Here is a 57,671-nt window from a genome sequence, read left to right as displayed (position 1 = left end):
TCGGCACGGCGTCATAGGAATAAAGGAATCCAAGCAATTTGGGTGCCACCGCCATAAGACGGCGAGAAACGTGACGACGAGATCGCGGACAGGTGTCGCAGTGTGCGACAGGTGTCGCAACTTCATACACCTGTCGATCGCCACACGTTGTGATCTGACCTGTGGCGGGGCGATGCGAAGACGGCGCGCCGGGCGGTTCGCTTCGTCGTGACATCGTGCAGGCACGCGGCGCGGGCGAGCTTGCCACAGCGGAAGAAAGGGAGGTGAGCGTCAAACCGAAAATGAATCGAGGGCATTGGTTCGAAACTTGCATCGTTACTGCGAAGTGTCGGCCAGCATTTGCCGCTGGTAGACACGTCTTTCACACCACAGAGGAGCGGCTTGATGCGAACACGACGACTGGGAACGCAAGGGTTGGAAGTCCCTGCGCTGGGATTGGGCTGTATGGGGATGAGTTACGCCTACGGACCGTCCGACGATGCGGAGTCGGTTCGCGTATTGGAACGGGCACTGGCATTGGGGTGCAATTTCTTCGATACGGCGGAGGTTTATGGACCGTTCGAGAACGAACGCTTGCTCGGGCGCGTGCTGAAGGGCCGTCGCGACAAGGCGATCATTGCGACAAAGTTCGGATTCCGTCTCGAAAACGGCACGGTCACCGGGGCGAATAGCCAGCCGTCGCACATTCGTGAGGTGGTCGACGCCAGCCTCGCGCGGCTCGGTACCGACTACATCGATCTGCTCTACCAGCACCGCGTCGATCCCGACGTGCCGATCGAAGACGTCGCCGGCACCGTTGGCGATCTCGTCAAGGCGGGCAAAGTGCGCTATTTCGGACTGTCCGAGGCAGGCGAGCGCACGATTCGGCGTGCTCACGCCGTGCATCCCGTGAGCGTGCTGCAAAGCGAATACTCGTTGTGGCACCGCGACATCGAAGCGGCGATCCTGCCATGCCTGCGCGAACTCGGTGTGGGACTCGTGCCGTTCGCGCCGCTCGGTCGCGGCTTTCTGACGGGCACGGCGCGTCGCGCCGAGGCGTTCCCCGAAGGCGACTCACGCCGGACGTCGGACCCGCGTGTACAAGGCGAGAATTTCGACGCGAATATGCGCCTTGCCAACACCTTGGCCGTCTACGCCGGCAAAGCGCATGTGACGCCCGCGCAATTGGCGCTCGTCTGGCTGCTGTGGCGTGGCGACGATATCGTGCCGATTCCCGGAACGCGTCGCATCAGCCGCCTGGAGGAGAACCTGGGGGCTGCCGATGCCCACATCGAGCGCGAGATTCTGGAAGCACTCGACGCGCACTTTGCCGCAGGCGCGACAACCGGTCCGCGCTACAAGGAATCGGCGATGATGGCGTTGCTTGCCGATCGCACATAAACCTCGCGGCGAGCGGATGCAGACGGGCCGAAGCCCGTTCGCATCCGCCATCGGCCGTTCGTACGATAAATGCCGGGCGATCAGCGCTGCGGTCCGCGCAGGACGTCGCTACCCATGTCGCGCACATGAGGAATATGCAGTTCGCGCAGCTTGCGATAAAGCGACGTGCGGCAGATGCCCAGTTCGCGCGATGCGGCCGAGATGTTCCACCGGCGCGACGAGAGCACACGGATGATGATCTCGCGCTCGCCGTGGGCGATGGGCGAGAGCGAATCGAGCGGCGCTGCCGCTACGGCCACTGACACGGGCGCGATGGCGGTCGCGGCCGACGTGGCACTGTGCACCAGATTTGCCGGCAGATCGCGCAACCGGATCGTATCGTCGGCCTTGACGGCGCAAGCGTACTGGACGGCGGCGCGCATCTGACGCAGGTTTCCAGGCCAGGCGTAAGTTAGCATTAACTCGCGCGTTTCGCTGTCGAGCGAGTCGAGGGTCACATTACCTTGGGACTCCGTAATGAACATGCTGTTGAGCAACCAGGCGCGATCCTGTCGTAGTCGTAGTGGGGGAAGATTCACGATCCCCACGGCAATCCGGTAGTAAAGGTCTTCGCGAAACGATCCCGCCTGCACACGAGCTTCGAGGTTCTGGTGCGTCGCACAAATGAGTTGCAGATCGACGGCGACGGGATGCGTCGCGCCGATGGGCGTGACTTCCCGCTCGGACAATACCCGCAGAAGACGCGTTTGCTGGGCCGCCGGCATGTCGCCGATTTCGTCGAGAAAGAGCGTGCCGCCGTCGGCCTGTTCGACCTTGCCCTTCATGCCGGAATTCAGTGCGCCAGAGAACGCACCGCGTCGATAGCCGAACAGCTCGCTTTCGATGAGATTCTCCGGAATCGAGCTGCAGTTGACCGAAATCATGCTGGCGCGCCTGCGCGCGCTGTAGTCGTGCAATGCCCTTGAGAGGTATTCCTTGCCAGTGCCGGTTTCTCCAAGAATCAGAATGGGAAGTTGACGATCGATGAGCATGCGGGCGCGGGAGAGGGTGGCCAACATGACGGGGTCGTCACCGCAGAGTTGGTTGAGGGATGGACGTAAGGAGGACTGAAAGTTTGCGTTTGAACGGTCCAGCGGATCGTGGGCGTACATAGCGTCTCTCATTGACTTTATAGGATTGGGCGAGCGCTGCGTTTGGCTGCGCAATATCGCATGATCGCGATTGCCGTGTCTGGGGTGCTCCATAAAGCAAGAGCAAGGATAGTTCGATTCGTCTGAGGTCTCCAATACCATATGATGCGACGACTGATACTAGTTCGCTATGAATAGAATCCGATGTTCTTTAAAGGGGCTGGCTCCATGGAACTGAGGCAACTTCGCTATTTCGTAGTACTGGCTGAAACGCTCCACTTCGGGCGCGCAGCGAATCTCCTGCATATTTCGCAGCCTCCGCTGTCGCGTCAGATCGCGATGCTTGAAGATGAGTTGGGTGTCGTACTGTTCGAACGAACGCAGCGCAGCGTTCGACTTACCGCAGCGGGGCAGCGCTTCAATCGAGACGCACGCTCGGTGCTAGCCACGCTCGATCAGGCGCGCTCCCACGCCCGCGCAGCGGAAGTGGGGGAGACAGGCGTGCTTTGCGCGGGCTTCATGTTCGCCGTGGCTTGCAGCGTGCTGCCCGTGCTTACGCGAGCGTTTGCGGCCGCCTTTCCGCATATCGAGGTGAAACTCAAGGAGACGATTCCCACCGACCTTGCCGAGCAGCTACGTTGCGGCAGGCTCGATGTGGGCATCATGTATTCGTCCGACGCCACCGACGAGCTATGCACCGAAACCATTTTTCGCGAGCCGCTCGTCGCGGCGCTGCCCGCCGGCCACCGGCTGGCGGCGCGGTCCGCGATCTCGATCGGCGAACTTCGGGACGATCCGTTCATCATTTCGCCGCGCGACGCCTCGCCGTTCATCCACAACACGATTACCGATCACTGCCGTCAGGCCGGATTCCTGCCAAGAGTCCGGCTCGAGACCAACTTCCAGCAAACCATCGTCAACCTTGTCGGACAGCGCCTCGGCGTGGCGCTTGTACACAGTTCCATGCGCAGTACGCGCGCGGAGAATGTGCTGTTCGTGCCGCTGCTGCACGCCCCGCATATCGATGTCGCGCTCGTGTGGAGTGCGGCATCGAGCAATCCCTGCGTGCCTCGCTTTGTGCAGACGGCGCAACACATCGGACTGTTCGAGTCGTTGGCGACGGGGATACAAGTGTGCGCATAGCGCTCACCATGGCGTTCAACATGGTGTTCACTACGCGCACGGCCAGAGGGCTCAGGAGACGGCGAGGCAGGGCGCCGCCTTGCGAAGGCGTGCCTTGATGGCTTGCGCTAGGCGGGCCACACCCGTCTCGATCTGGATGGGGGTGGCCGTCGTAAACGTCAGGCGCATCGTGTTGGCCTTCGGTGTGATCGCATGGAATGACGCGCCAGGGATAAACGCTACGCCGCAGGCAAGCGCGTCCTCGAACAGCGCGGCGCTGTCGATCGCGGGCGGCAAGGTAACCCACAGGAACATGCCCCCGGCGGGGCGCGTCCATGCAACGCCATCGGGCATGTGTTCGGCCAGACACTTGAGCATGAGTGCACACTGCGCGCGATAGCGCAGGCGCACCGCCTCGAGGTGGGCATCGTATTGACCGTCGGTCAGCAGGGCGTGTGCGATCCGCTGCGTGATGCCGGTCGTATGCAGGTCGCTGGCCTGCTTGGCTTGCAACAACTTGATCATGAGTTCTTCGGGGGCGACGAGATAGCCCACCCGCAGGCCCGGCGCGATGACCTTCGAGAACGAGCCGATGTGAACCACGTCGTCAGGGGCCATCGAGAGCAGCGACGCGGGGGTGACACCGCTGTAGACGAGTTCGCCGTATGGGTCGTCTTCGACGAGCAGCAGGCCGTGGCGCTTTGCCCGGGAGACCAGCGCGATCCGGCGATCCAGCGGCAGCGTGCGGCCCGTGGGGTTCTGGAAGTTCGGTTGGACGTACAGCAGCCGGGCGTCGCGCATCAACGCTTCGTCCAGGCATTCCGGGATGAGACCGCCGGCATCGGACGGGGCTTCTTCAAAAACAGGTTCGTACTGCGCCAACGCCTGAACCGCACCGAGATACGTGGGCGTTTCGATCAGCACGCGGCTGCCGGGGTCGATGAGCACGCGCGCGACGAGGTCGAGCGCCTGCTGGGATCCCGTGGTGACGAGCACCTGCGCGGGACTCACCGTGGCGCCGCTGCGCGACAGACGTGCCGCGATGGCCTCGCGCAGTGGAGTGTAGCCTTCCGACGGACCGTATTGCAGCGCACCGGTGGCGTCGTGTTGCAGAATCTGCCCGACTGCGGCGCTAAGCCGCTCGACAGGCAGCGCGTAGGGGGAGGGAAGGCCGCCGGCGAACGAGATGATGTCCGGCCTTTCGGCCACCTTGAGCAGTTCGCGCAACGAAGAGGGCGTCATGCGTTGTGCGCGCGCGGCGAGTTGCCAGCGTCCGGCGGGCGGGATGTGTCTGTCCATGGAGCGGTCCCTGACGAAGCGAACAGGAGAGGGACGCCTCGTTCCCGAAGCGAGCGCCGAGGGAACGAGGCGGTGAACGACCAAAGGCGCGAAGGCCCGAAGCGGCGAAATTCCGCTCAGGCGTTGAACATCTTGCGAAGGTTGTCCATTGCCATCTTCAGGAAGCCGACCGCGAAGTCGTCGAACGCCGGCTGGTCCTTCGGATTACCGGAGCGCGCTTCGCCGACGATGCGGTAAGTTGCGGTGCAGGCATTGTCGCCGCGGGGCACGACTTCCATCGACGCCCACATGTTGCCGATGTCGAACGTGGTGTAGATCAGCGTCCAGCTCATGGTCATGCCAGCATCGTCGCGGGTGTTGAGTTGTTCCACGACCAGGTCGCCGCCCGTGAAATGCTTGTGGCGCAGCGAGCGAGGGCCGGTGGCGGTGCCCGTCATCTGGATGTACTCGAGACCGGTCACGAAGCGGTTGTAGCCATCGAAACGGCCGACCACATCCCATACCTTGCGCGCAGGAGCGTTCAGTTCCGCGACACCGGCGTGCACGGTGGTCGTCAGGTTGTGGATCAGCGTGTCGGGTTGCAGCTCGGTGCGGGTTTTTTGCAGCATGATGAACTCCTTGGTGAATGAAGGGACTGCACGAAAACAGCAAAGTTGCGATGCATGACGATCACGCCACAGACGCCGTGTCCGTCTCGCATTCAGTACGCCGCGCGCCATTGTTGGCGGGTGCGGGCAAGAAACCGCTCTCGATCAGATAGCCGAAGTGGCTGGCGAGCAGCCGGCCATCCTTGCGCGGGTACGCCACGCCCAGTTTTGCGAGCGCGCCGGCAGTGCGTTGACAGGCAATGCGCGACATATCGCCGATGTCTTCCTGACTGTCGTCGAGGTAGAACGCCACGACGTCGTACAACGCGTTGCTTTCGTCGATCGACGTCAACCGTTGACGCCAGTTCGCCGGCTCCTCCAGCGCCAGTGCGTAGCCGCACTGCGCCAGCGCGCCGAGGTAGTCTTCCCACGTCAGCGGTTGCGGGTTCTGGAGGTGGAAGACTCGCAGTTCGCGCTGCGGATCGGTGGTGCAGCGAACCATGGCATGGGCCAGAAAATCGACCGGGGCAAAGTCGAATTCGGTGTCGCCGGCGGGCGCGGCGCCGAGTTGGAGCGAGCCTTTGACAAGCAGAAGCACCCGATTCCGTGTCGGCTGGCAAAGGCCCGTGTCGGCAACACCGGTGATGTTGCCCGGTCGAAGGATCGTTGCATCCACGCCGCGCTCGGCGGCTTCCCACACCAGATGCTCGGCCACCCATTTGGTCACGTTGTAGCCGTTGTTGACGAAGGCGGGCGCGTTGCGTGCCGGCCCCTGCTCCAGCACATGGCCGGTCTCGTCCATCGCGCTCGCGGCGGACAACGTCGAGACGAAGTGCAGCGACTTGTTGCGGAACTCGCAGGCCAGTCGCAGCAGTTCGAGTGTTGCGCCGACGTTGGCGTCGTAGAGATACGGATAGTCGTAGACGTGGTTGACGTGCGCGCCGTTGTGATAGATCGCGTCGATGTCGTGTGCCAGCGTTCGCCATGCGGCGGGCGCAAGGCCGAGTCGCGGCTTGGCGAGGTCGCCGAGAATCACCTTCAGGCGGGGGTGCCCGGCGAGCGCACCGAGACCGTTCGCTTGCAACGCCTGGGCAAGCCGGGCTTCGCCTTCGCGCTGGCTGGCGGCGCGTACCATGCAATGCACCACAGCGGTGGTCTGGGCAATCAGTTCGGCGGCGATGAAGGTGCCGAGGAAGCCGTTCGCACCGGTGAGCAGGATCGTGCGAGCCCCGTCGGGCGCTGGGCGTAGTCCATCGACCGGACGGATGTCGTCGGGCAGTGCCATATCGTCGAACACGCGTTGCGGAATCCGCCCGCCCTTGTCGACGTCGTCGTTCTCCAGCAACGAGGCAAGTGCGGCAATGGTGGGTTGCTCCATGAACCGTGCGAGCGGGGCATTGCCGCTGAACTCCTTCTTCACGGCGAGCATCAGCTTCGAGACAAGCAACGAGTGGCCGCCGAGATTGAAGAACGAATCGTCCTTGCCGATTTCGAAAGGCTCCATGTCGAGAAGCCGTGCCCAGAGTGCGCGCAATTGCGTCTGCGTTTCGGTAAGCGGTGTGTCTTGCGCCTGCGAATCGGGGGAACCCGAGCGTCGATCGGGAATACGTGCCAGCGCACTGCGGTCGATCTTGCCGTTGTTGGTGGCAGGCAAGGCGTCTAGCATCACGATCTCGTAGGGCACCATGTAGTCGGGCAGGCGGGCGAGGAGCATGGCGCGTAACGCATCGCCACTCGCACGGCCGTCGAGCGGTCTGGCGACAAAGCACCGGATGCGCTTCCGATCGTCCACCACACATGCGCATTGACCGAACATTCCCGTAGCCAGTGCCGCTTCCTCGATTTCACCGAGTTCGACGCGGAATCCGCGAATCTTGACCTGCGCGTCGCGCCGGCCGACGAAGTGCAACAGGCCGTTTTCGTCCCATTGCACGATATCGCCCGTGCGATACAGCATCTCGTTGTGCGCCGATGGCCACTGGCCGTTGGCTTCGGCGTATGGATTCGGCACAAAGACGTGCTCGGTCAGATCGGGGCGATACAGATACCCATCGGCCACACCGGCGCCAGCGACGCACAACTCGCCTGGCTCTCCGGTACGCGCAGGTTCCCCGGCGTCGTTGAGCACGTAGCAGCGAACGTTGGCGATCGGTCGTCCGATGAGCCGGTTGCTGTCGCCCGTTTGCAGGCGCGCAATCGTGACCAGAACCGTGCATTCTGCGGGGCCGAAAATATTGTGGAATTCTCGTCCCTGACTCCAGCGCGCGATGGTCTCCGGAAAACAGACGTCGCCCCCCGTGAGCAGATGGCGCAGCGCAGGCCAACGAGCGTCGGGCATGACGCCCAGCAACGCGGGAGGCAGGAAGGCGTGCGTGAGCGCCTCGCGCTCGATGAGATCGCTCAACTCGTCGAGCGCGTGCCGCTGCGCTTCGGTAGGAATGACGAGTGTGGCCCCGGACAGGAACGTCGGGAAGATGTCGAGCAGCGAGACATCGAACGCCACCGTGCAGAACTGCAACACACGCGAACGCTCGCTCAGATGAACGTAGTCGCGATACCAGTGGCAGAAGTGCACGATGTTGCGGTGCGTGAGCATGACACCCTTGGGCGTACCGGTCGAGCCGGACGTGAAGATCGTGATCGCACAACGGCTCTGGCGGTCCGCGTAGCGTTCCACCGGCCAAGTCGTCGCGTCGATATCCACGCCGTTCGCATCGATCGAGCGCAGGCGGATGACGTCGATGTTCAGTTCCGAGAGTGCGCTCGCGTCGAAGTCGTCGTCGGTGATGAGGCAGGTGGCACGGCTTTGCTCGAGGATCTGCCGCACGCGATCGGGCGGGAACGACGGATCGAGGGGGGCATACGCGGCGCCAGCGCCGATGACACCGAGGATGGCCGTGTAAAGCAGGCGAGACTTGGGCAAGCGAACGGCAATGACGCGTGGTGCCTGGTCGCCGCATTCGCCCGGCGCAGCCATCGCTGCCGCGAGTTGCGCGGCCAGTTTCATCGAGGCGCCCACGAACGTGCGGTAGTCGACGTCACCCTGCGCATCGCGCAGCGCGATGGCCGACGGCGTTGCCACGGCACGGCGCGACACCATCTCGGGCAGTGACGGGTCGAGCGATACCGGCCGCTGTGTTTCGTTGCTGGCGTGCCATCCGGACAGGCGATGGAGGTCGAGTGTCACGCTGCCCGGTGAGGGGGGCGCCGGCGTGCGCGTACTCAGCATTTGAGGGGTCAATATGTCGCGCCCGAGCTGACTGACGATCGTCACGAGCAGGGCTTCCGCTTCCGTCTCGATCTCGGCGATAAGGTCGGCGCCGCAAACCGGCCTGCCGAATTCGCTCGCGCTGGAGGCAACATCGACGCCGCCGACGGGGCTTTGCCATTGCCAGGACAGTTCGGCGCTGGCTGGTGGGAATGCCGGGGCGCGCGCGGAAAACGTTAATGTCTGGTCTGGGCGGCAAGCGAAGCGCGGATCGGCGTCGCCGCATTCGACAAGCCACTCGGCTTTGAGCGGGGCAGCGTGCGCGTTCGGCAAGGTCCCTCCGAGCTGCGTGGCCATCTCACCCAGTGGCCCGGACGCGTCGCAAAGCGGCGTCACGTCGTGGCCCATGTCGTGCAGGGCGGCGAATACGCGGGCACCCAGGCGGTTGTTGCCGGCGACGGCGAAGGAAATCGCTCTCATGGCACGTTCCTCACAGGTATTGTGCGATGGCGGCGCGCGTCGGCTCGTGATCGAGCAGCCCCGCCATCTTCAGGAATTTGCGAATGTTCACGATCATCGGATGCTGATTCGTGATCGGATACGCGCCCACCATGTCGTTGGCGATCTGGTCGCGCGTGGCGGCGGGAAGATCGAGCGTGCCGACGAGGCGCCGGTCGAATTCGAGTTGCAGCTCGTTGGTCAGATATTCGCGCAGGAAGAAAGGCAGGCCGCGACCGAGTTCGATGCGTGCCGTCTCGTCGATCTCGCGCCAATACAGCTTGACAAGATTGATCCAGAACACCGAGTGCCGGCCTTCGTCGGCGAGGTGATCGGCCATCACCCCTTTCACCGAGCGCTTGAGCGTGGTGTCGCGCGAGAACGCTGCGACTTCTGCCGTGACAGTGTTTTCCGAGATCGCAACGCCAAGCAGTTCCATGCCTGCCGCATATTGCGGCGGTACGTATTCCATCGCACGAGGGATGGCGCGCGAGAGTTCGATCTCACGGTTCTGCTCGATGGGGCCGATACCTGTGCTGCGCTCGACCTGATCGAGATAGTCCATCGCCACGTAGGCGTGGTAGTTCTCGTCGATCACGACCGACATGGCGTCGCTGCGGCAGGCGAACGGAAATTCGAACGGAAAGCGCGATTTGGCGATGGCGAGCGCCGTGCGGTTGACGATTTCCGTCTCGAAGATGATGACGTCGTTGATGTACTTGTAGAAGCTCTGCAACAGGATGTAATCCTGTACTTCCCGGCCTGCGTCGACGACGGCCGGATGCGCGTAAAGCGGCTGGCGCTCGACAGGGTAGTAGCTCAGGTCGTCGTCTTCGACGATGCGGCGCGGGCGGGAACGAATGGTCGCGCGTTGCTCCCATTGATCAGCGTGGCTGACGTAACTGTGCAATGACATGGCGTTGCCTCGGGGTAATGTGCCGGGTAGATCGACGAGGGCGCCGCGAGAGGCGCCTGAAGCGGCGCCGTCAGGGGGCGCAGACATCGCGGGAAGCATGGCGGGAACTGCACGTGAGACGGTGCGGCCCGCCGGGCTTCAGGCGGCGACGGCTTCTTTCTGCGTTGCCACGATGTGTTCGTGAAGACCGTCCCAGAGGCGCAAGCGCTCGTCGATCGCACGCAGTCCGGCCTCCAGCGCTTCGGCAAGCAGGTGCTCGTCGTTGCGTGCGGACTCGGCAATCATCGCGCGCGCGGCCGGGCCGTGTTCGCCTGAGTCGACTTCGATGTGGCGATCGAGATAGAACGTGAGCAGCGGTACGCTTTTCGGATCGATTTTCCATCCGTCGAGCAGCGTGCGGAACATGTCGGGAATCACGTTCTCGCGGCCGTAGAAGAAGTTGCCGAGCACTTGATGCGTGGCGCCTTCATAGCAGGTGGCGAACGTCGAGTTGACGAAACGCACCACAGGCGGCGGGGCTTCGACAGCCACGAGTGCAGCGCTCACGCTATGGCCTTTGACGAGCAGGTCGATGAGCTTCTCGATCTGCCGGGTGTCGGCACCGACATCGCGCATGGCGGCGAGGTAAAGATCGAAATGGCTCATCGGGCCTTTCGGCGTCTCGTCGCATTCTTCTCCGAGAACGATCTCGTTGATCAGACGCGCGGCATGAATGTTGCGCGGCGCGATCCACGGCAGCGTGATGGTCGTCAGATCTGCCTGAAGCCGCTTGACGAGCGACATGAAGTCCCAGACAGCGAAGACGTGCCACTCCATAAACGTTTGCAGGCCCTGCATCGATTCGATGGAATGGAACACCGGGTGGTTTGCCAGCGTCGCGTGATGTTCGTTGATCTGCCGTTCGAGATGTTCGATCTTGTCCACGATATGCATCCTTGAGGTAGTGAAGTTAAGTTCAACCTTGGCGAAGGGAGTGCGGCGCGACTTGCTCGTCGTCGCCGGCAGATATCAGCAAATTCGGTGCCAACGTCTCGAATCGCAAGTATTCAGAGGATCGAGCGATGTCTGACGCGAATTCGCAGGAGGGAAGTGGCGTGACACCTGTACAACTTGTGGACAGGTGTGCGCGCGGGTGTCGCGGGAATTTGTCTGGCACCGATCGCTGCATTCGGCTTTGCACTGCCCAAGATCGCGTTGATCCCAGTGTTCACGGTATGACTGGGGATGGCGGACTCCTCGATGAGGTCACGTAGCAGAACGCAGATCTCGTAGAGTGGCCGGCGGCGGCCTCGCCATCGCTCGGCGAGCAAGCGATGCGGGCACGGGGCGCAATGTCAGTGTTTGCGGGTGCGATGGCGGTATTAGGAAAGCGCATCGTTGGGCCGTTGCAGCCCGCTCAGGTAGCGCGGCGCGAAGATGCGTTATCGTGGCGCTTCCCGAAATTCCGTTCCCGATGCGACAGATGACTCAGCGCCACAGCGATCCCGCGTTCTATGAACTTCTGGCGGATAGCCATGCCCGATTGTTGGGGCGTCCTCTGATACCGGAGGACGTGCCGGCTGCCGTCACGGCTCTCTGCCGAGGCGCCGAGCCGCGAGGAGCGGCAACAGTTTCTGGAGCGCGTGCAGCGTCAGGGCTATGAGACGGGCTACAAGGGCGTTCGCATCACCAAAACGGGCGAGCGCTTCATGATCGAGGAAGCCACGCTTTGGCAACTGTTCAGCGAGGACGGCAAGCTCCACGGTCAGGCCGCCGTCGTTCCCCGGACTCGCGATATCTGATGCTCAGGGCGCTACCGCCGCTCCCGAAATGCCATGTCGACGCAAGGCGTCGGCCACGAATCCCGACGCCTTCATGGCTTCGACGAAGGCTGCGAGAAACGCATCGGCCTGCGTGCCACGGCCGATCGCCAGCCCCATTGCCTGACGAATCACCATGAAGCGCTCACCCAGGAGCCGGTAGCCGGCCGTGCCGGCAATTTCGGCCTCAAGCTGCTGCTTCACGCCCGCTGCGACTTCGTAATCGCCGTCGAGGAACGTCTTCACGACGGCAGGCGACGTCGGTGCCCGCACGATCTCCGCGTGTTGCAATTCGCGTGTGAGGAAAAGGTCGTACGCACTGCCTTTGCCGACCACGACACGCGTGCCGGTCTGGTCGACGTCTGCGTTGGTTTTCACCGCTGACGCTTCCGGCACCAGGTAATAGCCTTCAATCAGCACATACGGCGCCGTGAAGGTAATGGTCGCCGCGCGTCGCGGGTCTACGGCGAAAAAACCGACATCGGCGTCGCCGGCCGACACGACGTCGACCGATTTCCCCGCGGCATCGACCGTGATGAGTTCGAGCGGCACCCCTAGCCGCTGCGCCAGCACTGTCGCCAGATCGACCGAGATGCCGCAGGGTTTGGACTGTGCATCCAGCCCGGCGAGGATGGGGTTACCCAAATTGATACAGGCACGCAGTACGCCAGTCGGCGCGATGGCGGCAACGAGAGAAGGATCGAGTGTCATGGTAATGAGGATCGGTCGTGTCGTGCCGCAGTGCGGCGGGGTGGGGTAAGTCAGGACTCAGGATCGGGGCAATAGGGGCAATCTTGCCGATGGCATTGCGTGCGACGTATTGAGGTGTACCGATCGCTCGGCAGATGACAGCGTCAGCTCACCGACTCGATCGTGATTTCGGGGTGCTTACGGAATTCCGCGAGCGCGTCGTCGTCGATGCGCGCTTCGGTGACGAGCGTCCAGGCGCGCTCCAGCGGTGTCCAATGCTGCTGGCTCGCCCGGTCGAGTTTATTGGCCGTGACCAGCACGTACACGCTGGCCGACTGACGGATGATGCACTCCTTGAGCCAGGCCTGTTCGGCCGAGGCTTCGCACAGGCCGCGGCCGGCAACGACACCATCCGCACCCAGGAACGCCTTGTCGACGGACACCCGCGAGAGCGCCAGTTGCGCCAACGGCCCGAGCACGCTCATGCTCGACGGCCGTACATCCCCCCCGATCAGCGTCACGGGGACCTTGTTGGCCGCCAGTGCGCCTACGGCCAGCAGGTTGTTGGTCACGACGTGCACCCCCTCGCGTCCCGCAAGAAACCGCGCCATGGCTTCGGTCGTGGTGCCGCCATCGAGAAAGATCGTGTCGCCGTCGTCGACGTGAGCCACGGCGGCACGCGCGATGACGTCTTTCTGCTCGCGAAAGCTCTCGCGCCGCAACTCCAGCGATTCCTCGGGTTCATGCATGCGCACGGGCGCGGCTGCGCCACCGTACGTGCGCACGATGCGGCGCTCGTCGGCCAGCGCGCGCAAATCGCGGCGCACCGTGGCTTCCGACATGCCGAAATGCGCACACAGCGCGGCAACATCGGTCATGCCCGACAGAACGGCTTTGAAAATCGCCTCGCGGCGGTTCGCAACTTTCATGGATGGATTGAAGCTGAGCAGAACGAATCGTGGATTCGCGGGCGGACAGCGTGTTCGCCGCGCGGCGCGCATAGTGTAGCTCGCTGCGTATGAAAATCGTCCGATGCGTCGCAAAGTGATCGATTGGCGTCAGCCCGATCATTGTGGGACTTTGAAAGTGATCGGTTCAATCATTTTGCCCAGAACCAAAACCCTCTGTCAGCGGCCATTCGCCCGATTTTTGGCGGGGGCAAACCCTTAGTCACAAAATTTGCACATTTTTCTGGCAGCGATTAGACTTAAGTTTGATTGAAACGATCAAAATAATGATCGATTAATCAAAATTAATACCAGTCGGGAGACAACAATGGCTCAAATTCATATCAAGCGTGCCATCGAGCGCGTGCCGGGCGGGATGATGATCGTTCCCTTGCTGATCGGTTCGTTGATTGCGACGTTCATGCCGGGGATGCCGAAGTTTTTCGGCTCGTTTACCAATGCGCTGTTTACGGGCGCGTTGCCGATTCTTGCGGTGTTCTACGTCTGCATGGGCGCGAGCATCGACGTCAAGGCGACGCCGTACCTGATCAAAAAGGGTGGCGCACTGTTCGGCGCCAAGGTGGGCGCGGCCATCGTCGTCGGGGTGGTGCTCGGACACTTCCTGGGTGAAGCCCCGGTGACGTCGGGCGTGTTCGCCGGCATTTCCACGCTGGCCGTGGTGGCGGCGATGAACGATACCAACGGCGGTCTGTACATGGCGTTGATGGGGCAGTACGGCCGTTCGGAAGACGTGGGCGCGTACACGATCATGTCGCTGGAGTCGGGCCCGTTCCTGACGATGGTCACGCTCGGGGTCGCAGGTCTGTCTGCGTTCCCGTGGCCGACGCTGGTGGGCAGCATTCTGCCGCTGGCGGTGGGCATGCTGCTGGGTAATCTCGACCGCGAAATGCGCGATTTTCTGGGCCGCGCGGTGCCGGTGACGATTCCGTTCTTCGCGCTGGCGCTGGGTGCGGGCCTCGATCTGCACAAGGTGTGGCAGGCCGGTCTGCTGGGCATTCTGCTCGGTTTCGCCGTTGTCGTGGTGACCGGCATTCCGCTGTACATCGTCGACCGTCTGACGGGTGGCACGGGCGTGGCCGGCACGGCTGCCGCTAACACGGCGGGCAACGCGGCGGCGGTGCCTGCGCTGATCGCGGCTGCCAACCCGGTCTACGAGGAAGCGGCCAAGAGCGCAACGCTGCTGGTGGCCGCCTGTGTGGTGGTGACCGCCATCGTCTCTCCGATTCTGACGGCGGCCGTTGCCAAGCGTGTGATGGCGCGCGGGGCAGGGGTGGCGGCCAAGGGGGCGGTGCAGTGAGCATGCTGATTGTCGCCGACGACTTGTCTGGCGCCGCCGACTGCGCGATCGGCTTCACCAATGCCGGCTGGCGCAGTGTTGTGTCGCTCGACGTCGACGGCTTCCATGCGGCGGCGCAGGTGGTGGCGATCGATACGGACACGCGCCGTCTCGCCCCCGCCGACGCCGCCGCGCGTGCGGTTGCGGCGTGGCAGCGGCATGCCGCAACCGGACGTCGTCTGTACAAGAAGATCGACTCCACGTTGCGCGGCAACTGGGTTGCTGAAGTCGCGGCATTGCAGCCGCTTGCGGGACTTGCCATCGTGGCACCCGCGTTTCCGGCCACGGGCCGTACCGTGCAGAACGGGGAAGTCTTCGTGCGTGGCGTTCCGCTCGCCGCGACGGACACGTGGCGGCTGGAGCATGACGCGCAGGAGGCGCGCCTCGCGCCGATGCTCGCTGCCGCCGGCATGAAGACGCAGATCGTGACGGTCGATGTGCTGCGCGGCGATTTCGCGACGGTAGGTGCGGCGCTGAACGACGTCATCGCACAGGCGCGCGCCGATGCCGTCACGGCTTTGATTGTGGATGCACAGACGGACGACGATCTCGCCATGTTGGCGCGTGCCAGTGTCGCGTTGACGGACATCTTCTGGGTCGGATCAGGCGGTCTCGCGCGTGAGCTGGCCGAACTGCCGGCATTGTTTGCATCGCCGGCACATTCGGACGACACGCGGCACAATGCGCACGCGACGATCGAAGACCGTGCGGATGGGCGCGTGCTGACGCTGGTGGGCAGTTTGTCTGCGGTGTCGCAGCAACAATGTGTGCGGTTGTGTGAAGACAATGCCGTCGTCGAATGGATCGTGCCGCCTGCGGTGTTGCGTGCCGGCCCGGCGCATCCCGACAGCGCGGTCTGGCGTGCGCGCATTGGCGATGCCTTCGAGAACGGCACCGACCTGCTGGTGCGAATCGGCCGCGACGACGCGTTCGATCCCGGCGAGGGCGCGCAGTTGTCGGCCGCGTTGGCCACATTGATCGCACCGCATTTCGCGCGGCTATCGGGCCTCATCGTGACAGGCGGCGAAACGGCGCGCGCGGTGTTGAGCGCGGTGGGCGTCGGGGCGCTGGAGTTGCTCTCGGAAGTCGAGCCGGGCGTTGCGGTGGGTCGGCCCGCCAACGGTGCGCCGGTGCGTATCGTCACCAAGGCGGGTGCGTTCGGTGGCGAAGCGGCGCTGCATAGTGCCTACCGGCATCTGCGCGCTGCGGCAAAGACTTGCGACACCCAATGAGGTAGCGCGAACGCGTTGCAGGACAACAGGACATCGATCCGGAACACGAAACCCGTTCCGGGCATTACCCCAACGAAACGGATATCAACGCAAACGCCATGAATCAATATCTCCCTGTCATTGGCATCACCATGGGTGATGCGGCTGGCGTCGGCCCGGAAATCGTCGTCAAGAGTCTGGCGCACGATACTGTCTATCAACAGTGCCGTCCCGTGGTGATCGGCGACGCGCGACGTCTCGAGCAGGCCATCGCCATCGTCAAAAAGCCGTTGAGCGTGCGACGTATCCAGACAGTCTCGCAAGCGACGTTCACGCCGGGCGTGATCGAGTGCATCGACCTCGATCTGATCCCCGAAGACCTGCCGTTCGGCGAACTGTCCGCCATCGCAGGCGACGCGGCGTATCAGTACATTGCGCACGCGGCGAAGCTCGCCGAGGCCGGCGAAATCGATGCCATTTGCACTGCACCGCTGAACAAGGAAGCCCTGCACGCCGGGGGCCACAAGTTCCCCGGCCACACCGAGATGCTCGCTCACCTGACCGGTGTCGACGAAGTGTCGATGATGCTCGTCGCGCCGCAACTGCGCGTGATTCACGTCACGACTCACATTGGCATCATCGACGCGATTCGCAAGATCGAGCCGGGTCTGGTGCAGCGCACGATCGAACGCGGCCACGCGACGCTGGTCAAGGCGGGCATCGCCAATCCGCGCATCGCCGTGTGCGGCATCAACCCGCATGCAGGCGAGAACGGCCTGTTCGGCTACGGGGAAGAGGAAGAGAAGATTGTGCCGGCAGTGGAACTGTTGCGCGAGCGCGGCTGGGATATCGAAGGACCGTTGCCGGCCGACACGCTGTTCTTCCGCGCCGGGCGCGGCGACTTCGATCTCGTGGTCGCCATGTACCACGACCAGGGGCATGGGCCGGTGAAGGTGCTGGGCCTCGAAGCGGGGGTGAACGTCACCGTCGGCCTGCAAGTGGTGCGCACATCAGTCGATCACGGCACCGCGTTCGATATCGCAGGCAAGGGCATCGCCGACGAAGGCAGTCTGCTCGAAGCGCTGCGTCAAGGGGCCGAACTGGCCACGCGTCGCACGTAAGCGTGGCCGACGGCAACATCGCACAACTGGCTTGAAGGGTGCGAGTTGCCGTCAGTCCGATCAACTGCCGCGCAATGCCGCCACCTGACGCTTCCACAGCGTCCAAGGACGCTCGATCACCCCCAGGTTCGTGGCGTTCGAGCGTTTGCCTTCTTCGGGGTCGAGGTACGTCACCTCGCCGCCGAGCGCAATGGCCTTGGATTGCATTCCCGCATTTAGCTCCGTGTAGATGGCACGGTACACAGCGGCGGGCAGTGACGGGGCCGTCGCCACGAAGCCGTGTCCGCGCATGAGTGCGACGTCGGCATCGCTCAACGACTCTGCCAGCGCTTTACCCTGTTCGCCGTTGCGCACGAGCATGTCGGTACAGCCGAAGCAATGTCTGATGTCGAACACCGGTGCGCCGCTGCCGAGAAAGCCCGCCATGTGATAGACCGGGCGCAGACGCACGGACGACGATGCAAACGGAATCACCGACGGCGAGTGGCTGTGCACGATGGCCGCCACGTCCGCGCGCGCACGATAGATCTCGCTGTGAATCCACGTCTCCAGATAGCGTTTGCGTGTGTCGCCGTCGACCGGTTGGCAATCGAAGTCGAGCGTGAGAATGTCGTCCGGCGTCACCAGTTCGGGCGCCATCGATTGTGCGATCAGGAAATGGTCGGGGTTGCGCGGGTCGCGAACGCTGACGTGGCCGAAGCCATCGAGCACTTCGTGATGCGCGAGGATGTGGTTCGCCGCAGCGAGGTCTTCGAGCAATTGCGCCATCGACTGGGCATCGTGTTCGGTGAGCGCCGGGGCGTAGGGGGGAGCAGCTTGGATCATGATCGTGACAAGTAGAAAATCCAAAGAGGAAGGCCGAAGCGCGGCGTAGGCAGCGAGCGGGGTCACACCCGCACGGCGGCCGCCATCTCCGGAGGAAACAACTCCTCGGCCTGCATCGGCCGATGGCAGACGCCTTGCTCGAAGGCGAAACGCAGGAAGGCGTTGAGTGTGACGCGGTTGGGCGCAACCCCATAGGGCCACGGATCGCTGCCGAACATTTCGCGCGCCTGCGTGGCACGTTGACTCATCCACGGCAGCGGGAAGTGCGAGCAGGTGATGTCGTCGAGGCGAGCGATGCTGGCGTCTTTCGCCTGCGTGAACGCCTTGAGTAAATTGCCCGCGATCCAGCGATGTGAGGTAAAGACCTCGCGCCGCATGACGATCAGATGCATGATCGGGAAGATGCCGGTGCGCACGAAGTAGGCGCGTTCGGCGGCCTCGAAGTCAGTCAGCAGGCGGACGATTTCCCGCTCGCGGCCTGGCGGCGGCGCGGGCGGACGGGCGCTGAGAATCGCGTCGATGCCGCCATCGAGCAGCATGGCCGTGAGCGAGGTCTCGGGGGACGGGCGACAACGCACGCCGTCCGGTACCCGCACGGCGACCTTCTCGCGACGCCCCGCCTGATTGACGCCGCCCTGCACCCATTCGACATCCGCCAGCGCAACGCCCTGATCGTGCGCAAGCCATCCGCGCGAGTAGACCGATGCCGTTTGCGCCCACTCCGGCACGCCGATCCGCTTGCCGCGCAGATCGGCGGGCGAGCTCACGCTGCCGTCACCGCGCACATAGAGCGACGACAACCGGAACGCGCGTGAGGGGAAGACGGGCAAGCCGATCAGCCGATCGTCGCCTTGCGAGCGCAGCGACGCATACTTGGCGAGCGACATCTCCGAGAGATCCCATTCCTGAAAGTGCGTCGTGCGATAAAAGATCTCTTCGACTGGCAGCAACGATGGCACGAGATCGATCCCTTGCGCGGCGGCCCGGCCGTCGAGCAGGTCGCGCACATGGTCGTAATCGTTGACGGCGAGCGAGAGAGTGAGCTTGGACATGACGCGTTCCGGTGCGCAGAGGCGGGCGCTGGGCGAGCACCGAACCGGCGCCCGCACGGCCGCAGATCATCAGTGACCGAAGGCCGGGGCCTTGGGCAGGTTTTCAGGGCGGGCGACGAAGAACACCAGCGCCGCTGCCGTGACGAGCGCGGCGCCCAGCACGACGAACATCACGCCTGCGCCCCCCGTGGCTTGTTGCAGCACCCCAGCGATGGCTGGGCCGCACATCGCCCCGACGCGCGCGATGCCGAGGTAAAGGCCGACAGCAGTGCTGCGAATCTCGGTCGGGTAGCTCACGGCCACGAGGTTGTTGAGTACCGTCTGCGTGCCGATCACGAACATGCCGGCGACCACGATGCCCGCAAATGTCACCGTGCCGCCGGCGGCCGTCGCAAGCACGGCGATGGCCGCCGCGCCGCACAGCCAGGCGAGCGACATGGCCAGACGGCGATTGCCGATGCGGTCGGCCACCACGCCGCAGATCAGGCTGCCAAACGCCGAGGCGAACACCAGCAGCGAGCCGTAGGCGAAACTTGTCGACAGGTTTTCGCCGCGTTTGAGCATGATCGTCGGCAACCAGCCCGACAGACCATAGGACGAGAACAGCGATAGTGCCCCCATCGCCCAGAAGCAGATCGTCTGACGGCGGAATTTGCCGGAGAAGAGCGCCGCGACCGAGCCGGCTTTGACGCCCGCGTCGGGAGACGTGAACGTCGCGTGATCGAACGCTGCGGCGCGCGTCGGCCACAGGCGCTTGAGTTGCGCACGCACCGCTTCTTGTCGGCCCCGGCTCGCCAGAAACGACACTGACTCTGGTAGCGCGAACTGCAACGCGAGCGCCAGCACGACGGACAAACTCCCCACGTAGTACATGCTCTGCCAGCCGTGCTGCGGAATCAGCCAGGCGGCAATGAAGCCGGAGGCCGTCGCACCACCGATCCAGCCGCAGGTGAAGAAAACGATGGTGAAAACGTTCGCGCTGCGCTTGGGGGCGATCTCGTTGATGTAGGTGACGGCGACCGGCATCAGCAGACCCAGCGAAATCCCCATCACGAAGCGAAGCGCGATGAAGGTGCGCAGATCGTGCGTGAACAGGGCGATGGCCAGGCTCATCAACCCCGAGAGCCAGATGCCGGTGAGCAGCACACGACGCCGTCCGACGCGATCGCTGAATAACCCCGAGACGGCTGAACCAGCGGCGAAGCCCGCGAGTCCGCATGACAACAGCACGCCAATCTGGCTCGGCGACAAGTGCCACAGCGCAGTCACGTCGTGGACGATATAAGCCGCGTTATAGAGGTCGAAGCCGTCGAACAGCAGGATCAGCGCGAGCAGCGTGCCCAGCCAGTAATGAAACGCCCCGAGCGGGGCAGATTGCAGTGCGTCGCGAACGTCGATGCGTTCGGACTGCCGCGACGGGGTGTCTTGAGTCATGCCTTGTCTCCGAATGGGGCGACCTGTCGCGCGCCGGGAAGACCGGGCCCGCAGTGTCTTTGTTGTGCTATCCGGAGTCGACTTTACTGGGCGATTTTTTATTTATCAATATTGATTTTTAAAGTCAATATGCCTGTGGCATCATGTCTCGCAAATTCGACCGAATCATGAGCAGCCGCCCGCAGTGAGAGGGCGACGGGAACATCGAGGCAGACCATGACGCAGCAAAACGACCTGATGACGCGCGAGGAAGTGTTGGGCGTGCTCGACATCAAGCCCGCCACGCTTTACGCCTATGTGAGCCGGGGATTGATCCGGGCGAGGCCGCATGAGGACGGGCGCAAGAGTCTCTACTTGCGACGTGACGTGGAGCGTCTGGCGACCCGCAAGCGCGGGCGCGCGCCCACCGGCGCCGTGGCGGAATCGACCATGCGTTTCGGCGACCCTGTGCTGCATTCGGCCATCACGCAGATCACGCCGCATGGTCCGCGATACCGCAACCGGCTGGCGATCGATCTGGCGGGGGGCGGTGCGTCGTTCGAATCGGTCGTGCATCTGCTGATGACGGGAATCTGGCAGGACAGCATTGCCGAGTGGCCGATGCAGGACACGCCGTCCGACGTGCTGCGATTCCTGTCGACCTACAACGGCGAAGTCGCGAGCGCGGACATTGGCAATCTGCTGGGCATGGTGCCATTTGCGCTGGCGATGCACGGTCGGGGGCCGCGCGAATTGGCCGATGGTACAGCGGTACAGGCCGCGCGGATGATGCTGCACTGCATGGCCGGTTGCGTCGGCTTTCTCGGGCCGCAGCGTCGGTTCGTGGCGCGCGTCGAAGGGGACAACGTCGCGGGACATATCCTGCGCGCAGCGGGCGGCGCGCTGACGCCCGCAAGGCTTCGCGCGACGAACGCCGCCCTCGTGCTATTGGCCGATAACGAGCTGGCCCCGGCCACGTTCTCGGCACGGATCGCCGCATCGACCCATGCGGACCTGTTCAGTTGCGTGGCCGCCGCCATCGGCTCGCATATCGGCTTCTCCACGGGCACGAGCACGGAAAAGATCGAGACGTTGTTGCTTTGCGAGCCGTTCAATGCGCTCGATACGCGCGTGGATCGTGTGCGCGAGTACGGCGCGAGCCTGTTCGGCTTCAACCATCCGCTGTATCCGGGCGGCGACGCGCGCGCCGATCTGATGATGCAGATGGCGCGCACGCTCATGGACGAGACGGGCAAAGGGGCGATGAACGCGACGGCGCGCGAGAACACGCGTTTGACGCTCGATTTCCTTGAGCGCATGCGCAGCGAACTGAATGCGCATCCCGGCTTGGCGCCGGGGCTCGTCACGCTGGCCCGTGCGCTGGGATTGCCCGACGGGGCATCCACCGCGCTTTGGATCGTGGGCCGCTCGGCCGGCTGGGTCGCCCACGTCATGGAGCAGCGCACGCAGGCGTTCATGTTGCGCCCGCGCGCGAAGTACGGATTGGGTGGCCCAGTGACATCCGAATCGTTCGAGACTTTCGAGACGCCGGTTTCGCGATAGCGCCGCAAGCTCCCGACAGACCCCGTCAGGTGTCAGACGTCGTTGCGCCAGAAAAAACGCCGCTTGTAACAAAAAATTCATCTTGGACTGCTAGGCTGCACGAAGACTCCAATTCCGCACGTCCCCGAGAGTGCTCACACTTGCCCGGGCGAGCCGTGTGCCAAGTAGCGCGGACATGCTCAGAAAAATAGCGAAAAGCACGCCGCGGCCGATATTGTTACTGTGCATCGCGATGATCTGCTCCTGCGCTTGCTCTGCCCGTGTCTGGGCGACAGACGTCGCTCCCGGCGCCGTAACCCCTGCCGAGGCCGGAGCCCAGCCGCTGTTGTCCTTCGACATTGCGGCGCAACCGCTGCAGTCTGCGCTTGAGGCGTACGGCGCCCTCACCGATGTCTCTCTGCTCTACGACAGTTCCTTCACCGCAGGGCGCATCTCCGCGCCCGTGAAAGGCGAGATGTCCCCTCGCGCAGCGCTCCAGATACTGCTCGAAGGCAGTGGGTTGACGTCCCGTTATACCGGTGCCAAGACCGTGGCGCTCGTGCCTGCGCAACAGAATTCGTCCAGCTCTGTTGATCGCGCGCTCGTCGATGCCGCGTCTGCCCGTCGCTACTTCGGATTGATACAGACGCGCGTGCACGACGCCTTCTGTGCGCAGCCGGTGCTTGCACAGGGCGCGCGCCGTATCGCGTTGCGTTTGTGGATCAATGCCGCCGGCGAGATCGGCCCGGTGACGTTGCTCGGTTCCAGTGGCGACCGCACTGTCGACGCGCTGGTGCTCAGCACGTTGCAGGGCGCGCGAGTCGGCGAAGCGGCACCGGCGGCGCTGGCGCAGCCATTTACCTTTGTGGTGTTGCCCCGGGCGTCCGGTCGCAGTTGGGCATGCGAGACGGCGAACGACGCGACGACCGGAGGGGCACATGGCCGATAGCCCACGCGCCAAGCTACGGGAACTGCTCGTGCAACGCTACGGGCAACTCAAGACCCTGCTCTCGCGCAAGCTCGGTTCGCCCGATCTGGCGGGCGACGCGTTGCAGGACACGTGGCTACGGCTGGAAAACACCGAGAACATCGAGCCGGTGCGCAATCCGGGTGCCTATCTGTACCGGATGGCCTATCACGCCGCCATCGACAAGCAGCGCGCGGAGGACCGCCGGTTGAGTGTCGGCGAGATCGAGACGATGCTCGATCTGGTGAGTCCGGAGCCGGGGCCCGCACAGATCGCAGAAGCGAACTCCGATCTCAATGAACTCGCGCGTGTGCTGGAGCAAATGCCCCAGCGCCGTCGTGACATTCTGCTCGCGGTGCGACTCGACGGCCTTGCGCAGCGCGAGGTGGCCGAGCGCTTCGGGATCTCGTTGCGGCTTGTCGAACTGGAACTCAAGCGGGCGCAGGAGTTTTGTGCCGACCAAATGGAACGATAGCAAACGACCGTCCGTTTGCCACGTCATCGTGACGATTGTGCGAAGCGGGCAAAAATAATTTCAAAAATACTTGCGGAAACCGCTCGCGGGAAACGTCTTGTGAATATGACGCCCCCAAATCTGGGCAGAATCCCGCCGGCAACTCAGAGAACGCCTGGCGGCGCCGCAAGCAGAGGATCGACAGACACACCCGACATGAAGGCTGCACCCGATAGCTCGACCCGATCCGCCACGACGCAGACCCTGCGGCGCGACGCCCATGCATGGGTGCGACGTCTCACGTCCGGCGAGGCCACTGTGGCAGACGCGCAGGCGCTCAAGCAATGGTGCGACGCGAGCCCGGCACACGCCGCGGCGTTCGCCGAGGCACGTGATCTATGGCGTGACCTTGGCCCTGCCGGCGAGATGGCGCGCGCACGCGCGAGCGCCGAGGTGCGCCGCCCCGCACGCGCGGGACGCCGCATGTTCCTCGGCGGTGCGCTGGCGTCGGCCGCTGGCATAGGCGCGGTCGTTGTGGCCCCTACGGGGTTCTGGGGCGCGATGGCGTCGATGGCGAGCGCCGACTATCGCACCTCCACTGGCGAACAACGTCAGATTGCGCTGGCGGGTAACGTCAAGGTCGATCTCAATACCCGCACCAGCATTGCACTGACGAACAAGGACGGCGCGGCCGATGCGCGACGCGGCGTGAATCTGCTCGATGGCGAGATTGCCGTCGACAACTCGCGCAGCCCGGCGTCGTTCGTCGTGACGGCAGGCGATGGTCGCGCCATCGGGACTCAGGCGAACTTTGAAGTGCGCCACCTCGAGACACGTGTGTGCGTGACCTGTGTTTCCGGCGGCGTGCGCGTCGAGGTGGGGGGCAGCAGCGTGCAATTGGCCGCACGCCAGCAGGTGGTCTACGAAGGGCAGCAGTTGGGGCGCGCCGCGTCCGTCGATACGGCGGCAACGTCGGCATGGCGCTCGGGCGTGCTCGTGTTTCGTGACACGCCGCTCGCCGATGTGATTGGCGAAATCAATCGCTATCGCTCGGGGCGAGTGATGGTGTTCGACAGTCGTCTCGCACAAAGCCGGTTGAGCGGACGATTCCGTATCGACCGGATCGGCGAGATCTTCGCGCAGATTCAGGCCGTGTTGGGCGCGAGTGTGACACAGCTACCTGGCGGCATCGTGGTCGTGGGATAACGGAAATCGTCGGGCAGGTGTGAGGGGCGGATTCGGAGAACTTCGGAGAGCGAGAAATTTTCGAGAGCGTCTTTGCGGGTTTGAGGAGTGAGCGTCGTCATCAAAGGGAAGGCCGCTTGCATCGATGAGATGGCGGCGGCCGCTAACCGATTGCCACTGCAGATTCGACATGCAACCGAACCCTTTCGTCTCGCTCGCTTCCCCCGATTCCAACGACTCGCCCAATCAGTCGCAACGCCGCCGGTTGGGGCGTGTCATCCGCAGCCTGCACCGTAAGCCGCTTGTGCAGGCTGCGGCGTTGACGCTGCTGGCATCGTCGGCAGCGCATGCGCAACAGGCGTTCAGCAACGCATGGTTTGCCGCACGCGGCGCCGCACAGGCAACGGCCTCGCAAACGGGACGCCTGCCGAACGGCATGCCGGTCACATCGCTGATGGACCCCTCGGCGCAACAGCAACAGGCGAATGCGCAGTTGCAGCGCTCGATTGCGAATCTGAGTTCGGCCGCACAGAACATCGCGGCGATGCAGGCCGCACAAGCCACTGCGCGCGCGGCAGCGGCGAGCAGCGATACAACGATCCCCGACGGCCTGACCGAAGGTGGTTTGAAGGTCGACACCAATAGCCTGACCAAGGGCTGGATCAACGCTCAAACGCCAACGCAGACGAGCGCCAACGGCAAGACCAACGTCAACATCCAGCAAACGGCCAATAAGGCAATCCTGAACTGGGAGACGTTCAACGTCGGGCGCAACACGTCGGTGAATTTCGCGCAGCAAAGCGACTGGGCGGTGCTGAATCGTGTGAACGATCCGCAGGTGCGTCCGAGCCAGATTCAGGGGCAGATTCACGGCGACGGCACCGTGCTGCTCCTGAACCGTAACGGTGTGATCTTCGGCGGCACGAGTCAGGTCGATACGCGCAATCTGGTGGTGGCGGCGGCTCGCATGAGCGACGCGCAGTTTCAGACGAGCGGAATCTACGGCGCGAACGGCACGACGCCGACGTTCACCGATGCGCTGGGCAAGGTCGAAGTGCAGGCGGGGGCGAATATCACGACGCGCACGCCGACGTCGGTGACGCAGGGCGGCGGCTATGTGCTGCTGCTGGGCAATCAGGTGAGCAACGCGGGGACAATTGTCACGCCGCAAGGGCAGGTGGCGTTGGCCGCAGGCGACAGCTTCGTGATACGCAAGGGCGTCGGCACGGACGCGAACACGCCGTCGACCACCCGCGGCAACGAAGTTTCGCCGCAGTTCGTGGCGCAGAGCACGGCGGGCAAGGTGGTGAACAGCGGCTTGCTGATGTCGCCGGAAGGCGACATCACGCTAGCGGGCCGTGACGTGCAGCAACTGGGCACGGCGGTGTCGAGCACGACGGTGAACACACGAGGCACGATTCACCTGCTGAACTCGGCAAGCGACGCGCTGGGCAAGGTGACGTTGGGCAGTGGCGCGCTGACGTCGGTGCTCATCAGCGATAACGGAGCGACGGCGCTCGACAGCCAACGCGCCGCGTTGATGCAGGATTCCGCAAAACAGGACGTGCTGCGCGCCGGCATGTCGTCCGGATTGTTCGACAACTTGTCGAGACTCTCGGATCGTCGCGATCAATCGCGCGTCGAAATCGTGAGCGGCGGCAATGTTGAATTTCAGGGCAATTCGCTCACGCTCGCCACCGGTGGCCAACTGGCGGTGAGCGCCACCGGCCGCAGTTTCGTGGCAAACGGGGCACAACTCGATGTTTCGGGCGCGGTCGGCGTCTCGCTGTCGATGGACAGCAACAACGTCAAGATCAACGTGCAAGGCAACGAGCAGCGCGACGCCCCGGGCAACCGCGACAACACCGCCCTGAACAATGCGAACGTCTACATCGACCGCCGGCGTCTGATCTACGTTCCGGCGTCCGTAGGGGGCTACGCGAACGAGCGTTGGTACACCTCCGGCGGTTTGCTGGAAGTCGGCGGCTATCTGGCCAATCAGACGCACGGCATCGGCGAGTGGGCCGCGCAGGGCGGAACAGTGACCATTGGCGGCAACGAGGTGGTGACGCAGAAGGGCGCGTTCATCAACCTGTCGGGCGGCTCGCTCAACGTGCAGACGGGCTATCTGAATCAGACGTGGCTCAAGGGCGCAGACGGTCAGCTCTACAACGTCAATACCGCGCCGTCGAACGTGCTCTACACCGGTGTCTACAGCGGCTTCGAGGTGGAACACCGGCGTTGGGGCAAGAACCTGACCGAGTCGTACGCCAGCCCGCTCATCGCGCCCACGCGCGTGCTGCAAAACGGCTACACGGTCGGGCGCGACGCGGGCCGTCTGTCGATCTCCGCACCGACGGCCGTGCTCGAGGGCGACGTGATCGCCAACGTCTACACCGGCCCGGTGCAGACGCAGGCTCGTCCGTCCGGACTCACCGACGGTTACGCACTCGGCCAGTTCGCCGTTGCGCGTGCCGCTTCGCTGACGCTCGGCCAGTACACGGGGGTGGGACGCACGAATGCGTTCGCGACGGACGTCGTGATCGGCGCAGTCGACGACATCACGTCGCAAATGAAAGCGAGCGATGCGCTCGACACGACACGCGCCAACACGCTTTGGCTCGATGCGGCGCGTCTGAATGCCACCGGGTACGGCGAGCTGGACCTTGTGACGTCAGGCGATATCAACGTGCGCAGCGACCTGCGGCTGGATAACGGCGGCCGCCTGAATCTGGTGTCGCCGGGGGTCGAGGTGAGCGGCAATATCATCGTGCCGAGCGGCACGGTCAATATCTCCAACACCTATCTGCGCGCGGGCGAGCAATACCCCGTGGCGCTGTTCCAGCCCAACGGCACGGTTGGACTGACGTTGTCGCCGGGCGCGCGAATCGACGTGCGCGGCCTCTGGGTGAACGGCGCCACCGATCCCGATTCGCTCTCCAAGGTTGCCTTCCTGAACGGCGGCAACGTCACGTTCGATTCCACCAGCGATCTGACGATCGGCGACGGCAGTGTGATCGACGTGTCGTCTGGCGGCGCAGTCCTCGCCAACGGCAAGACCCGGGGCGGCACCGGCGGCAACGTCACGCTGATCGCTGGCGACTCGGCGAGCAATGTGAACGTCAGCGTTGGCACGATGACGATGAACGGCACGATCCTCGCGTATGGCGTAAACGGCGGCGGCAAACTCACGATCTCGACGCCGGACGCCATCATGATCGGTGCGAACGCGGCACTGGCCGGTGGCGAACTGGCGGCAGGCACCTCGGCGAACGTCGCGGTGAAACTCGCCGAGCCTTACACCGTGCCTGCGGGCACGCCGCTGCCGTTCTCCTCGATCGATGCACACACCAAGCTGATCATGGACGTGCCGTTCCCGGTGCCGATTCAGCTCGATGTGGCGCCGAGCACGCCCACCGCAGCCGATTGGGTCGTACCCGCTGGCGTCGGAATACTCGCTTACAACACGGACGCCAATTCCGGATACATCCGATACTACCCGGGCGACACGCTGCCGAAGGGCAAGCTGATCTTCAATATGTTTGCCGCGGACGGCAGCCCCGGCATGCCCGCTGGCACCGTTATTCCGTCGAAGGTGTTCCCCGCCGGCTTCTCGATCCTGCCATACCGTATCGTGTACACGGCTGGCACGGTCAGCAACGTGGACGTGACCTACCCCGTAGGGGTGGTCATCCCGGCCGGCACGACGCTCGCGCGCAACGTCGCCGTCGCACCGGTGCCGACGTTTGACGCGGGCACATCGGGCAGCAATACGCCGTTCTTCAGCGCGGGGTTCTCAAGCTACGACATCAACGGCGGGCAGGGCGTGCGCGTAGACAACAGCGTGAAGCTCGCGCCGGTCATGCCGGTGTACCACTTCACGGCAAACAGCGCGAGCGCCCCCACCGGCAGCGATCCGTCGAAAGTCATGGAGGTGGCGCTGCCGCAACTCTTTGCGGAAAACGCACAGACCGCTGCGCTCACACAGCGCGCCGGGGCCAGTCTCGCATTGCGTTCGATCACCAAGGACTATCAGGGCAACAAGGCCGGCGGTGAGGTGAGCATCGGGCAGGGCGCATCGGTCGTTGTCGACCCAGGCCAGAACATCACGCTCGATTCGTTCGGGCAGATCACGGTCGATGGCGCGCTGATCGCCCGTGGCGGCAAGATCACACTGAATGCACAAGCCGATGGCGCACTGCCCAGCGCCCGCAATTTCGACGCCGTCGGCAACAACCTTGGCATGGCGATCTGGTTGGGGCCGACGGCCGTGCTCGATGTCTCCGGCTTTGGCTACACGGCGGTCGACGCCTCCGGGCGCATCTACGGCACCGTGTCGGACGCCGGCAGCATCGCGCTGAACGGCAGCGTATCGTTCGTGATCGTTCGTCCGGGCGCGGAGTTGAACGCCGATGGCGCGGCGGTGAAGGTGAGTACGGCGACGGTGCCGGGGCAGCCGTCGAACGCCACGGGCAGCATGGCGCTGGCCTCCAACGGCGGGGCGATCGCGCTGAACTCGATGAGCGGTCTGGTGTTTGACGGCAACGCGCATGCCAAGGCAGGTGGCGCAGGTACCTCGGGCGGCGATTTGTCGCTGTCGCTGACAACAGCGCAATATCAGGATCAGAACAATCTGATTCCAATGTCAGTGCTAGTCCCTGGGAAGTTCGTGGTCACACAGCACAGCGGCGTTCCGGCCGCGCTCACCGGACCTTCCGCTGCGGCCTCGTTGCCGTTCGGTCAGGCGGCGGTGAGCGTCGATCAGATCAAGGGCGGCGGCTTCAGTTCGGTGTCGCTGCTGTCGACCGACTTTCTGATCTTCAATGGCGATGTGTCGCTCTCGCTCGACAAGAGCCTCAAGCTCATGGCGAACGCCATCACGTCGAACCCGCCCCAGGCGGGCGTGCCTGTGCCCACGAGCAACACCGTGCGGCTGGCTGCGCCCTACGTGAGCTTCAGCGCGACACCGGCCGTCTATCGCGACGGCATTCGGACCGGGGCGATCGGCAACGTGCAGCCATCCAAGACACCGACCATGGCGACATTCGAGGTCGACGCGAACCTCATCGACATTCAGGGACCAGTCAGTTTCTCTTCCAACACCTCTTTCTGGGACACGAATCTGAACCAGTGGGTCCAGACGCCCGCAGCGGGCTTCAAGACGACACGCTTCGTGAGTCAGGGCGATATTCGTTTTCTTCCGACAACGGAGTTGGCAGCCGGAACGTCGCTGGTCTCGCCGTGGGATCTGGATTTCGAAGGGGCACAGATCTATCCGACGACGGGGGCCAAGGCGAACATCGTCGCGGGGGCAACCAACCCGGACTACAACGCCACCCTGACACTGGGCCGCACGACGGCCGACGTGCCGGCCATGCCGATGTCCGCGTTCGGCACGCTGCTGATGTTGGCGCCGAACATCAAACAAGGCGGCGTAGTGCGTGCGCCCTTGGGTACGTTGATCTTGGGACAAGTCGATAACGTACCGGGTTCGGGGGGCACCACCCGGAACATCGAGTTGTTGCCCGGCAGCGTGACATCGGTATCCACCGACGGCCTCACCATGCCTTACGGCGGCACCTTCGATGGCGTGACGTACACCTACAACGGCGCGAGCATCTCGCCGTTGCAAGCGGGCGGCTTCACGCCGAGTGGCTGGGGCATCAGTTCCGGTATCCGGCTCAAGGGACAGTCGATCGCAGTGGACGGCGGCGCGGTGGTCGATCTTTCGGGCGGCGGCTCGCTTACCGGCGCGGGATTCGTGTCGGGGCGAGGCGGTTCGGTCAACGTGCTGAATACGCCGCTGGTCAATGCAAACCCGACCATGAAACTCAGCAAGGCGAGCGACAAGGTCTACGCCATCGTGCCGGGCTACGCGTCGGCCTATGCGCCGGTAGCGCCGGAGAACGGTGCGGGCGATCCGGTCGTGGGGCAGCGCGTCACCATCGGCAACGGTGTGCCGGGCCTGCCTGCCGGCACCTACACGTTGCTGCCGTCGAACTACGCACTGCAGCCTGGGGCCTATCGCGTCGAGATCGGCGGTACGGGCCAGAACCTGCCGGCCACCGCGACGGCGGCGGGCAACGGCACCTATCTGACGACGGGGTATCTGCGTATCGCCAACACGTCGGTAGTCAACCAACTGCCGTCGACCCTGTTGGTCACGCCGGGTACGGCCGTGCGCAAATATTCCCAGTTCAACGAACAGAGCTACAGCGACTTCCTCACGAGTCAGGCGGCGCAGTTCGGTAACCTTGCGCCGATGCTGCCGCGCGACGGTCGCGCGCTCGACATCATGTTCGTCACGCCCAATCAGGCGCTGACGACGCCGGCTTTCACGTTCGACGGCAAGGCGCTGTTCCGTGCAGCGCAGGGCGGTGTCGCGGGACAGGTCGCGGTGGAGAACGTCAGCGAAATCACTACGGGAACCCCCACGCCGGGATTCACGGGGGTGTCGGTTGCGGCAAACGACCTGAGCGCGATCAACGCGCCGCGCCTGAGCATCAACGGCTACGCGGCCCCGGTGTTCGGGCAGCAATACTCCGTCTACAACAGCGGCGTCAACGATCTCTACTTGCGCGGTGGCATCACCCTGTCCGCCGGTGAGATCTATCTGATCGGCACGAACATCACGCTGGGCAATAACGTGACGCTGACGACCGTCGGCAAGGGGGCGGCGCCGTTCGACACTGCGACGACGGGGCTGCCCTACGTCGCAGGGAATAACACGGTGCTCGCCCTGTCGAACGGCAATATCGAATTCGGCGGCGCACAATCGAGCAACGGCGCAATCACGATAGGTGCGGGTTCGGGGCTCTTCTCGGAAGGCACGCTGGTCTTCTCGACCAATGGCTCGTCGACACTCGATTCGACGGCACGGTTCGGCGCGCGCAATATCACGCTCGCGGTGGGCTCGCTCAATGTGGGCAATGCGTCGCAGGTTGCTGGCGCGGGCAATCCGGCGGGCATGCTGTTCAATCAGGCCATGCTCTCGACGCTGATGCATGGCGATGCGTCGAGCGGCGCACCCGCCCTCGAGAAGATCACGCTGGGCGCTGCTGGGGCGATCAACGTGCTCGGCAGCAGCGGTCTCGATACGCGCGGTTCGGGCGTAGATGTCGTTCTGAAGTCCCCGGCGATCTACGGCTATGGCGCGACAGGCGATCACGCAACGATTGCTGCCGACCGGCTGACGTGGAACGGCGTGGCGGGGGCATCGGCACCGGCGATATTGACGGGTGGCCCGGGCAGCGGCGCGTTGAGCCTGGTGGCGAAGGAAATCGATCTCGGCCAGTTCGTGCCGGTGGATACGACCAGCGTCACGCGCACCATCTACGGCTTCAACGACGTCGATCTGACGGCCAGCGACCGCATCGTGTCGGCCGGCAACAGCAGGCTCTTCGTGTTTCAGGCGCTGAGCACGCAAAGCGGCGCGGTCTTCGGCCAGAGCGGCACGGGCGGTAACCTCACGCTGGCGACGCCGCTGCTTACCGGTACGCAGAAATCGATCATCGGCTATACGGCGGGCGGCGCACTCAATGTCGTGGCCCCGGCGGGAGCGACGCCAAGCAAGGCAACGTCGACGGTTGCCGGTGCAGAGATCGATCTGACGGGCGATAACGTGCGTATTGGCAGCACCGTTCTGCTGCCTAGCGGCAAGCTCGCCGTGGACGCCACGCACGACATCGTGCTCGCTGACGGCAGCCGCATCGATCTGAGCGGGCAGACCTCGCAGATTCAGGCACACACCGTCTATGGCTTCGGCGGCACGGCGACGTTCTCGAGCGCGCAGGGTGGCGTAACGCAGTCGCCCGGCTCGATCGTCGATGTATCTGCGCAGAACAGCAATGCGGGGGCGATTACGATCGACGCTCGTACCGGCACGGTAACTCTGAACGGCCTGTTGCGCGGTAGCGCGAACCCGGGGTTTATCAGTGCCGGCTTTGGGGCAGTGGCGGGCACATTCGCCGACTTTGCCGGACTGAACGCGCTGCTCACGCAGGGGGGCTTCTTCGATTCGCGCAGCTTCATGCAGAAGCAGGGCGATCTGGTCGTCGGCGACGGTGTGAAGGCGCATAACGTCGGCATCTCGGTCGACAGTGGCAGTCTGACGGTCAACGGCACGATAGACGCTTCCGGCACGTCGCCGGGCACCATCCGTTTGTCGGCGGGCAACGGGCTTACGCTCAGTGGCGGTGCGGTACTCGACGCGCACGGCGCGAAGCTTCAGGTCGACAGCTACGGCGTGCCCATCGAATCGAAGAATCGCGGTCATATCGAACTGACGGCGTCGGGCGGCACGATGACGCTCTCGCCGGGCGCCGTGTTCGATCTCGGCACACCGAGCGGCGGGCGCTACGGCGAGATCATCCTCAACGCGATGCGAACGGGGGAAACGTCGGGCGACATCGCCATCAACGCACCGGGGCCGCTGACGATACGCAGTGCCAACAGCGTCGCGCTCAACGGCTTCTGGACGTATCACCTGGCGGCGGGCAGCACGATTTCGCAGGCGACGCTTGACGGTTACGACACCGCCAGCACTGCGTTCATGAACGCCGCTGCCGGCAACGGTGCGCTGGCGGCCCGTACGGCCGGTCTCTCGGCCTATGGCAGCGCCTACCACCTGCGCCCGGGCGTGCAGATCGCTTCCGTTGGCGATCTGTCGACGATTGGCGACATCGATCTGTCGAAGTACCGCTACGGCGCAGGGGCGGACCGCGATCCGAATTCGGCAACGTATGGCGCGGGCGAACCGATGGCGCTGGTCTTGCGCGCGGGCGGCAATCTGACGATCGGGGGCAGTATTTCGGACGGGTTCAAGTCGTCCGCTGGCACGCCAGCGGTCTACACTCCGATCGACATCTCGACGGATCCTAATGCGCAGTTGTGGTCGCCTGGGGACACCGGTCTGAATAATCCCAGCTACGTTTATACCAGCGCAGTGACACTGATGAGTGACTGGACCGTGCCGGACGACCAGTTCTATCAGGGCATGGTCTCGGCGTATGGCGTTCCATTTGTCGATATCGCTGGCCGTGCCTATGGGCCGGGTAACACGATCCCGGCGGGCACCACACTCAATCCCGGGCCTTCTTTAGGGGGGAGCGGCTATCTCATCTTCGATGTCGCAACTTTGCCTCCTCTGGGAGCCGTGGTCACGCCCGGCGTTGCTGGGGCGGCCCCCACGTCGCCGATGGCGCCAATGCTCGCGCCGGGTTCGTCCTCCGCTTCGATTCGCCTTGTCGGTGGCGCAGACGTTACCTCTGCCGACCAGCGTGGGTTGCAGACGGCACGTGCGCTCGCGGGACAGGGGAATGCCACGCTGAGCGATGCGGCGTACAACAACTCGCTGAGCGCCAAGTCCTTCAGCGTGTTGCGTACCGGGACGGGCAATCTCGAGATTCTTGCCGGCGGCAACTTCAGCGAAGCCACGCCGTATGGCGTCTATACGGCGGGCACGAATTCCGCGCCGATACTCGCGGTGGACGGTACCAATCCGTATAACCTGCCGGCAGCCGGTTCGGGCGGCGGTGTCCAGGTCTGGTATCCGGAGCATGGTGGCGACGTGCTGATATCGGCGCAGCAGGATGTGACCGGCAATATCCAGATGGCCGACAACTCGCAGCGCTTCGTCGACAGCAATCTCACGTCGAATTGGCTGTGGCGCCAGGGCGGGGCGGGGCTCACGACGGACCCGACCGCGTGGGGGATCAACTTCGGCTCGATGGCCGTGCTCGATTCCACCAATATCGCTCCGGGAATCATCGGTTTCCAGGGCATCGGCACGCTCGGTGGCGGCAATTTGACGCTGGTGGCCGGACGCAACGCTGGCGTGATGACGTCTGACAACAATGCGCAGTCGACGGGTCTAGACCTCGCTGTCGCCTCAACAGGCCGTGTGCTGTTCGACGGCAGCCTGGTGCAGACGGGCGGCGGCGATCTGAGCGTGAAGGTCGGCGGGATGCTGAACGGGCGTCCGTCCGTGGGGCAGTCGGACCGTCCTGGCGATTACTTCGGTTCGGTGACGAGCCTGCGCGGTGACGCCACGATCGACGCGGGCTCGATCGGTGCGACGGCGGCATATGGCAACGGCGGCTATTGGAAGTCCTACGATCCGCGCACACAGGCGCTTACGACGATCAAGGGTGTGACGCAGACGCGCGGACCGGTGCTGATCCCCGGCGACGGTACGGTCAGCGTCAGCGCGCGGGGTGACCTCGTGCTGGGCGGCGTCGGCGACGCGGGGATGACGGCGTCGCAGAACGTTGACGGCACCTTCTACACGACTGCCACGGGCTCCCTGACCAAGGGCGGCAACACGCAGTTCACGCTCTTCCGTCCGGCCACCGGCATTCGTCTGTTCTCGGCCGGTGGCGACGTCATGCCCATCGACGGGGGATACGCGGGCAACAGCAACGCGAACGGCGGCAGCTTCTTCCCGGGCAGCCTGAGCGTGACGGCCGCCAACGGCGACATCCGGTTCAATACGGCGATGACGCCGGACGATCCGCGAACCAACCTCGAGTTGATCGCTTCGCCGGTGGGGCAACTCGAAATGTTTGCAGCGGGCACGATCTACGGGCAGGGCGCGACGGTCTCGATGTCCGGCGCCGACATGGCGAGCCTGGCCACGCCGCAGCATCCCTTCTTCCATACGATCAAGGGGCCAAACCTCAGCAGCGCGTCGTCGGACGCGGCGATTCGTCAGACTGCGGCCAATCCGCTTGCGTATGGCGAAGACACCCTAACGTCGCCGCTGCACGGGCAGGATAGCGTGCCTGCCCGCATCTATGCCGGCGTGGATATCGACGATCTGAGTATCGGCAAGACGCTTGTCAGCCTGAACGACCCTGTGGCGCAGTTTGTTCCGACGCACGGCGTCTGGTACGTCGCGGCGAAGCCTTTCGAGGTCATGGCCGGGCGCGACATCGTCGGTGTCGGCACGTTACCGGACACGTTTGCGAACGTTTCAGGCAGCGATATCACGCTCATGCAGGCCGGGCGCGACATCATCTATCAGTCGGCGAACATTGTCGGACCGGGCCTGTTGGAAATGCAGGCAGGACGCAATCTGTATCAGGGCTATGTCGGCATGCTCACGAGTGTGGGCGACGTGATGCGCCCGTCGAACACCACCGGTGGCGCAGACATTTCGGTGCTCGCCGGCGTGGGCGCTAACGGCCCCGATTACACGCGCTTCGCCAGGTTGTACTTCGATCCGGCCAACCAGTTGGCCGGCGGGAGTGCGCTGGCCGGCAGTGGCAAGGTTGCGCATGCTTATGGCGACGAACTGACGGCATGGCTCAAGGGTCGCTTCGGCTACACAGGGACGTCGGCCGATGCACTCGGGTACTTCCTCGCGTTGCCGCAGGTGCAGCAGGGCGTGTTCGTGCGTGAGGTGTACTTCAAGGAGTTGCTGCTCGGCGGACGCGAGTACAACGACACGAGCAGCCCGCGTTATGGCAGCTATCTGCGCGGTCGAAACGCCATCGCCACGCTGTTCCCGGCAAACGACGTGCAGGGGAATCCGCAAAACTACGACGGCGCGATCACCATGTTCAGCAGCGTGACGGGTACGAATACGGTGAACGGTGTGACGACGCCTGTCACGACCGATGCCGGTGTGCGCACCAACTTCGGCGGCAACATCCAGATGCTGAACCCGGGCGGCAGAACGCTGGTGGGTGTCGAAGGGGTGACGCCCGGCGCGACCGCGGGTGTCGTTACGCAAGGCGAAGGCGACATTCAGCTCTACAGCCGGGACAGCATCCTGCTCGGTCTGTCGCGGGTGATGACGACCTTTGGCGGCGGCATTCAGGCGTGGTCGGCCGAAGGGGACATCAACGCGGGTCGCGGCTCGAAGACGACGGTGCTCTATACCCCGCCCAAGCGCGTGTACGACAACATGGGCGACGTGGTGCTCTCGCCGTCGGTGCCGTCCAGCGGTGCCGGTATCGCCACGCTGGCGCCGCTGCCGGAGGTGCCGGGCGGCGACATCGACCTGGTCGCGCCGCTGGGCACCATCGACGCGGGCGAAGCCGGGATTCGTGTGTCGGGCAACGTCAACTTCGCAGCGCTGGCGATCGTCAACGCCGCCAACGTTCAGGTGCAGGGCAAGTCGACGGGGTTGCCGGTGATTGCGGCGGTCAATGTCGGCGCGCTGACCAATGCGAGCGCCACGGCCGCACAGGCAGCTACCGCCGCACAGGACGCCATGGCGCGTGACCGGGCGGCGCAGCGTCAGAGCGCGCCGTCGATCTTCTCGATCCGGATGCTGGGCGGCGGCTCGGATGCGCCCGCTCCGAACGCCGACCAGAAGGGCGCATCGCTCGCGCCGCAGGCGAGGGCGAGCTACGACCCGTCGAGCGCATTCCAACTGGTTGGGAATGGAGAGTTGACCGAAGCACAGAAGATGCAGCTCACGCGGGAGGAAAAGGCACATCTGTGACGGCAGGCGGCGCGTTACAAAAAATAATCTGCGGATTTGCCCTTCGATATCCGTCATGTCATTGAGGCTTGCACGAAATGACAGACAGAAGCGTTCATGGGTATCGGGGGGCACACAATGTTCGCGCGTGGACAGTACGGGGAAGCACGGAGCACGGGAGGCGCTGAAGTGGATTTGGGCACGGCAAGCAGCGTTGCCGACGCCGTCTCGGTTGCCGAGGCGCGAGAACTCGACGGGGCCGGGCAGACCGGCGCGGCGATTCAGGTGCTGCGTGAGTGCCTGGAGTCGAACTACGAGCGCTTGCTGCGCCGGCTGTCGCGCCGGATCGGTTGTTCCGATACCGCCAGCGACAGCCTGCACGAGGCGTGGGTGCGGCTTGGCAGCGCTACGTTGCCTGACGCGGTGCACAGTGCCGAGACCTACGTGTTCCGGATGGCCTACAACCTGGCGGTCGACCAGATGCGCGGTCGTCGCATGTGGGAATCGCTTGGCGAGGAGCACGAAGTGTTCGACGTCCTGCCGGATCGCGGGCCCGGCCCGGAGGCCGTGGTCGGTGCGCGCTCCGAGCTTGCGGCGCTCTCCCGCGCATTGGACGAGATGTCGGGACATCACCGGCGCGTGCTCATGGAGCTGCGCGTCGACGACCTGACACGCGAAGAAGTCGCCGCGCGTCACGGCTTGTCGCTACGCAAGGTGGACACGCTGTTGCGCCAGACACTCGACTACTGCGCCATGCAGACTGGCCGGATGGCGTCGGGCGGTATCGGTGAAACACGTCGCCCGGCAAAGCGCGCCGCATCGCATTCCGCTCCGGCGGCGGCCGTCTCGTCACCGCCGCCCTGCGAGCACGCCGACGTCTGATCGCACCGGGAACACCGGCCCGTCAGTGCATCGGCTCGGCCGGTGTTTCGTTCTCGAAGGTGCGAAAGCGCCAGCCGAACCACACGGCCAGCATCCGGATGATAAAGCCGGCGGCGAAGCAGACACCCGTCGCAATACCGTTCTCGACACCCAGACGCAGCATCACGACGTACATCGCTCCTGCGATGCACGCCACGCTCGCGTACATCTCCCGGCGCAGCACCAGCGGCACCTGACCGCAGAGCAGGTCGCGCAGCATGCCGCCGCCAATCCCAGTGAGCACGCCAGCCAGCACGACAATGACCGGACTCGTGCTGACGGTCATGCCGATGTCGCAACCGAGGATGGTGAACGCCGCGAGTCCGATGGCGTCGACGGTGATGAAGGTCATGCGCAGCCGGTGCACGTGGCGCGCAACGATGGAGGTGAGCGTGGCCGCGCCCAGCGTGAGCAACAGATATTCCGGGTGGGCGATCCAGACCAGCGGGTGCCGGCCGAACAGCACGTCGCGAATGGTGCCGCCGCCCAGCGCCGTCACCATGCCGATGAAGGCGAGCCCGAAGCGGTCCATGCCGCGTTGCATCCCCATGATCGCGCCCGACATCGCTTCGGTCACGATGGCGATCAGGTAGAGGGCGTAGAAGATCTCTGTTTTCATAAAGTCCCTTCAAGTGCCGAGGGAAATATATCACCTCATGAGATTTCCCAGATAGTGACGCGGCCCCGTGGCCTGCCCGGGCGCCTGCCCTGTGATTTGTACAAGTTCTCACAGGCGCCGCGCGATGCGACACTCCTTCCAACGAAACGACGTATGCAGGTAGGTGTCCCGTACGCCGGTCGTTGGAAGCCAGTCGTTTTTGCCAATTATCGAGGAGTCCGTCATGCCCTACATTCCCGGTCTGCTTTCCAACATCCTCGCGGGTTTGGTGGCCGTGTTCCCTTTCGTCGGCACGCATTGATGCGAGTTCTCTTTCAGGTTCACAGCCTGTTCGTTGTCGTCGTCGGCGGACTATCTTTGCTGCGGTCGTTGGGACGGATGGTCTCCAAAGCCGCCAAACGCCTTAAACTCTCAACTTTTCGTGCCCCGAACGGTGCCTCGGGGCGGTGATCCTGCCGGTGCGTGATACCGGCAGATCGACCTGCCAGTTGGTGGCAACGGATTTTGCGCAATGCATTTTCGACGTGCTTCTTTGACCCCCCACTTCGTTCTATGATCCAGTTCATTCGCCGCCGACGTTATCTTGTCGCCAGCCTCGTCGTGCTCGTCGTTCTCGTGGCGCTCGGTCTGCGCAGTCTCGCGACTCCCAAGCCGCCGCAGTACATCAGCGCCAAGGTCGAGCGCAGCGATATCGAGAACACCGTCCTCGCCACCGGCACGCTCCAGGCGTTCCAGCAGGTCGACGTCGGCGCGCAGGTCTCCGGGCAGTTGAAGTCGCTCAAAGTCAAGCTTGGCGATAAGGTCAAGAAGGGGCAATGGCTCGCGCAGATCGACCCGGTGCTGGCACAGAACAGCCTGCGTCAGGCCGAGGCCGACGAGCAGAACCTTCAGGCGCAAAAGCGCTCCACCACCGCACAGCTCAAGCAGGCGGAACTGGCGTTCGCCCGTCAGCGGCAGATGCTGCCCGACAATTCGACCTCGCGTCAGGACTTCGAGTCGGCACAGGCCACACTCGACACGCAGCGCGCCGCCCTCGCGGGCCTCGACGCCCAACTGCGCAAGGCCGGTGTGGCCATCGAATCTGCCAGGGCCAACGTCGGCTACACGCGTATCGACGCACCTATCGACGGTGAAGTCGTCGCGATCGTCACGCAGGAAGGCCAGACCGTGATCGCGCAGCAGCAGGCGCCGGTGATTCTGAAGCTCGCCGATCTGGACACCATCACGGTGAAGGCGCAGGTCTCGGAGGCCGACGTGATCCGCGTGGCTCCCGGGCAGACGGCGTATTTCACGATCCTCGGCGATCCCGACAAGCGCTACTACGGCAAGCTGCGCGCGATCGAACCTGCGCCGCAGAACTTCCTCGATACGCAAAGTACGCTTGGTGGCGGTGCCACGCGCAACAATACGGCCGTGTTTTACAACGCGCTGTTCGAAGTGCCGAACGCGGATCACCGACTGCGCATTTCGATGACGGCTCAGGTGAACGTGCTGCTCGGCACCGCCAAGCAGGCGTTGAGCATACCCGTGGCGGCGCTTGGCAAGAAAGTCGGCACCCAGCGCTACGAGGTCCGCGTGCTGGGCGGCGACGGCAAAGCAGTGACGCGTCAGGTCGTCATCGGCCTGAACAACAACGTGCAGGTCGAGGTGCGCGAGGGGCTCACGGCGGGCGAACGCGTGGTGATCGGCGAGGCGGGCGAATCCGCGTCGACCACCGACACTTCGGCCAACGCAGGTCAGTAAGGGAAGTCAAAGATGTCGAGCACCATTGCCCAATCTCCCCTGAACGCCAGTTCGCACTCCATGCTCGAGCTGACGGGTGTCACCCGGCGCTTTCCGTCGGGGGATCACGATGTCGTCGTGCTGCGCGACGTGAATCTCACCATCGCGGCGGGCGAGATCGTCGCCATCATGGGCGCGTCGGGCTCGGGCAAGTCGACGCTGATGAACATTCTCGGATGTCTCGATCACCCAAGCGAGGGCAGCTACCGCGTGGCGGGACGCGAGACGCGCGATCTCGACGCCGATGCGCTGGCTCAATTGCGTCGCGAGCACTTCGGTTTCATCTTCCAGCGCTACCACCTGTTGCCGCATCTGGACGCCGCCGCCAACGTCGAGATGCCGTCGGTCTACACCGGCACGCCCCATGCGGTGCGTCGCGCGCGTTCGGTGCAGTTGCTCGAACGGCTGGGGCTCGCCGACCGTACCGGCCATCGGCCGAGCCAGTTGTCGGGCGGTCAGCAGCAGCGCGTGAGTATTGCGCGGGCGCTGATGAACGGCGGCGAAGTCATTCTGGCTGACGAACCGACCGGCGCCCTCGATACGCGTAGTGGCAAGGAAGTCATCCGTATTCTCAAAGAACTCAACGCGCTCGGACACACGGTCATCATTGTGACCCACGACGAGAGTGTTGCCGCGCACGCCCGCCGCATCATCGAGATTCGTGACGGTGAGGTGGTGGACGACCGGACGAATACGCCGGTGGCCGATGCGCCGGAAGCCGTGCCGGTTGCTGCCGCCGATGGCGACGGTGGCGTCGTCGCACGTTCGACCGATCCCGCCGCCGACGCCAGCCATGGCGGGGCGTTGCCGCCGCGCCGCTGGGCGGGAGGTATCGACCGCTTCGTCGAAGCGTTCCGCATGGCGTGGATCGCGCTGGTGTCGCATCGTCTGCGCACGTTCCTGACGATGCTCGGGATCATCATCGGCATTACGTCGGTCGTCTCGATCGTCGCGATTGGCGAGGGGGCGAAGCGCTACATGCTGGCCGAGATCGGCAGCATCGGCACGAACACGATCAACATCTATCCCGGCAAGGACTGGGGCGACAATCGCGCCACCACGATTCAGACGCTCGTGCCGGAAGACGTGAGCGCACTGTCCGAGCAGGTTTATGTCGACAGCGCGACACCGGAGACCGCGCGCAGCCTGCTGCTGCGGTATCGCAACATTGACGCGAGTGCGATGGTGACCGGTGTGGGGGAGCACTTCTTCCAGGTGCGCGGCATGAAGATCGCACAGGGCATCGCCTTCGGGCCGGATGAGGTGCGCCGCCAGGCGCAGGTCGCGGTGATCGACCAGAACACGCGCCGCAAGTTGTTCGGGACGAACCCGAACCCGCTGGGCGAGGTGATCTTCGTCGGCAACCTGCCGTGCGTGGTGATCGGCGTGACGGCCGAGAAGAAGAGCGCTTTCGGCGACATGAAGAGTCTGAACATCTGGGTGCCGTACACCACGGCGGCTGGCCGGTTGTTCGGGCAGCGCAACGTCGACAGCATCACGGTGCGGGTGCGCGATGGTCAGCCGAGCAAAGCGGCGGAGAAGAGTCTGGAATCGCTCATGACGCAGCGTCACGGGCGCAAGGACTTCTTCACCTACAACATGGACAGTGTGGTGAAGACCGTCGAGAAGACGAGTCAGTCGCTCACGCTGCTGCTCTCGTTGATTGCGGTGATTTCGCTCGTCGTGGGCGGGATTGGCGTAATGAACATCATGATCGTGTCGGTCACCGAGCGCACGCGCGAAATCGGTATCCGCATGGCGGTGGGCGCGCGGCAGAGCGACATCATGCAGCAGTTCCTGGTTGAGGCGGTGATGGTGTGTCTGATGGGGGGCGCCATCGGTATTGCGCTGTCGTTTGGCACCAGTTTCATCTTCTCGCTGTTCGTCGCCCAATGGAAAATGGTGTTTTCGATGGGCTCCGTTGTAACGGCTTTCCTGTGTTCGACGCTCATTGGCGTTGTGTTCGGCTTCATGCCCGCGCGCAATGCGGCGCGGCTGGATCCGGTGGAAGCACTGGCACGCGATTGAGGTACTGCCTGATGAACCAAGTCATTCCAACGATTCGTATTCCGGCGCTGACCCGTACGGTGCTCGCACTGGCGAGCGCGGCCACGTTGCTGGCCGGGTGTGCTGGTGTGCGCCATGAGCCGCTGCCGGCGGTGCCGGTTCCGGCGCAGTGGACCGGTGCGCCGGTTGCGTCCGCTACCGCTGCGGCGCCCGTCACCCCGGTTGGCACCATAGCCCCCGATTTCTGGCGCGCGTTCGGCGATCCGGTGCTCGACCGTCTCATCGCCGACGCGTTGGCCGTCAACAACGATCTCGCTGTGGCGGGTATCCGGGCGTATCGCGCGCAGTTGCAAGCCGGTCTGGCGGATACCAATCTCACTCCCGGCGTGACGGTGCAGGGCCAGGGGAATGTATCGCGCAGACTGGACAACCACGCCGTGACACGGACCAGCGGCCTGACGGCGGCGGCGAACTACGAACTGGATCTGTGGGGCAAACTGGCTGCACAGCGAGATTCCGCCCGTTGGGAGTTCGAAGCCACCGAGGCCGACCGGGAAGCGGCGCGTCTGGCGGTGATCAGTCAGACGGCGCAGTACTACTGGCAGATCGGTTATTTCAATCAGGTGATCGCCTACGCCGAGAGCAACATCACGTACAGCGAGCGGGTGCTGGCGTTGGTTCGTTCGCGCTATGCCGCAGGGGCGGTCTCTTCGCTGGATGTGGCGCAAGCCGAGCAGGCGCTGTCGGATCAGCGGGCGACGCTCACGACGTTGTTGCAACAGCGCACCGAGAACCGTAATGCACTGGCGATTCTGTTTGACCGTCCGCCGCAGCAAGCCGCTGCCGAGCCCTCGGCGCTGCCCACGCAGGCGTTGCCTGCCGTGCCGGCGGGGCTGCCTGCGGAGCTGCTGAGTCGACGGCCCGATTTGCGCGCTGCGGAACTGCGTCTGCGAGAGATGCTCGCTAACGTCGACGTTGCGCGGACGAGCTTCTATCCGACGTTCACGCTGACGGGACAGCTCGGGACGTCGAGTTCGTCGCTCGAACGCGTGCTGGCCAATCCGTTTGGGACATTGGGGCTGGGACTGGCGCTGCCGTTTATCCAGTGGAACACCATGCAATTGCAGATCAACGTGTCGCAGACACAGTTTGACGAAGCCGCTGTGACCTTCCGTAAGAGCCTCTTCACGGCCCTGAGCGAAGTCGAGAATGCGCTCTCGGCGCGAGAGCAACTGGCGAGGGAGGGGGAGCAGCGTGCGCTGTCGCTGGCGCAGGCGCAGCGTGCGGAAGCCCTTTTGCGTTCGCGCTATCTTGCCGGGGCCATCGACATTCAGCCCTGGCTCGATCAGCAAAAGAGCTTGCGCGACGCACAGGCTGCGGATGCGCGGGTGCGGTTGAACCGGCTGAACAATCGCATGGCGCTTTACAAGGCGCTGGGCGGTTCCGACAACACCTCGGAGGTTACGCCGCCCGTCTGATGGGGCGGTGCCAAATGAGGGGGCGCAGGAAAGCAAACAGGCCGGCAATGCCGGCCTGTTTGCTTTCTGGCTTCGTCGACGTCCGAGGCTATCAGGCGGCGGGTTCGCTGGTGTCCGGCGATTTCGGCAGCGTGATCGTGAACGTGGTGCCGACACCGACCTGACTCGTCACATCGATGGTTCCCTTATGGAATTCGATGGCGGCGTGAACCACCGCGAGGCCTACGCCAGAGCCGTCCTCCAGCACCGCGTTGCTGCGTGAGCGGAACGACATCTGGAAGATTTCCTTGAGTTCAGCCTCCGGAATGCCGGTGCCGTTGTCGCGCAAGACGACGCACAAGGCCCTGCCCGTATCGGACACGCCGATATCGATCGCGGGCGCCACCATCGTGTACTTGGTGGCATTGCTGATCAGGTTGATGAACGCGTGGAACAGCACGTTGCTGTCGCCGATCATGCGGCTGTCGAGCCCTTGCGGGGCCTGCACGGTAATCGTCGCGTTCGGGAACATATCCGAGCCGACGCCACGCACGTCCTCGAGCAGGGCGACGAGCGACAACTCCGTGCGTTTGCCGAACTTCGGGTCGTCGAGCGATGCGCTTTGCGCGGCATCCAGCCAGTTCTGAACCAGATTATTGAGCTTGGCTACAGCTTCGCGAATCTTCGTATAGCGCGGGCTAGAATCCGTTTCCTCGTTACGCGGGCTCAGCAGGCGTTGCGCGTGACCGTCGATCACATTGAGCAGCGTGCGGAACTCGTGCGTGGCCATCGACCGGAAGGTTTTCTGGAAGTTGTTGAGGCGTTCCTCGTTGGCCAGTGCACGTTGCAGGATCGTGTTCTTGGCTGTCGCGAGCTTCTGATTGCGCACCAGCGACGACGTACTTTCCTGGAACTTGGCGAGCGAGCGCGACAGCGCGCCGATTTCGTCGCCGCGCGCGAGCCAGGGCAGTCGCAGCTTTTCCTTGCCCGACACCGCGTTGCCCGACATCCGGATCAGGCGCGTGAGGGGTTTGAGGATGGCCGTGTCCACGTAGACCAGGCAGAACAGCGTCAAAAAAATCATCGCAGCGATGAGGCCGTCGATTTGCAGGAGACGGTTGCGGGCGGCCTTGTTCTTGGCTTCGACTTCCTTGATGAGGGCTTCCGTGCTGCGAAACACCAGCGAGCCGAAGGTGCTATTCGCCTGCGTGTACTTGTTGTTCGACTCACCGCGATAGAGCTTGGCGGCGTCGTTCAGCTTGCCGCTCTGGGCCAACTGAAACACCTGATTCGAAGCGCGCCGATACTGCGCCCACTGCGTCTGGAATTTCGAGAATGCCAGGCGGAATTCGTCGTGCACGAGCACCTTCTGATAGCGCTCCGAGGCCGTTTTGATCTTGTCGTCGAACTCGGCGGCGGCGGCGCGGGTATCGGCGAGCGCTTTGGGCGACATCGGGGCGAGGGCTTCGGATTCTACGGTGCGAAAGTCCGAGATGTAATCGTTGAGTTCCTCGAGCACGCTGAGGTGTTCGATCTGCGTGCGTTCGGCCTCGATGGCGCGGCGCTGGGATGCGTCGACTTCGCGGTGCACCAAAACGCCCACCGCGACCATGGCGATGAGGCTGAGCGCGAGCAGCAAATACATCCTGCGCCGGATCGGGAGTTGCTTGTTGGGTGATGAAGACGCTTTAGCCATGCGGGCGATCCGTCGCGGAAAGAGGGTCTGAGGCGATCAAAGCTGGATGATGTTGAGCAGCGCGGCACGTACCACGGCTTCCGTGCGCGTGGCGACATTGAGCTTCTCGCGGGCGTTATCGATATGGAAGTCCACCGTGCGTTTGCCCAGTTCGAGGATGATCGAGATTTCGGCGGACGTCTTGCCGCGTGCCGACCATTGCAGCACTTCCACTTCCCGCTTCGTCAGGCCGAACGGCAGCGGCGTGCCATCCGGCGTTTCTTCGTGCTCGGTGTACTTGCGGATGACGGTGTCGAGCACGTCGAAGTCGATCGGCTTGAGCATATATTCGTCGGCGCCGGTGCTGTGCCCGCGCATGATCGACGCCTTGTCGGCGTTGCCCGTGAGGAAGATAAAGGGAATCTTGCGTTCGCCCTGAATGATGCTGCGCGCGCTTTCCAGAAATTCGAAGCCGGTCATGCCCGGCACATTGATGTCGCACAGGATGACGTTCGGCATGAACGATGCCAGCGTCGCCAGTGCGGTCGTAAAGTCGTGCGCCACCTTGACGACATAGCCCCGATCCGTCAGGTCTTCGCGAATCAGGTCGGCTGAATCATGATCGTCCTCAATGCAGAAGACTTTGGTGGGAGATGACATCCCTCTGGCCCCGATTTTTGTATGTGAATGCCGAAATCGTACTAAAAAATCGCCGGACGACGAAATTCTTCTTAATTTCCGCGTGGGTGGCATATAGGTTATGCGCGATGGGTTCACCGTGTTGCATAACGAAGAAAGGACCGCTTGGGGCGGTCCTTTCTTCGTGGCAATCAGCGTGATTCAGAGATTGAACGGAAGAAGGTGGCCGAATTTCTCGAACAATTCCGTAGCGGCGCAAAAGAGGGCAGCGGACATATTGTTTCTCCTTGATTAGGGGGGGCGGCGATCGCGTTGCGTATCAGTAGGCAAAAAAGTGGCCGATGGTCATGGCGCACTGCATGCCGGTCTCGACGCACGTGTCGTTGGTCAGCAGGTTGTCGATGAAGTCGAAGAGGTGGCTCATGATGTCGTTCTCCGGGTTCTGGTCGGGGTGAGGGGCGGCTCAGCCGAAGATCGGGGCGATGACGCCCACGAGGCCGAGGAGTGAGGGAAAGCCGTAGGTGATGATGGCGGGCATGTCGTTTCTCCTTGGAGGGTTCGGGTTTCGGCTGCCGCTGTGTTGCGTCAGTCGGTGAGTGAAGTATCGTCACCGACCCGCCCTGGCGAAACTGTGATTAATACAAGTCGGACCGATTTTCCCGGAAACGTCATTGTTAAAAGGCAAAAAAGTCCTTGTTCAACAAGGCTTTGCGGGTGATGCAGCCCAAACCCCGTATAAATCGCAGTGACACTCCTCCGAGCACTCCGTACCATGCGCTTCGTATTACAGAGCATTACAAAAGAAGAAAATGGATACGGAGTACTGAATGAGGACGATTCGTATGACAAGCGTCGCGTTCGCGGCGCTTTGCATGATGGCGTCGCCGGCGCAGGCGACTGAAGACCTTCCGGTCAACGATGCCAGTGGCAACCCGTTTATTCTTGGGCGATTGTTTTCGCCGGACGATCGGCCGTATGCCTATCGCACGGACGGAACCACCCCTGAAATTTCGTCGGGCATGCTCTCGCCGTTGCAAAAGGCACAGACGCTGGGTGCCCTGAAATACTGGGCGGAAATCATCAAGGTGACGCCTGGCCGCACGCCGGCGATCATCAATATCGGCATGAGTAGTACCGAGGATGGTGCCCACGCGTACAGCCCGTACGTATTCAACGAGTCGGCCCCGGTAGGCGCCGGTACCGAGAATCCGACGCTCGTACAAGCGGCGCTGCAGAACAATGCGCTTGCCAACGCGAGTTATCAGCAGGCACATGGCGAGATCACCATCGGGAAAATGGACTTCTCGACGGTGCCGTACACGCCTTCCCAGGTGCCGCTCGACTCGAAGGCCGACCTGTCAGCTGTGATGTTCCATGAGGTAGCGCATGCGCTGGGTATCGGCACGAACCTGGCCTACGGCACGAACTCTTTGGGACAGGAATCCGCCGCCTTCAGCGGTGTGCTCGACAGTTGGGCTGCGCATCTGCGCGATGACAATGACAAGGCAGCCCGCCCCGGGCAGACGATCCTCACGAAGAAGAACCCCAACGTGTTGGACCCGGAAGCATTCGATATTCGAACCGACGGGGGCTATTTCACCGGCGATCATGTGATGGAGGTATTGGCCGGGAGCAAGATGAAGGGTATTCCGGTACGAGTGATGACCGGCGATTTCTACGACACCCCGCTTTTATCGCACATCGAGCTGAAGAACAGCCTGATGAGCCACCAGTCGTACCGTAACTACACGGCGTTCATGGAGGCGGAGCTGGCGGCGCTTCAGGACATGGGCTACGACATCGACCGGCGCAACTTCTTTGGTCGCTCGTACTACGGCGATGGCGCAACCGATATCAACGACAACCCGTTCCTGGGCCGGAACGCTGACGGCACCGCCTACGTGCCGAATACCTACAACACGGCGACACAGGGCCTCGGGCTGCACATCTACGGCAGCCGGAACAGCATTTCCCAGCGTGCGGACTTACTGACCATCGGCGCGGGCGGTGCCGGTATTCGTGTGGACGGAGAGGCCAACAACGTGACGGTGCTGCCGGGTACGCGCATCTATGCAGACGGCGCCAACGGCCGTGGTGTGATGTTCGCCTACGGCAAGAACCACAGCTTCGTGCAGCGAGGCGACGTTCAGGCGCTGGGGACGAACGGCATTGCCGTGAGCTTCGACTTTGGTCACAACGCGCTGGGCGACGATGGCGACTATCGGGGTTCGTACATCTACGTCCACAAAACCAACGGCGTGCTCGATGCGTTGATCCCCGAGCTTGATGGTCCGCTCGTCACACGCGCCGACATCACCGGCCGGGTCGCGGGCAGTCGGGCGTCGCTGTTCATGTCCGAGAATGGATATGTGCAGCAGATCAACATCATGCGTGGGGCGGCGCTCTATGGCGACATTCTGTCGTTCTATTCGCAGCGCGACAGCAGTGGTGCGCTACGGCTGACGCAACTCAAATTCGGTTTGACGCCGGATGCAAACGGTCGCGCCACCTTGCAGCCGGATTCGGCCTTCAACCTACGCTTCGACGGCAATATCGTCGGCGACAATCTGTCGCTGTCGATGGTCGGTGGCACCACGCAGATCAACGGCGATCATACGGTCTACGACGTGAACGTGGCCAATGGCGCAACGCTTACCGGCAACAGTCGTTATCAACTCGATGCTGCTGGGCGCTTTGTCAACGCGGGCACGGTCGCGCCGTTGCTGGCGGGTGGTTTCATCAGCGTAGGCGGTGATTACACGCAAACGAGCACGGGCCGTTTGCTGAGCTCACTCGCGGCCGACGGCACATTCAGCAAACTGATCGTTTCCGGCAATGCCACCCTGGACGGCATGTTGGCGATTGCGCCGCAGCGCGGTTGGTACGCGAGTGGTTTCAGCGTCACGTCGAGCCAGTGGCTCAATGCGTCGAGCATCGCGGGAGCCTTTGCCAACGTGGCGGCGTTGCTGGCGTCACCGACGCTGAACGCCAGTGCTACGTCGTTGGACGACAACACCTATCGCGTGGTCATTACACGCGCGGCGAACGCCTACTCCCGATACGGTGCCGATGGTAATAGCCAGCGGATCGGATTGGCGCTCGACAAGATTGCGGGGAGTGCCGGTGCGGACTTGCAGCCGTTGGTGACGGCGCTCGACTTCTCTGCGGCTGACGGCAGTGGTATTGCCAAGGCGTTGCCGCAACTCACTCCGGCCGCGTATGGCGCCATGTACACGGGTGGTTTGTTGCGTGAGCGCCAGATTACCGACATGGTTGCGGCGGCGGTTGGCGCCGATGGCGTGAGGGGAGCGAGTGAAGGCGCACTCAAGGGTAACTGGCGGGCGTTCGCGATGCCTTTCGGCAGTGGCTATTGGCGTGGACGCGCTGGAGACATGGCGGGTGCGAGCGGCAATACCTACGGCGTGGTGTTTGGCGTTGAGAGGGTGGCGGGTGAGGGGCGTGACTGGACGTTGGGCGCACATGGTGCCATCAGTGGTCAGTCGACGCGTCTGGACGGTCAGACGCCTGGTTCCGGAAAAACCACGGCGCTCGATGTCGGTGTGCATGCGAGGTATGCGCCGGACTTGAATGTTGGGCCGCATGCGTTTGCGTCGGCGCGGGTGGGGGTTGAGGATGGCCGGGTGGATCGTTCGATTGCGGTGAATGGGTATTCGGCGGCGCCGAGGGGGGCGTGGACGGGGGCGACGGCGTCGGCCACTGTGGGTGGTGGTTGGCGCTGGCAGTTGAGTAGCACGACGAGTGCCGGGCCGATTGCGGCGCTCGACTACACGGCGTTATATCGTCCGAGTCTTACCGAAGGCAATGTTGACGGTGTGCGTTTGCACGTTGACGGCAAGACGTTCAATTCGCTGCGCAGTCGTCTTGGTGGTGAAGTGCGTTTCGAATTGCCGATGATTTCCGGCAATGCGTTGACGGCGAGTTTGCAGGCCACGTGGAATCATGAGTTGACGGGTGGTGTTGTGACGCAGAGCGCGTACTTCGCGGGGTATCCGGGGGCGGCGTTCACAACGCGTAGTGAGGTAGTGGGTAGAGACAGCCTTGGGTTACAGGCGGGGGTGTCGTATCGGTTGGCGCAGCGCGTTGTGTTTGGTGCGGCGGTTTCGAGCAACCTCTACAAAGCGGGGAGTGCGGACGTGGCGGGCTCGGTGTCGGCGACGTGGCGTTTCTAAGAAGAGGAGATAGAGGGGGGGGAGGTGGGAACCCGGGCGGGGGGGGGGGCGTAACGGGCCGGACCGGGGACCCCCTTCCGAGACGAGTTGGGTCACTGTTTGAGTATCGGAAGGGGGTCTCCGGTCTGGCGCCACTGAGGTAATCAGTACCTGAGCGTGGTGAAAAAGGCGGTTTTCGGCGACCCCAAAAGGGCCAAAAGAAAGGCAAAACTACGAAATACTGGCCTGCGTCATTATGTCGCGATGTATGGAATATGTATATGCGTAGCATTCGTCACGCAAATTGTGTGTCCATACATAGAGGCTTAAAATGTCCATGCATAACGTCTTGCCCACCGAGAGGGGAAGGGCAGACACGACACCTGTCGCGCGTTGGCGCATGTGGTGTGCGCGGGTTGCAGCGGCGATGGCGGTGGTGCCCATGAGCGGTTGCACGCTGGAGTTGCTTGACCCGAAGGGCAGTGTTGGCGAGCAGGAAAAGCATCTGATCCTGATCGCCATGGGTGTCATGCTGCTTGTTGTGATTCCGGTGATCGTGCTCACGCTCGTGTTCTTCTGGCGCTATCGCGAGACCAACACCGCCGCGACCTACTCGCCCAAATGGGCGCACTCGACCAAGATCGAAGTCGTCGTGTGGAGTATTCCCGTTGTCATCGTCGTCGCGCTTGCCGTGATGATCTGGGAGACGACTCACAAGCTCGATCCGTACCGTGCCATCGAGTCTGTTTCGTCCATTAAGTCTGGCGAGCCGCCTGTGCGAGTCGAAGTCGTGGCGCTCAACTGGAAGTGGCTCTTCATCTATCCGGACTACCACGTCGCCACCGTCAATAAGCTCGTGTTGCCGGTCGATACGCCCGTCGAGTTCAAGCTCACGGCCGAGTCGTTGATGAACGCCTTTTTCATCCCGCAGCTTGGGAGCATGGTCTACGCCATGTCGGGCATGCAGACCAAGCTGCATCTGATCGCCAACGAGACCGGCACGTATGCCGGGATGTCGTCTGCCTACAGCGGGGCGGGCTTTTCGGACATGCACTTCAAGGCGCATGTGACCTCGCGCGGTGACTTCGATAAATGGGTCAGGGAAGCGCAGGCTGTGCCCGACGCGCTTGACGCACCGACCTACGTCAAGCTCGAACAGCCGGGCACCGGTGCGCCCGTCGCGATCTACGCCAACGTCATGCCGGGGCTGTTCGACGCCATCGTCGGCAAATACATGGGGCCCATGGACGGCACCTCGCAAGGCATGCGTGGTGCGGGCAGCGCCCTCGACGACATCATCGCCGCAGCCAATTGCCGTGTGGACGGCCAACTCGGCCCACTGGATCGCCGCGCGCTTCTCGCGCAGCGTCCCGAGCGCGAAGCTGGTGTGCAACCTGCTGCGCCGCGCGCGCTCACGGAGTAAGTCATGTTTGGAAAACTCGATCTCGACGCCATTCCGCTGCACGAGCCCATCATCATGGGCACGCTTGCCGTGGTGCTGATGGGTGGTGCGGCGCTTCTGGGCGCCATCACGTACTACCGGAAATGGGGCTACCTCTGGAAAGAGTGGATCACCTCAGTCGACCACAAGCGTATTGGCGTGATGTACATCGTGCTCGCGCTGGTCATGCTGCTGCGCGGCTTTGCCGACGCCATCATGATGCGTGCGCAACAGGCGGTTGCCGCCGGAGGAGAGGCGGGATATCTGCCGCCGCATCACTACGACCAGATCTTCACGGCGCATGGCGTCATCATGATCTTCTTCGTGGCCACGCCGCTCGTGCTTGGCCTGATGAACGTGATCGTGCCGCTACAAATCGGCGCGCGCGACGTCGCCTTCCCGTTCGTGAACTCCCTGTCGTTCTGGCTCGCCGCCATGGGCGCCGTACTCGTCATGATGTCCATGTTCGTGGGCGATTTTGCCGCCACCGGCTGGGTCGCGTATCCGCCGTTGTCCGAACTGGGGTACAGCCCGACCGTCGGGGTGGACTACTACATCTGGTCGCTACAGATATCGGGGCTCGGCACCACGCTGACCGGCATCAACTTCATCGTCACCATCCTGCGCATGCGTGCGCCCGGCATGAACCTGATGAAGATGCCCGTGTTTACCTGGACAGCGTTGATCACCAACATCCTCATCGTCGCCGTGTTCCCGGTGTTGACCGCCACGCTAGCGCTGCTCACCGCCGACCGCTACCTGGGCATGCACTTCTTCACGAACGAACTGGGCGGCAACGCCATGATGTACGTGAACCTCATCTGGATCTGGGGCCACCCCGAGGTGTACATCCTGATCTTGCCGGCGTTTGGCGCGTTCTCCGAAATCATTGCCGCGTTCTCGCGCAAGCCGCTATTCGGCTACAAGTCCATGGTCTACGCCACCTCGTCCATCGGCATCTTGTCGTTCTTCGTGTGGCTGCACCACTTCTTCACCATGGGTTCCGGGGCCAACGTCAACGCGTTCTTCGGGATCATGACCACCATCATCTCGATTCCGACCGGTGTGAAGCTGTTCAACTGGCTGTTCACCATGTATCAGGGCCGTATCCGATACCACTCGTCCACGCTCTGGACCATCGGATTCATGGTGACGTTTGCCATTGGCGGCATGACCGGCGTGCTGCTCGCCGTGCCGGGGGCCGACTTCGTGCTGCACAACTCGCTGTTTCTCGTGGCGCACTTTCACAACGTCATCATCGGCGGTGTCGTCTTCGGATGCCTCGCGGGGATTACGTTCTGGTTCCCGAAAGTGTTCGGCTTCACGCTTAACGAGCGCTGGGGCAAGATCTCGTTCACCTGCTGGCTGGTGGGCTTCTATCTGGCCTTCATGCCGCTGTACGTGCTGGGCTTCAAGGGCATGACACGCCGCATGAACCACTACGTGCAACCCGACTGGCAGCCGTACCTGATCGTGGCCGCCGTGGGCGCCGCAGTGATCGGACTGGGCATTCTCGCCTTCATCGTGCAACTTGCCGTGAGCATTCGGGACCGCAAGGCCAACCGCGACCTGACGGGCGATCCGTGGGACGCACGCAGCCTGGAGTGGGCAACGTCGTCGCCGGCGCCGTTCTACAACTTCGCGCATGTGCCGCACATCGACTCGCTCGAGCAGCATTGGGACGACAAGGCGCGCGGCCTCGCATGGCGTGAGCCCAAGCAATACGAAGACATCCATATGCCGCGCAACACCGGCACCGGCTTCCTCGTCTCGGTGTTCAGCGGTGTCATGTGCTTCGCACTCGTGTGGCACATCTGGTGGCTCGCCGGTGCGAGCCTCGTCGCCACGCTTGCCGTCTTCCTGTGGCGTACCTACGACCGCGATGTCGATTACTACGTGCCGGCGGCCGAAGTGGAGCGTATCGAAAACGCCCGCTTCGCCGACCTGCGTGCAGCGCTTCCTGCGCGTCAATCCCTGCAAAAGGCCGCCTGATGTCCTCGGCATCCCTTCATCCTCATCACGGGCACGGCGCCAGCGCGCCGTCCGACGATCACGCTCACGGTCATCACGACACCGGCGCCACCACGACGCTCGGTTTCTGGATCTACCTGATGAGCGACTGTCTCATCTTCTGCGTGCTGTTCGCCACGTTCGGCGTGCTCGTGCAGAACACGGCCGGCGGGCCCACCGGCCGCGAATTGTTCGAGCTGCCGTTCGTACTCGGCGAGACCATGCTGCTGCTGCTCTCCAGCTTCACGTTCGGCCTCGCGTCGCTGTCCATGCGCCCGGGTAACGAGGCCATCGTCCAGCGCTGGCTGTGGGTGACGTTCGCGCTCGGTGCGGCGTTCGTCTCCATGGAAATCTATGAGTTCTCGGCACTGCTCCACGAGGGGGCCGGGCCGGGACGCAGCGCATTCCTGTCGGCGTTCTTCACGCTCGTGGGCACACACGGCCTGCACGTCACGTGCGGTCTGCTGTGGCTCGTCGTGATGATCCACCAGATCGGGCGCTTCGGCTTCGACGCCGTGGTGCGCCGCCGCCTGCAATGCCTGAGCTTGTTCTGGCACTTTCTGGACCTCGTCTGGATCTGTGTCTTCACCTTCGTCTATCTGCGGGAGTTCGTATGACGCGCGCTCAAGTCCACGACCATGCGGCGTATGCCTCGCAAAGTCACCTGCGCGATTACGTCATCGGCTTCTTCCTTTCGCTGGTGCTCACGTTCGCGTCGTTCGGTGCGGTCATGCTCAAGCTGGTGCCGGCGGGCATGGGATTGGCGAGCATCGTTGTGCTGTGTGTGGCGCAACTGATCGTGCAGCTCGTGTACTTCCTGCACATCGGCGCGAAGCGCAGCCAGCGTCAGAACTCCGGCATCTTCCTGTGTACGGCGGGACTGATCGCGATCATCGTCGCGGGCTCGCTCTGGGTGATGCATAACGCCGATACCAACATGATGCCCACGCACATGTCCATCGAACGGGCAAAGCTGCGCGATTGATCATGGATCGCCTCAAATGCATGGAGGTGTTCGTACAGGTCGTGCGCGCCGGCAGTTTGTCGGCCGGGGCAGCGGCCAGCGGTATGTCGGCAGTCACAGCCGCGCGTCACGTACAGGTGCTCGAGGCGCGCCTCGGGCAGCCGCTGCTGCGGCGTAACGGGCGGCGTCAGGTGCCGACGGCGTTGGGCCAGCGGTACTTCGCCGAATGTACCGAAGTGCTCGCGCGGGTGGAGAACGCCGATGCGCTGGGCGACGCCGGGTCTGCGGGGGCGTCGATGCCGGGGGCAATTTCACGGCCTGTCGGTCAGCTTCGCGTGAGCGCACCGACAACCGTGGGCTCGCACCTGCTCATGCCGATCTTTGCCGAGTACCTGCAATCGCATCCGGACGTCGCACTCGATCTTGCGCTCAAGGATCGCGTTGTCGATCTTGAGGAAGAGGGAATCCACGCGGCCTTTCAGGCGGGCGGAAATCCCGTGCCGGGGCTGGTGGCGCATACCCTGCGCGGCGTGACGCGTGTGGCGTGCGCGTCGCCTGCTTATCTGGCGCGGCGCGGCGTGCCCCGGCAACCCGTCGATCTGGCCGGACACGACTGTCTCGGGTTCCGCTATGACGACGTGCTGGGCCGTTGGGTGTTCACGCAAGCCGGGGCGAGTGGCGGCACGGTTCGCGACGCCCGGCTCATCGCCCACAATCCGCTTGCCCAGTTGCAGGCGGCGGTGCATGGCATGGGCATTGCGTTGCTGCCGGAGTATCTGCTCGCGCCCGAGGTGCAAGCGGGACGGCTGGTGCGCGTGCTCGAAGCCGATGTGCAACTGAGCGAGCCCATGCACCTCGTGCATCTCGCCGGACGCTTCGTGTCGTCGAAGCTCGACGATTTCGTTCGTTACATGGTCGCCAAACTCGGGCCAGAGGCCTGCCCGGCCGCGACGTCGGCCTGATTGCGGAGCCGCGCGGAAGGCGGTGGCATGTCTGGCCGTCACTTGGGCTAAGATGCTGCCATCGATGTCGTGGCCGATGCGATATTTCCAAGCGCGCAGCCGTCCGAGCACGCCATCCCTTTGCGCTGGAACGCAGACGCGTCACCGTGACTATCTCGCCGAGGGCCGGCGCGTGCGTGCCGAATGGCAGGCCGCTTACACCGACGCGCAGGCACGAGAGCGTTTCGATGACCTGTTGCGCACGCAGTTGCCCATGCTCGTCGAGCGTCAGTTCGTCGTGTACTCGCGCAGTATCGACGATCAACCGACCGAGGCCGAGAAGGCCGATTTGTGCGATGGTTATTTCAACGCCGTCGACGATTTTCAGTTCGATCTCAAAGTGAACGATCCCGCGCTGGCCGCGTTTTTCGAACGGCGAATGGCGGTGCGAGGAGAGACCGGGGGCACAAGCCAGCCCGACGGCACCCGTGCGCCGAACGCATCGCCGGACGCCAATGTGGGCACACCGTCCATGTCATCGACAAAGTAAGCCGGACTACGCCGCTGTCGCCGTGTTTCCCTCGTCCGGCCGCTCGCCCGTGAGCAGATAACGCATGAGATCGGCCACGGGACGTATGCGCTCACCAAACGGCAGCGGGTCGCGGCCTCGGAAGAAGAGTCCGCGTGCCACGTCGCCACGCACCGCCTGTGCGAGTTTCAGATCGATGCAGAACTGCCCGATGCGCGCCACGCCATCGCGAAACCCGCAGGCCTGCAAGCAGTCGAATCCTTCCAGACATTGCCGCACCTTCGCCTTGGCCTGCAAGGCCGTCTCGCGCGACAGATATTTCTTGAGCCACGGCGTGAGCACCGCGCGCGCAGGCAGTCCGGCCACGCTGGTAAATTCGGCAATGTCTTCGGGGCGCGCGCGAGCGAGCACCTCCTTGAAGGCCGGATGGGCGTCCGATTCCTCAGTGACGGCAAACGCCGTCCCCAACTGCACGCCCGCCGCGCCCTTGCCGAGCCAATGCAGGACCTGCTCGTGACGATGGATGCCGCCCGCCACGATCAGCGGCACGCTGGCCCAGTCGATGCCGAGTGCGGCATAGATCTCACGGCATTCCGCGAGCACGCGGTCGAACGAGAAGCGCGTGTCGCCCAGATCTTCGATGCGCGACGCGCCGAGATGCCCGCCCGCATGTGCCGGATGTTCGATGACGATAGCGTCCGGCAGGCGTCCCTTCTTCATCCACTTGCGCAGCACCAGACTCACGCCGCGTGAGTCCGACAGAATCGGAATGAGGGCGACGTGCGGATGCGCGGCCGTGAGTTCGGGCAGATCGAGCGGCAGTCCCGCGCCCATGACGATGGCGTCGGCACCACTCTCGCACGCTTGGCGCACCAGCGACGCGTGCGCGCTCACCGCTTTCATGACGTTGACCGCCACCAGCCCCTGGCCGTCGGCAATTGCCTTGGCGGCGCGAACTTCGCGATCCAGTGCGATCAGATTGACGGCCTCGATGGCCACCTTGTCGCGCGTGCCTTCGACTTGGGCGAGCAGGTCGGGGTGATGGTGACGCAGATCGATGCTCGCGATCGTGCCCACGCCGTTGTGTCGCGCGACCGTGCCCGCCAGCCGGTGCGCGGAGATGCCGATTCCCATGCCGCCTTGCACCACCGGCACCAGCCGGCGGCCGGCCAGCGTCAACCATTGCTCGTTCATGTCAGTTCCGTTCGTCGAAGTTGGCTCGCTCGCGCAAAGGCGCCGAGATGGCGTTGCGCGCGCCAGAAGGCAGTCTGGCATCTGCCGGGCAAACGGTTCTTGCGATGGGTCAAGCGCCGGGGCGCTCAGGCGGTGGTGTCCGTGCGGCATGACGTCGCAGTGCCCGGCACCGTGCCGAGCGCGATGCCGC

The 57,671-nt window shown here is 63.6% G+C and carries 38 protein-coding genes (1 of these 38 only partly in view); 22 read left to right on the top strand and 16 right to left on the bottom strand.

Annotation, left to right across the window (positions count from 1 at the left end; genetic code table 11):
- Positions 1 to 384: 384 nt before the first annotated feature.
- On the top strand, positions 385 to 1,380 hold the full coding sequence (locus tag PHO31112_RS13445) for an aldo/keto reductase (protein ID WP_150620966.1): 996 nt from the start codon (positions 385 to 387) through the stop codon (positions 1,378 to 1,380).
- An 80-nt stretch (positions 1,381 to 1,460) separates the two neighbouring features.
- Here PHO31112_RS13445 and PHO31112_RS13440 read toward each other — a convergent pair whose 3' ends face one another.
- Complete coding sequence (locus PHO31112_RS13440; protein ID WP_246178152.1) at positions 1,461 to 2,438, bottom strand: sigma-54-dependent Fis family transcriptional regulator; 978 nt, start codon at positions 2,436 to 2,438, stop codon at positions 1,461 to 1,463.
- A 300-nt stretch (positions 2,439 to 2,738) separates the two neighbouring features.
- Here PHO31112_RS13440 and PHO31112_RS13435 point away from each other — a divergent pair, with 300 nt between their 5' ends.
- Entirely contained in the window at positions 2,739 to 3,653 is a 915-nt protein-coding gene (locus PHO31112_RS13435) for a LysR family transcriptional regulator (RefSeq protein WP_150620964.1), read from the top strand.
- Positions 3,654 to 3,704: 51 nt separating this feature from the next.
- Here PHO31112_RS13435 and PHO31112_RS13430 read toward each other — a convergent pair whose 3' ends face one another.
- The 5 genes from PHO31112_RS13430 to PHO31112_RS13410 all read right to left on the bottom strand — a co-directional run bounded on the left by PHO31112_RS13430 (position 3,705) and on the right by PHO31112_RS13410 (position 11,064).
- Positions 3,705 to 4,931 carry an aminotransferase-like domain-containing protein gene (locus PHO31112_RS13430; RefSeq protein ID WP_150620963.1) on the bottom strand — a complete coding sequence of 409 codons (1,227 nt, stop codon included), beginning with the start codon at positions 4,929 to 4,931 and terminating at the stop codon, positions 3,705 to 3,707.
- A 116-nt stretch (positions 4,932 to 5,047) separates the two neighbouring features.
- On the bottom strand, positions 5,048 to 5,539 hold the full coding sequence (locus PHO31112_RS13425; RefSeq protein WP_150620962.1) for an SRPBCC family protein: 492 nt from the start codon (positions 5,537 to 5,539) through the stop codon (positions 5,048 to 5,050).
- Positions 5,540 to 5,600: 61 nt separating this feature from the next.
- A complete protein-coding gene (locus PHO31112_RS13420) occupies positions 5,601 to 9,206 on the bottom strand; it encodes an amino acid adenylation domain-containing protein (RefSeq protein ID WP_150620961.1) in 3,606 nt (1,201 codons plus the stop codon).
- 10 nt (positions 9,207 to 9,216) lie between these two features.
- Complete coding sequence (locus tag PHO31112_RS13415; RefSeq protein ID WP_150620960.1) at positions 9,217 to 10,140, bottom strand: diiron oxygenase; 924 nt, start codon at positions 10,138 to 10,140, stop codon at positions 9,217 to 9,219.
- Between the two features lie 138 nt (positions 10,141 to 10,278).
- The gene (locus PHO31112_RS13410; protein WP_150620959.1) at positions 10,279 to 11,064 is read right to left on the bottom strand and encodes a DUF3050 domain-containing protein; all 786 of its coding nucleotides are present in this window, start codon (positions 11,062 to 11,064) and stop codon (positions 10,279 to 10,281) included.
- A 635-nt stretch (positions 11,065 to 11,699) separates the two neighbouring features.
- Here PHO31112_RS13410 and PHO31112_RS13405 point away from each other — a divergent pair.
- Complete coding sequence (locus PHO31112_RS13405) at positions 11,700 to 11,921, top strand: MEKHLA domain-containing protein (protein ID WP_425495192.1); 222 nt, start codon at positions 11,700 to 11,702, stop codon at positions 11,919 to 11,921.
- 3 nt (positions 11,922 to 11,924) lie between these two features.
- Here the strand turns inward: PHO31112_RS13405 and PHO31112_RS13400 are convergent, their stop codons facing one another.
- Together PHO31112_RS13400 and PHO31112_RS13395 are read right to left on the bottom strand one after the other, a co-directional pair.
- Complete coding sequence (locus tag PHO31112_RS13400; RefSeq protein WP_150620958.1) at positions 11,925 to 12,650, bottom strand: ABC transporter substrate-binding protein; 726 nt, start codon at positions 12,648 to 12,650, stop codon at positions 11,925 to 11,927.
- Positions 12,651 to 12,793: 143 nt separating this feature from the next.
- Positions 12,794 to 13,558: a DeoR/GlpR family DNA-binding transcription regulator gene (locus PHO31112_RS13395; RefSeq protein WP_150620957.1), complete on the bottom strand. Its 765-nt coding sequence runs from the start codon at positions 13,556 to 13,558 to the stop codon at positions 12,794 to 12,796.
- Between the two features lie 346 nt (positions 13,559 to 13,904).
- Between PHO31112_RS13395 and PHO31112_RS13390 the strand changes: the two genes are divergently transcribed.
- The 3 genes from PHO31112_RS13390 to pdxA all read left to right on the top strand — a co-directional run bounded on the left by PHO31112_RS13390 (position 13,905) and on the right by pdxA (position 17,265).
- Positions 13,905 to 14,894 (top strand): 2-keto-3-deoxygluconate permease, encoded by a 990-nt coding sequence (locus tag PHO31112_RS13390; protein ID WP_150620956.1) that lies wholly within the window; start codon positions 13,905 to 13,907, stop codon positions 14,892 to 14,894.
- Positions 14,891 to 16,165: a four-carbon acid sugar kinase family protein gene (locus PHO31112_RS13385; protein WP_150620955.1), complete on the top strand. Its 1,275-nt coding sequence runs from the start codon at positions 14,891 to 14,893 to the stop codon at positions 16,163 to 16,165. The genes PHO31112_RS13390 and PHO31112_RS13385 overlap by 4 nt, the downstream gene beginning before the upstream one ends.
- Positions 16,166 to 16,263: 98 nt before the next feature.
- The gene (pdxA, locus tag PHO31112_RS13380) at positions 16,264 to 17,265 is read left to right on the top strand and encodes a 4-hydroxythreonine-4-phosphate dehydrogenase PdxA (protein WP_150620954.1); all 1,002 of its coding nucleotides are present in this window, start codon (positions 16,264 to 16,266) and stop codon (positions 17,263 to 17,265) included.
- Positions 17,266 to 17,325: 60 nt separating this feature from the next.
- Here the strand turns inward: pdxA and PHO31112_RS13375 are convergent, their stop codons facing one another.
- From PHO31112_RS13375 to PHO31112_RS13365, 3 genes are all read right to left on the bottom strand, one after another.
- Positions 17,326 to 18,090, bottom strand: a complete 765-nt coding sequence (locus PHO31112_RS13375; protein WP_425495188.1) for a class II aldolase/adducin family protein — start codon at positions 18,088 to 18,090, stop codon at positions 17,326 to 17,328.
- A gap of 62 nt (positions 18,091 to 18,152) precedes the next feature.
- The gene (locus tag PHO31112_RS13370; RefSeq protein ID WP_150620953.1) at positions 18,153 to 19,142 is read right to left on the bottom strand and encodes a substrate-binding domain-containing protein; all 990 of its coding nucleotides are present in this window, start codon (positions 19,140 to 19,142) and stop codon (positions 18,153 to 18,155) included.
- A 69-nt stretch (positions 19,143 to 19,211) separates the two neighbouring features.
- Positions 19,212 to 20,576 carry an MFS transporter gene (locus PHO31112_RS13365; RefSeq protein WP_150620952.1) on the bottom strand — a complete coding sequence of 455 codons (1,365 nt, stop codon included), beginning with the start codon at positions 20,574 to 20,576 and terminating at the stop codon, positions 19,212 to 19,214.
- A gap of 216 nt (positions 20,577 to 20,792) precedes the next feature.
- On the opposite strand from PHO31112_RS13365, the gene PHO31112_RS13360 reads away from it, so the two are divergent.
- From PHO31112_RS13360 to PHO31112_RS13335, 6 genes are all read left to right on the top strand, one after another.
- Positions 20,793 to 22,118: a citrate synthase gene (locus PHO31112_RS13360; RefSeq protein ID WP_246178146.1), complete on the top strand. Its 1,326-nt coding sequence runs from the start codon at positions 20,793 to 20,795 to the stop codon at positions 22,116 to 22,118.
- Positions 22,119 to 22,443: 325 nt separating this feature from the next.
- Entirely contained in the window at positions 22,444 to 23,046 is a 603-nt protein-coding gene (locus tag PHO31112_RS13355; RefSeq protein ID WP_150620951.1) for a secretin and TonB N-terminal domain-containing protein, read from the top strand.
- Positions 23,036 to 23,539: an RNA polymerase sigma factor gene (locus tag PHO31112_RS13350; RefSeq protein ID WP_150620950.1), complete on the top strand. Its 504-nt coding sequence runs from the start codon at positions 23,036 to 23,038 to the stop codon at positions 23,537 to 23,539. Before PHO31112_RS13355 ends, PHO31112_RS13350 begins: the two co-directional genes overlap by 11 nt.
- A 195-nt stretch (positions 23,540 to 23,734) precedes the next feature.
- Positions 23,735 to 24,724 carry a FecR family protein gene (locus tag PHO31112_RS13345; RefSeq protein ID WP_174995706.1) on the top strand — a complete coding sequence of 330 codons (990 nt, stop codon included), beginning with the start codon at positions 23,735 to 23,737 and terminating at the stop codon, positions 24,722 to 24,724.
- Positions 24,725 to 24,893: 169 nt separating this feature from the next.
- The gene (locus tag PHO31112_RS13340) at positions 24,894 to 37,154 is read left to right on the top strand and encodes a filamentous haemagglutinin family protein (RefSeq protein ID WP_174995705.1); all 12,261 of its coding nucleotides are present in this window, start codon (positions 24,894 to 24,896) and stop codon (positions 37,152 to 37,154) included.
- Between the two features lie 168 nt (positions 37,155 to 37,322).
- The gene (locus tag PHO31112_RS13335) at positions 37,323 to 38,015 is read left to right on the top strand and encodes an RNA polymerase sigma factor (RefSeq protein WP_174995704.1); all 693 of its coding nucleotides are present in this window, start codon (positions 37,323 to 37,325) and stop codon (positions 38,013 to 38,015) included.
- Between the two features lie 22 nt (positions 38,016 to 38,037).
- On the opposite strand, the gene PHO31112_RS13330 is transcribed toward PHO31112_RS13335, so the two are convergent.
- Positions 38,038 to 38,673, bottom strand: a complete 636-nt coding sequence (locus PHO31112_RS13330) for a trimeric intracellular cation channel family protein (protein WP_150620946.1) — start codon at positions 38,671 to 38,673, stop codon at positions 38,038 to 38,040.
- A 552-nt stretch (positions 38,674 to 39,225) separates the two neighbouring features.
- On the opposite strand from PHO31112_RS13330, the gene macA reads away from it, so the two are divergent.
- From macA to PHO31112_RS13315, 3 genes are read left to right on the top strand one after another with little or no spacing between them, the layout of a single operon-like run.
- On the top strand, positions 39,226 to 40,416 hold the full coding sequence (gene macA, locus PHO31112_RS13325; protein WP_150620945.1) for a macrolide transporter subunit MacA: 1,191 nt from the start codon (positions 39,226 to 39,228) through the stop codon (positions 40,414 to 40,416).
- Between the two features lie 60 nt (positions 40,417 to 40,476).
- Positions 40,477 to 42,483, top strand: a complete 2,007-nt coding sequence (locus tag PHO31112_RS13320; RefSeq protein ID WP_150621087.1) for a MacB family efflux pump subunit — start codon at positions 40,477 to 40,479, stop codon at positions 42,481 to 42,483.
- A gap of 11 nt (positions 42,484 to 42,494) precedes the next feature.
- Positions 42,495 to 43,940, top strand: a complete 1,446-nt coding sequence (locus PHO31112_RS13315) for an efflux transporter outer membrane subunit (protein ID WP_150620944.1) — start codon at positions 42,495 to 42,497, stop codon at positions 43,938 to 43,940.
- Between the two features lie 91 nt (positions 43,941 to 44,031).
- Here the strand turns inward: PHO31112_RS13315 and PHO31112_RS13310 are convergent, their stop codons facing one another.
- Both PHO31112_RS13310 and PHO31112_RS13305 read right to left on the bottom strand, forming a co-directional pair.
- Positions 44,032 to 45,615 (bottom strand): sensor histidine kinase, encoded by a 1,584-nt coding sequence (locus tag PHO31112_RS13310; protein ID WP_150620943.1) that lies wholly within the window; start codon positions 45,613 to 45,615, stop codon positions 44,032 to 44,034.
- 36 nt (positions 45,616 to 45,651) lie between these two features.
- Positions 45,652 to 46,254 (bottom strand): response regulator transcription factor, encoded by a 603-nt coding sequence (locus PHO31112_RS13305; RefSeq protein ID WP_150620942.1) that lies wholly within the window; start codon positions 46,252 to 46,254, stop codon positions 45,652 to 45,654.
- Positions 46,255 to 47,060: 806 nt separating this feature from the next.
- On the opposite strand from PHO31112_RS13305, the gene PHO31112_RS13300 reads away from it, so the two are divergent.
- From PHO31112_RS13300 to PHO31112_RS13270, 7 genes are all read left to right on the top strand, one after another.
- Complete coding sequence (locus PHO31112_RS13300) at positions 47,061 to 50,423, top strand: autotransporter outer membrane beta-barrel domain-containing protein (protein WP_150620941.1); 3,363 nt, start codon at positions 47,061 to 47,063, stop codon at positions 50,421 to 50,423.
- 379 nt (positions 50,424 to 50,802) lie between these two features.
- Positions 50,803 to 51,825, top strand: a complete 1,023-nt coding sequence (gene cyoA, locus PHO31112_RS13295) for a ubiquinol oxidase subunit II (protein WP_150621086.1) — start codon at positions 50,803 to 50,805, stop codon at positions 51,823 to 51,825.
- A 3-nt stretch (positions 51,826 to 51,828) separates the two neighbouring features.
- Positions 51,829 to 53,835 carry a cytochrome o ubiquinol oxidase subunit I gene (cyoB, locus tag PHO31112_RS13290; protein ID WP_150620940.1) on the top strand — a complete coding sequence of 669 codons (2,007 nt, stop codon included), beginning with the start codon at positions 51,829 to 51,831 and terminating at the stop codon, positions 53,833 to 53,835.
- Positions 53,835 to 54,470 (top strand): cytochrome o ubiquinol oxidase subunit III, encoded by a 636-nt coding sequence (cyoC, locus tag PHO31112_RS13285; RefSeq protein WP_150620939.1) that lies wholly within the window; start codon positions 53,835 to 53,837, stop codon positions 54,468 to 54,470. Before cyoB ends, cyoC begins: the two co-directional genes overlap by 1 nt.
- A complete protein-coding gene (gene cyoD, locus PHO31112_RS13280; protein ID WP_150620938.1) occupies positions 54,467 to 54,838 on the top strand; it encodes a cytochrome o ubiquinol oxidase subunit IV in 372 nt (123 codons plus the stop codon). The genes cyoC and cyoD overlap by 4 nt, the downstream gene beginning before the upstream one ends.
- 2 nt (positions 54,839 to 54,840) lie before the next feature.
- Positions 54,841 to 55,779, top strand: a complete 939-nt coding sequence (locus tag PHO31112_RS13275; protein ID WP_150620937.1) for a LysR family transcriptional regulator — start codon at positions 54,841 to 54,843, stop codon at positions 55,777 to 55,779.
- Positions 55,780 to 55,855: 76 nt separating this feature from the next.
- Positions 55,856 to 56,308, top strand: coding sequence for a hypothetical protein (locus tag PHO31112_RS13270; protein ID WP_150620936.1), 453 nt, complete (start codon positions 55,856 to 55,858; stop codon positions 56,306 to 56,308).
- Positions 56,309 to 56,314: 6 nt separating this feature from the next.
- Here the strand turns inward: PHO31112_RS13270 and PHO31112_RS13265 are convergent, their stop codons facing one another.
- Together PHO31112_RS13265 and PHO31112_RS13260 are read right to left on the bottom strand one after the other, a co-directional pair.
- Positions 56,315 to 57,481, bottom strand: coding sequence for an NAD(P)H-dependent flavin oxidoreductase (locus tag PHO31112_RS13265; RefSeq protein ID WP_150620935.1), 1,167 nt, complete (start codon positions 57,479 to 57,481; stop codon positions 56,315 to 56,317).
- Between the two features lie 125 nt (positions 57,482 to 57,606).
- Positions 57,607 to 57,671, bottom strand: partial view of a DMT family transporter gene (locus PHO31112_RS13260; RefSeq protein ID WP_246178141.1) — the final stretch only. It continues 886 nt past the right edge of the window; only the last 65 of its 951 coding nucleotides appear in the window; the start codon falls outside the window, past its right edge; its stop codon occupies positions 57,607 to 57,609.

Source organism: Pandoraea horticolens (assembly GCF_902459555.1).
Lineage (GTDB): Bacteria > Pseudomonadota > Gammaproteobacteria > Burkholderiales > Burkholderiaceae > Pandoraea > Pandoraea horticolens.
Note: the sequence above shows the minus strand (reverse complement) of the source record. Positions and strands in the feature narration are given on the sequence as shown.

Coding starts and splice junctions, on each gene's coding strand:
- PHO31112_RS13425 (WP_150620962.1), bottom strand. CDS start 5,539: ATGCTGCAAAAAACCCGCACCGAGCTGCAACCCGACACGCTGATCCAC.
- cyoB (WP_150620940.1), top strand. CDS start 51,829: ATGTTTGGAAAACTCGATCTCGACGCCATTCCGCTGCACGAGCCCATC.
- cyoD (WP_150620938.1), top strand. CDS start 54,467: ATGACGCGCGCTCAAGTCCACGACCATGCGGCGTATGCCTCGCAAAGT.
- macA (WP_150620945.1), top strand. CDS start 39,226: ATGATCCAGTTCATTCGCCGCCGACGTTATCTTGTCGCCAGCCTCGTC.
- pdxA (WP_150620954.1), top strand. CDS start 16,264: ATGAATCAATATCTCCCTGTCATTGGCATCACCATGGGTGATGCGGCT.
- PHO31112_RS13420 (WP_150620961.1), bottom strand. CDS start 9,206: ATGAGAGCGATTTCCTTCGCCGTCGCCGGCAACAACCGCCTGGGTGCC.
- PHO31112_RS13395 (WP_150620957.1), bottom strand. CDS start 13,558: ATGAAAGTTGCGAACCGCCGCGAGGCGATTTTCAAAGCCGTTCTGTCG.
- cyoA (WP_150621086.1), top strand. CDS start 50,803: ATGTGGTGTGCGCGGGTTGCAGCGGCGATGGCGGTGGTGCCCATGAGC.
- PHO31112_RS13310 (WP_150620943.1), bottom strand. CDS start 45,615: ATGGCTAAAGCGTCTTCATCACCCAACAAGCAACTCCCGATCCGGCGC.
- PHO31112_RS13415 (WP_150620960.1), bottom strand. CDS start 10,140: ATGTCATTGCACAGTTACGTCAGCCACGCTGATCAATGGGAGCAACGC.
- PHO31112_RS13400 (WP_150620958.1), bottom strand. CDS start 12,650: ATGACACTCGATCCTTCTCTCGTTGCCGCCATCGCGCCGACTGGCGTA.
- PHO31112_RS13390 (WP_150620956.1), top strand. CDS start 13,905: ATGGCTCAAATTCATATCAAGCGTGCCATCGAGCGCGTGCCGGGCGGG.
- PHO31112_RS13435 (WP_150620964.1), top strand. CDS start 2,739: ATGGAACTGAGGCAACTTCGCTATTTCGTAGTACTGGCTGAAACGCTC.
- PHO31112_RS13440 (WP_246178152.1), bottom strand. CDS start 2,438: ATGTTGGCCACCCTCTCCCGCGCCCGCATGCTCATCGATCGTCAACTT.
- cyoC (WP_150620939.1), top strand. CDS start 53,835: ATGTCCTCGGCATCCCTTCATCCTCATCACGGGCACGGCGCCAGCGCG.
- PHO31112_RS13365 (WP_150620952.1), bottom strand. CDS start 20,576: ATGACTCAAGACACCCCGTCGCGGCAGTCCGAACGCATCGACGTTCGC.
- PHO31112_RS13315 (WP_150620944.1), top strand. CDS start 42,495: ATGAACCAAGTCATTCCAACGATTCGTATTCCGGCGCTGACCCGTACG.
- PHO31112_RS13430 (WP_150620963.1), bottom strand. CDS start 4,931: ATGGACAGACACATCCCGCCCGCCGGACGCTGGCAACTCGCCGCGCGC.
- PHO31112_RS13445 (WP_150620966.1), top strand. CDS start 385: ATGCGAACACGACGACTGGGAACGCAAGGGTTGGAAGTCCCTGCGCTG.
- PHO31112_RS13265 (WP_150620935.1), bottom strand. CDS start 57,481: ATGAACGAGCAATGGTTGACGCTGGCCGGCCGCCGGCTGGTGCCGGTG.
- PHO31112_RS13330 (WP_150620946.1), bottom strand. CDS start 38,673: ATGAAAACAGAGATCTTCTACGCCCTCTACCTGATCGCCATCGTGACC.
- PHO31112_RS13340 (WP_174995705.1), top strand. CDS start 24,894: ATGCAACCGAACCCTTTCGTCTCGCTCGCTTCCCCCGATTCCAACGAC.
- PHO31112_RS13270 (WP_150620936.1), top strand. CDS start 55,856: ATGCGATATTTCCAAGCGCGCAGCCGTCCGAGCACGCCATCCCTTTGC.
- PHO31112_RS13300 (WP_150620941.1), top strand. CDS start 47,061: ATGAGGACGATTCGTATGACAAGCGTCGCGTTCGCGGCGCTTTGCATG.
- PHO31112_RS13305 (WP_150620942.1), bottom strand. CDS start 46,254: ATGTCATCTCCCACCAAAGTCTTCTGCATTGAGGACGATCATGATTCA.
- PHO31112_RS13275 (WP_150620937.1), top strand. CDS start 54,841: ATGGATCGCCTCAAATGCATGGAGGTGTTCGTACAGGTCGTGCGCGCC.
- PHO31112_RS13360 (WP_246178146.1), top strand. CDS start 20,793: ATGACGCAGCAAAACGACCTGATGACGCGCGAGGAAGTGTTGGGCGTG.
- PHO31112_RS13350 (WP_150620950.1), top strand. CDS start 23,036: ATGGCCGATAGCCCACGCGCCAAGCTACGGGAACTGCTCGTGCAACGC.
- PHO31112_RS13345 (WP_174995706.1), top strand. CDS start 23,735: ATGAAGGCTGCACCCGATAGCTCGACCCGATCCGCCACGACGCAGACC.
- PHO31112_RS13370 (WP_150620953.1), bottom strand. CDS start 19,142: ATGTCCAAGCTCACTCTCTCGCTCGCCGTCAACGATTACGACCATGTG.
- PHO31112_RS13375 (WP_425495188.1), bottom strand. CDS start 18,090: ATGATCCAAGCTGCTCCCCCCTACGCCCCGGCGCTCACCGAACACGAT.
- PHO31112_RS13320 (WP_150621087.1), top strand. CDS start 40,477: ATGCTCGAGCTGACGGGTGTCACCCGGCGCTTTCCGTCGGGGGATCAC.